The following is a 57671-nucleotide window of genomic DNA, read 5'->3' on the forward strand; positions in this document are numbered from 1 at the left end:
GCATGGAGTGCAGTCTGCTGGAGATTCAGAAGCTCGCCTGGTTTCTTGAGCGCGCTATCGAGCAGCTGCCAGATACCGAGAACCCTCTGAACCTGAAGTTCGTCGCACATAAATATGGCCCATACGCCAACCGGCTTGAACACCTGCTTGATAACCTCGATGGTAGCTATCTGCACTGTGACAAGCGCATCAGCGACGCAGGCATTAATGATGTGATCTGGTTTGATCAAGATCGCAAAGCGTTTTTACAAACGTATCTCAAGACTGAGGCCAAGGCATATTCGCAAGCGTTGGAACGTACGGCGCAACTGATTGACGGTTTTGAGTCGCCATTCGGTATGGAGTTATTGGCCACGGTCGATTGGTTGTTGAGCCAGGAAGGGGTATCTGCGACTGTTCCAGCGCTACGCGAAGCATTGAAGCATTGGGACGGTGGCGCCGGTGCTGCGGCTCGCAAGAGCAAACTGTTCGATGATCAGGCCCTTGATATTGCGCTCAAACGCCTGACATCCAGTACTTTCCGGCCTGGATTAGCGGCCTGAAAGACGCTCGATAAAATTGGGCAGCAACCTGCTGCCCAATTTCCGTCACGGATAACTGAACGACTTCACCAACGTCAACTCCCCCACCCCCCGCATCGGCACCACAAACGTCTCCATTTTCTCGCTCGGCGTGCCCTCTTCGGTGATGACAGTCACCTGCGCCGTCGTCAGCGCCTGCACCGCTTCATCCCCACCCTCTTCATCCCCGCGATAACCGCCGCCGTAATAATTCACATACACCAGATACTGCCCCTTGATCGGCGCGGGCATGGCGGCGATTTCCGGGCCGTAGCCGGTGGTGACGTCGACGTCGAGGGCGGCGCCATTGGGTGCGACGCGGTCGCCGTACCAGATGTGGGCGCCGTCGGGGGTGATCAGGTGCAGGTCGAGATCAGTGCCGTCGCTGTCCCAGGCCAACAGGATGCGGAGTTTGGCCGGGGTGGCGCCGCCGCGGGCGTTGAGGAATTGCGTGCGGTGGCGTTGCTGGCCGTCGGCGCTGCGGACTTCGACGCTGTTGCTGCCGTTGGGGAAGGAGAACGGGCGATCGAAGCCACCGGCCGGGTCGATTTTCAGCGGCATACTGACGCCGTTGACGATCAGGCGGCCGGGTTCGTTGTTCTTGGGGACGGCTTTGATCTGACCGCTGATTCTGGCGGTATTGGCCTGGCCAACCGGTGTGTTGACCGACGAGGCCGGGTAGTTGACGGTCTGGCGGAAGCTTTCGCCCTCGCCTTGCGGTGCGCCGCTGCGCCAGCCGCCGACCGGGGTGTCGGGTCTGACGCCATCGGCGGCGATAGCCTGCGGCATTACGTTGAGGGCACAGAGCAGCAGCAAGACCTGTGGATAACGGAGTGTCATGGTCTATTCCAGCAAAAGGTGACGGGCGAGCCCTTCGATGTAGGTTTCATCCTGGCCGTTGGGGTGTGCTTCGAAGGCCAGGTGCAGATATTCGTGGGTCAGGTCGAGACGATCCTGCAGGGACAGCACGCCGCGCACGTAGATGCGCTGGCGTTCGCGGTCGACGAAGGGCCGGCCGAAGGCGAGTTTGCACACGGCGAACCTGCTGACTTCGTTGTAGCCGGTTTCGCTTTCAAGTTTCGTTCGCCAGCCGCGTCGCTGCTTCTGCAGCCAGTCTTGCGCGGCGGGCAATGCTTCGCAGGAGGCGACCGGGTTGTCCCAGCGACTGAGGCTGGCGCGCGGATAGGCGTGCAGCAGAATCGCGTCGTAACGCTGGCCGGCGTTGGCTTGCTCAACGGCTTGTTGCCAGGCGAGTTTGTCCGGGCCGGGTTGCTCGGAATGATAGGTGACGGTGCTGCCGGCCAGGACCAGATCGGCGGTCCAGGCGGCGATGTTGCGTGACTCACTGGCGGCCGGGCGTGGTGCGACCCGTTGGCGACTGCTGCTGTCATCGATGCTCAGGCAGTCACCGTGGCGCGTGGCGTTTTGCAGCAGGTAGGTGCGGATGGCCACGGCGAGGGCTTTGGCGGCTTCGGCGGGTTCGGGTCTGGCTTCGCGTTCGAGGACGCGGGCGACGTACTCCTCACGATCCAGCCGCGCGACGAGTTTGTCGTCGAGCAGAAACATTTCGCCGTCGCTGTGGATATCCAGCGCGTTGCCGTTGGCGAATTCGACGCGGTAGTCGCCACGCAAAGGGCCGGACGTGACAACACGATCAGCGGCCAGAACCTGCAATATCGGGTAATTCGAGAACAGCCCGACCTCCACGCAGCGGCCTGCGTCCACTGGCCAGACCGTCGGCACTACGCTGGCCAACGCCTGACCGTAATGACGCAACACCATCTGACTGGTGCCGCGTCCACCCGCCCAGATCGGCGCGCCGTCGGCGGTCCAGCCGGCGAATCCACCCTGACGTGATTGCGCATCCTGATCGCCAGGCCAGCTCCAGGTTTTCACCCGCAAGCGCCCGCCTAGCTCGCCGACGACGTTGCCGTCGGCGGCATTCAGAAGCACATCGAGCAGCACCCGGCGCAGCTGATCCTGAGCTGGCAGCAACGCCAGAACGCCCAGCAACTGCGCTACTGAAACCCGAGTCGCCGGTTGTACGGAAGGCAAGTCCAGCAACCACGAAGGCGCTTTCCGTGCCTGCCAGTACGTCCGCCAATCAGTAGAAGAAATCCCCAACCGCGCCGGCTCGAAATACAAACCGCAGGATTTCACCAAGGCCTGATCACGCTCGATTCGGCCTCCCGCCGAGCAGCAATAAACCTCTTCCTTCGACTGCCCACGACATTCATAGGCAGACTCCTGAGCGCCGGTATCCACCAGCCAGGCGTAGACGAACAATTTCCACAGGCTGCCCAGCGGCGCGTCCAGCGATGCTGGCAACGGTTCGCGAGCGATCAGTTGCGTGTGATTCAGCGAAAGCAATTCGCCTTTGTAGGCGACGCGCAACGGCTCCTCCTGCGCCGTCGCCAGCGCAGGCATCACACACATCAGCAGCCACAGCAGCGGCTGGCGCATGTCAGTTGACCGTGACCTGACCGAGGGCGGCTTTCGCCTCCTGAGCCTGATGCTGTGGCGCGTAGACCTGCTGGAAACGCACCGGCGGCAGGTTGAACTGGCCTTTTTGCGAGAAGCGCACCAGATGACGCAGACGCAATTCGCCGCTCAGCGCGTCGACCGGCACCGCGTAAGCCAGTTGACCCGGTTCGAAGCGCGCCTTCTCCAGCGCGGTCGGTTCGGTGCCGTCCTTGCCTTGCAATTTGATGCCCCACGTCGTGCGCTCGACATCCGCGCCCGGCGGCAGCGGCACTTCGAGCATGCCGTAGCGCAGCGGTTTCGGCGCTTTGCTGGTGACGATCACTTCGTCCAGGTACAGGCTGTCGCTGGACAGCGGCTTGCTGCCGACCGGCTCCAGTTTGAAGGTGAACGCTTCGTCGCCGGGCACCAGTCGTGACAGGCGGCGGGTGATGGTCACGGCCATCGGATCGACGGGCAGTTGCTGAGTCTGGAAGCTCAGTGCTGCACGCAGCGGCCGCTCTTGCGTGCCAGCTACCGTCAACACGCTCGGTACCGGCGTGGCGCCCTGCCATGTCCAGTACATCTCGCCGCTGGCGCCATGGTTTTTCTTCCAGCCTTCACCCGGCATCAGCGCAATGGTCGGCGACGCCTGGGCGATGCTGCGTTGCAGCCAGGTCAGCGCCAACGCACGTTCCAGCGTCGATTGCTGCGGCAACAAGCGTTGCAACAACGCTGTGGCGCGAGGCTGATCGAAGGGTTGCAGCGACAGATTCAACGCTTCGACAAATGGCTGCGAGCTGACCGCCAGACGTTGTTGCGCTGCGCCCAGTTGGCGATTGAACGCATCCGGCAAAGCGACTTTCGCCTGCGTGGCCAATGAAGCGGTCAGTACCCGCGCCGCCGCCAGACCCAGCGCCGAATCCGGATCGCTCATCACCAGACTGTCCTGGCCATCATCGAGCAGGGTTTCAGCACTGCCCTCACCGGCCTTGGCCAGATCGTCGATCAAACCACTGAGCAAGGTGCTCACCGGCAACTGCATCTGTTTGGCGAAGGACAGAATCAATGCCCGTTGCAGCAACGGCGTGTTCGGCGCTTGCTTGGCGTACACCTCCAGCACCCGCTGCCAATGCTCAGCCGGCAGGGTCAGGTCGAGTACGCGGCTGGCGTTCCAGTCGGCGTAATAGGCATAGGCGGTGAGAAATGCATCCGGCTCGCCGTCATAGCCCCACCAGGTGAAGCTCGCCGATGGCCCGGCCATTTGCACCAGACGCAAGCGGCTGTTCTGCATGATCAGGCGCAAGCGATCACGAATCTGTGGGTTCGAGGCCAGCGACGGATAGGCGATGCTCAACGGCAACAAGCGACTGGCGGTCTGCTCGACGCCGCCGTACGGGTAGCTGAGCAGGTCGTCGAGGGCCGAGCGGAACAGCGCTTGCGGGCTGTCATCCAGACGCAGGCGAATATCGGTGGCGTCGGCTGGCAGACTCAAAGGTGTGTCGCCGCTGGCGACGTCGAGGCTTTGCGTCTGCGTGACTTGCCAGCCTTCACCGGTTGCACTCAAGCGCACAGCCAAGGCATCGGCGACTTTGCCGTCCTGCACCAGCTCCGCTGTCCACTCACCAGAGGCCAGGGCGAACGCCGGCAGCGGCAAATAATTGATGCCGCTGCTCAGGGTCACCGGCAAGCGCTGTTGGGCGCCAGCATAGTGCGTGACCAATTCGGCCTTGGCCGGTTTCTGCGCCTGACTGAACGCAAACACGCCCAGTTGCGGCTGATCGCCCTTGCGGAATTTGCTCGGCCCGCTCCACTTCAGGTACAGCGGCTTTTCCGAACGGACGAACTGCTTCTTCTGCCCGACCTGGCCGTCTTCGGCGATGGCGCGGGCGGTGATGCGCCAGCGGGTCAGCGAGTCTGGCATTTTGAAGGTGAAACGGGTTTTGCCGTCGGCGCCGGTCAATAGCTCCGGCTGCCACGCAGCGGTGTCGACGTCTTCACGGCGCGGACGCTCAAGCACTTTCACGCCGCGCTCGCTGCGATTGGCTTTACCCGGTGCGCCGGGGCTGCCCGGCAACGCCACGTCATAACTGATGAACGACAGGCTGGCGCTGGTGCGCACGTTGTTGCGCCGTGGGTGGTAGAAGAACTGGTCGATGGTCGGCGCGACTTCCGGTTGCAGCGCGTAGACCATTTCATCGACCACGCTGACGGTCAGGTGCGCCGGAACGGCTTTGCCAGCGAACTGCGTGGTCAGGTCGACCGTGACCGTGTCGCCCGGCAGATATACGGCTTTGTCCGTGCTGATCGCTACGTCGATTTGCGGCGCGACCACTTTGATCCCGGCGTTCTGGAAACTGTACTGACCACCCTTGGTGTAAAGCACGGAGAAGGTCAGGTTCGGCGCGAAGCTGTCCTTCACCGGGATGCGCGCGCGGTATTGCGTGTCGCTGAGTTTTTCCAGTTTCAACCAGTCGCCACCCTTGGCCAGCAGCGCCGTGGCTTCGACTTTGTCGCGCTCCAGCGACAGCAGCGCATCGCTGACCGGTTCGGGGAAGGTAACCAGCGCCAGCGCTTCATCGCCAGCCTTGTACTCAGCTTTGTCGAGGACGATTTCCACGGTGCCTGGCACCGCTTTCACACCCTCGCCAGTGACCGAATGGCCGGTGGCGCCGAGAACGCGGCCGTGTTGATCCTTCAGCGTCAGGTTGTAAGTGCCCGGACGCTCGAAAGCGAGGCTAAAACCTTTGTCAGCTGCGGCGAGTTTGCCTTCGCCGGTGCTCTGGTCCTCCAGGCGCACCCAGGCGTAGCTGCTGGGCGTCACGGCTTTGCTTTGTTCGCTGCCGCTCTCATTGGCGTAGCTGAAGGCGACATTGTCGCCGACCGCGCTGAAACGCTGTGGCGCGCTCAGGCGGAAACTCGCAGCGCCACGGTCGATGAGGATTTCCTTGGTGGTCTTGACCCGATACGCCGCGCCGTCGCTGGCAAACACTGTGAGCATGTAGCGGCTCGGCTTATCCGCCGCGGGCAGGTCGAGGCTCGCGTTGCCCTTGCTGTCGGTGGTCAGTTCGGTGCTGGTCAGCTCCACCGGGAATTGCCCCAGATATTGCAGCTCGTTGTCGACCATGGACAGTTGCTGGGCGCGCAGGCTCAGGCTCAGTTTGGCGTTGGCCACCGGTTTGCCGTCCGGATAGAGCAGCACCAGACTGCCTTTCACCGGCTCGCCGGTGCGGTAGTCCTGCTTGGCCAGGTTCAGCGAAATTTCGAAGTGCGGTTTGATGTACTCGGCCACGCGGAAGGCGCTGCTGTAGGCCTGATCCTTGTAGTTGAAGCGAATCTCGTAACCTCCGGCGACGGCGTTGTCCGGCAACTGGAAACGGCCCTGAGTGCCAGCCCTGGAATCCAGCTTCAGATCGAGGGTCTGCAGTTCGGTACCGGTGGCATCCAGCACGCTGACGCTGATATCCGCCGCGCCCGGCAGCACCGAATCACGGGCATTCTTGAACTCACGACCGACAATCTTCAGCGACACCCAATCGCCTGGGCGATACAGCGGCCGGTCGGTGAAGGCATAGAGTTTGGTGTCGTAGATTTCGCTGTCGTAGTAGAAGTTTTCCGAGACGAATACACCGCCCTCTTCGTCCTCACCGATGACGAACGAGCGCTCCGGGCTGACGTGTTTCAGACGCAGCAAACCGTCAGCGTCGGTGGCACCGCTGCTCATCACGCCGAGGCCGTCAGTCCACAACACATTGACCTTCGCCACCGAGCTGCCTTCATGTTTGCGCGCGGCCCAGACCAGCAGTTCATCACCGGCAATCTTGCTCACCGCGACGGTGTTGGAGACAAACACCATGGCGGTCGCCCGGTACTTGCCGATCAGCGCTTCGACCAGATACAACCCGGGCTTCAGATTACCCAGCGGGATGTAAACGTTGCCCGGCGCGACGCTGACAAAGTCGCTGGACGAACCGGCCAGATTGACCCCGGCCGGCGGCTGGATCGGCTTGGCCTGCCACAGCGGATAACGGAACTGGCTGACCACCGGCAGACCCGGAATCAACGCAAATTGCGGCTGCGCGTCATACGGCGTCGGCGCGGCCATGGCATCGCCCATCTTCAGTTCCGGCACTTCTTCGGTGACCTGTTTGCGCGACTCATAGGAGAACGCACGCTGCATCACCCGCCGGGATTTGCGGTACCAGTTGTCCCACAGATACGCGAGGGTATTGGACAGGCCTTCACCCTTGAACTGGCCATCGCTGACCACGCGGTGCAGGTTCTTCTGACGCTTGAGGAAGTCCAGCGGCTTGTCGATGCGGTACACGCGGATGTCGGCGCCACCGTACGGCTCCATGCGAAAGCGCCGGTAGTCACGACCGGGTGCTTCGAGGCGAACCATTGCCTGCTCGTCACTGGCGAAACTGCTGTCGGCCAGCAGAAAGAAGCTTTCACCGGAGACCGGCGTGTAATTGCTCGGCTCGACCGAGTCTTCGGCATTGACGCTGGTCAATGGCAGCAGCAACGCCAACAGCAAAGAAATTCGCGAACAGATACGCAACATGCGGGCACCGGTCATTGGGAGAGAAAGTTCAGTCGATAGACGCCGATGAAGTTGGGGTTGGCTGCGTCGGGTATCCATCGGGTGTCCTTCCATGTCATGAGTTGCTGCAGGCTTGCCGAACGCATGCCGTTGTCAGTGGGGGTAGTGGTGCCGGTGTGATAGGCGATGTAGCGGCCCATCCAGATCATCAGGTGCTGGTCGTCGCCCTGATCGAAAAACATCAGATCACCGGGCCGCGCCTGCGCCACATCGCGGCCGACCAGATGACTGTTGAACTGAATCAGTTTGATCGCGTTGACGTACGGCCCGACCTTGCCGCCGCCCTGCTGCCACTGTTGCGCGAGCTTGCGTTGCTCGTCGCCCAGCGCCAACTCCGGCGGCAGATAGCGATTGGACAGACCATTGCTGCGCAGCCATTTGTCGTCGTGGACTTTCAGCGCTTCGTTGGCGGCAAAGCGCACCAGCCCGGCGCAGTCCTGCTGATACCAGCGCGGGCTCGGGCCCTGGCTCAGTTGCTCTTGAGCAATACGCACAAACCAGGCGCGAAAGATCTGGGATTGCGCCGGATCGAGCGCTGGCGCTTCAATCGCGCGGGCGCCTGCGCTGAGCAACAGCGCGAGCAGGCCGAGGCTACGGATCAGTGCGGTCACAGCGCTTTCCATTCCAGCGGCAGCCATTGCCAGTGGCCGTCAGGCTCACTGCCTTCGGGCAAGGTCAGGGCGTATTTGCCGTAGCCGCCGAGGGTGCGCAGTTTCGGCATAAGGTAGGTTTGCGCAGCGTTGTAGAACACTGGCTCCATGTCCTGCGGCAGGCTGTCGAGGGTTTCACGCTGCATCAGTTGCGCTATTGCATCCGGGCCGAAGTAGATCGGCATCAGCACATCCTTGGGCAGCACGTCGGCCATCGGCGGGAAGCGCTTGTCGAGGGTGCCGAGGGCTTTGTCGACCAGTTTGTCGTCGAGGGAGAACAGCAGCGTCGAGCCGTGGCGGGCGAGACTGACCCTCATGAACGCGCGGCCACTGATGGCGTCCGGGTTCTCGGCAGTTTTCGCCGCATAGGGACCGAAACCGGAACTGACCTGGCGCTGCCAGACATGGCTCTGCCCTTGCTGCTGCTCGACCACCGGGAACACTTTTTCGCCGACGTTGGATTCGAACGCGCCAACCATCGAGCCGAACAACTTGCCGAGATCGCCGTCGAGCTGGCTGCTGTCCTGATCTTTCAGGCTGGCGACCAACAACGGCGTGTACAACCGGGAATCGGCGTACCAGCACAGGCCCGCCGCGCCGGCAACATGTTCGGTGAGGGTTTGCGCCACGGTTTCTTCAGCACCGAGCTTGATCAATATCGGTTTCTGCGGTTCGGCCGCCACCGGCAGGGTTACACAAGCGCTCGCCCCCAGCGGCATCGCCTGCCAGACCGGTTTGAAATCGAAGTCCGGCTGGTTTTCCAGCTCGTCCATGGCCAGGTAGCTGTGCCAGCCCTTGTCGTCCATGTCGAAACGCAGCCCGGCGAAATTCGGGATAAAGCGCTGATAGCCCATGGCCAAAACGCTGGAATTGACCGACAGGCGCTGTTTGGTTTCCGGGCTTTTCGCTGGCAGGCCGAACGCTTCCGGAAAGAGTTTTTCACCGTTGAGCAACGCCGCCAGCGCTTGTGGAGTGACATGGCCGGACTCTTGCGAAACGCCGCTTTGCGGGTCGTAGTACTTCGCAGGATTGGACAGCACCACCAGCTTGTCGCCGCGCGACGCAAACAGCAGCGATTTACTGGCGTTGTAGCTGAGTTGATACAGCGGCACATCATCGCCGCCGACTTTGAGAGTGCCGAAGACGCTGAGCTGGGTGTCATCCAGCGCCACTTTCGCCAACGGCTCGAGCAGCTTGGCCAACCCGCCGCGATCCATCACCAGCAGGAAATCCTTCAGGCGACCGTCGGCGCCACGCCATAACGCGACATCGGCCGGTTGATCGAAAAGCTGCTCAATCAGGCTGTCCTGCAATTTGAGGTCATGCTCGTAGATGATCCTTCGCAGGCTGCCGATCAGGCCGAGGCGGTCGGCGTGGGTTTCGTAATAGAAGACGAAATCCTCGGTCAGCGTAGCCTTGAGGAACGGCACCGTCAGCAGGTCCTTGGGCAACTGGCTCAGTGAACGGGTTTCGAGCAAGGCGTCCGGGCGACTGAGGCCGAGCTTTTCGCTGGCCAGTTCTGTAGGCGGCGCTTTGGGCTTGAGCAGCAGCCAGCCGAAACCGCCCGCCACACCGGCCACCAGGCACAGGCCGAGCACGATCAGCGGCCAGCGCCGCGAAGGTTTGGCCGCGGGTGTCGCGGCGGCTGGAGTCACAGTGTTATCGCTCATGTTCACAACATCCGAGTTCATCCGTGGCGGGATGCTTAATAGTTGAAAGTCTTGACCAGCAGCAGATCACCGATCGCCCGCAGGGGCACGATGAAGGTTTCGCGTTTTTCGTCGACGGTATTTTCGTTGAGCACCAGGGTGATCTGCGAGGTGATCACCTCGTTCTGGTTGCTGGTCTCCTCGAAGTTATAGCCGCCATCGCCGTAGTTGCCCCAATAGTTGACGTAGACCAGATAGGTGCCGTGCAGTGGCGCGGTCATGGTGAACATTTCCGGGCCGGGGCCGTCGACGCCATCCGGGTCAAGGCCCCCGCCATTGCTCAGTGCCGGCCGCGACCAGAACGCATGCTGACCGTCGGGTGTGACAATGTGCAGATCCAGCTCGGCTTTCGGGTCGTCCCATCCCAAGACAAGACGAATCCGCGCCGGCGTGCGCAGATTATTTGCTTCATAAAATTGCACGCGCTTGAGCGACTGGCCGTTGGCGCTGATCACTTCGACGCTGTTGGAACCCGCACCAAATGCGTACGGCCGGGCGAAACGCCCCTGATCGTCGGTGTACAGATTCAATGGATTGCCGTTGACGGCGAGGCTGTGCGGCGGGCGCATGTGCCCGATGGCCTTGAGCTGGCCCTGGATCATCGTGCGATTGCGCTGGATGCCGCGATCGATCGGCGGCGTCGGGTAGGCAACCTGCGGGTTTTCCGAGCGATCGAGCAAGCCGTGATAACGCCAGCCGCCGACCGGCTCTGCCAATTCGGCAGTCGGCGCCGCCCACAGCGCAGGGGCGCAAGCGAGGCCGATCAGCAGCAAAAGAAATGAACGCATGTGACGCCTCCTGCCATGCCTTGAACGAAACCTTGCACCCGATCCTCGGTACTTCACAGCGGTGAACTGCGTTTCGTCTGAATGGCCCGTGAATATCGGGCTGTAGAAGCCGCGAAGATTAGCGATTCGGCAGTTTTTTAACAATCGGATACAGGTGTGATTGCTGCAGGAATCTCGCTCCCCAGGTAGACGGTGAGCCGAATAGCCGGCATATTCGGCTCACCAAATGAGCCGAATAGCTTTTTCATTCGGCTCACGCTTCCCTGACAGGTGATCAATGACTGCGCACTGGATCTGGCAACAACCCGATTGGCCCGACTTCAACTGGCAGGCCGAACGCCTCGCGCCGCTGCTGCGCGAGTGCGTGCAGACGCAAGGTCGACTCATGGGCATGGCCGGCTCGGTCGGCGAATCGATGAGTGCCCAGAGTGAACTCGATGCGTTGCTACAAAACATCGTGACGTCTTCCGCCATCGAAGGAGAGCAACTGAATGTCGGCTCCGTGCGCTCTTCTCTGGCCCGGCGCCTGGGTCTGGAATGGATTGATCGCGAGGGCGTCAGCGAGCGCAGCGAAGGACTGGCGCAATTGATGCTCGATGCCACCCACGGTTTCGACCAGCCGCTGACCCTTTCACGATTGCTGGAATGGCACACCTGGCTTTTCCCGGCCGAGGAAGCGACGTTCAGAGCCCGATCAGGTACCTTGCGCGGCGACGAGCCGATGCAGGTGGTATCCGGACGACTCGACCGGCCAACGGTTCACTTCGAGGCGCCACCGCGCCAAGGGCTGGAACAGCAACTCGAGAGATTTCTGAACTGGTTCGAAGCCAGCCGCGATCAGGTATCGCTGGATCCGCTGTTACGCGCGGGCATCGCGCATTTCTGGTTTGTCACCCTGCACCCGTTCGATGACGGCAACGGCCGTCTGACCCGCACGATTACCGATCTGGCCCTGGCTCAAGGCGAAGCGCAGGCAATTCGTTTTTACGCGATGTCCGCGAGCATCCTCGACGATCGTGCTGGCTACTATCGGATTCTCGAATCCAGCCAGAAAGCGACGCTGGACCTCACCGAATGGCTGACCTGGTTTTTGCAGACATTGCTGCGCAGCCTGGAGCAAGCCATCACCCGGATTGACTCCGTACTAGGCAAATCCCGTTTCTGGCAGGCACACCGCGAATCCGACCTGTCAGCGGAGCAGATCAAAGTGCTCAATCGCTTGCTCGATGGCGGTGAGCGCGGTTTCGACCAGGGCCTCAGCGCAGGGCAATATCAAGCTGTTGCGAAGGTTTCCAAAGCCACCGCGACCCGACATCTGGCGGAGTTACTGGAGAAAGGTTGCCTGCGACGCCTGCCGGGCGGCGGACGCAGCACGCGTTACAAAATCAACTATCCGGATTGATCCACTTACATTGTGGCGAGTGAGCTTGCTCCCTCGCCACAGAGATTTATGCTGCTCTCGGCGGTGCCTGCGCAAGCCCGCTCATTTGCCCATACCCCCCCTATCTGCTAGTGTCGCGCCGGTTTAACGTCTACCGGAAACTGCCGCCATGGCCCGCAAAAAAGCTGCACTGGATTTCGAACAGTCCCTCGCCGACCTGCAAACACTGGTCGAGCGTCTGGAGAACGGTGAATTGTCGCTGGAAGACTCGCTGACCGCTTTCGAGCAGGGCATCGGCCTGACCCGTGACTGCCAGGCGGCGCTGGCTCAGGCAGAGCAGAAAGTGCAGGTGCTGCTGGAGCGCGATGGCGAACTGGCCGAGGAACCCTTCGACGCGGAACAGCCAGAATGATTGCAGCGTATTCGGCGACCAGCCAGGCCCGGGTCAATGCGGCGCTGGAGACTCTGTTCAACGCGCCGTTGCCGGAACTGGCGCGGCTCTACGAAGCGATGCGCTACAGCGTGATGAACGGCGGTAAACGCGTGCGTCCGCTGTTGGCTTACGCGGCGTGCGAAGCCCTCGGTGGCAAGGCCGAACAGGCCAGCGGCGCGGCGTGCGCGGTCGAGTTGATCCATGCCTACTCGCTGGTGCATGACGATTTGCCGGCAATGGACGATGACGATCTGCGTCGCGGCCAGCCGACCACCCACAAGAAATTCGACGAAGCCTGCGCGATCCTCGCCGGTGACGGCTTGCAGAGTCTGGCGTTCAGCGCCCTGCTTGACCCGCGCCTGAGCGATTGCAGCAGCGAGACCCGCCTGCACATGGTCACCGCGTTGGCCCACGCAGCGGGCCCGGCAGGCATGGTCGGCGGTCAGGCCATCGATCTCGGCTCGGTCGGTCTCAAACTCGACCAGAAAGCCCTTGAGCAGATGCATCGGCACAAGACCGGCGCGCTGATCGAAGTCAGCGTCAGACTCGGTGCCCTGGCCAGTGGCCGCGCCGACGCAAACCAGCTGCAGGCCCTGCAGACTTATGCACAGGCCATCGGTCTGGCCTTTCAGGTGCAGGACGACATCCTCGACGTCGAGAGCGATACCGCCACCCTCGGTAAACGCCAGGGCGCCGACATTGCCCGCGATAAACCAACCTACCCGGCGCTGCTCGGCCTCGATGCCGCCAAGGCCTACGCCCTGGAACTGCGCGATCAGGCCCTGCAGGCGCTGCGACCGTTTGACGCGGCGGCCGAGCCGTTGCGCGAGCTGGCCCGGTACATCGTCGAACGGCGCAACTGACGGCGTATCGGCCAAAAAAGACCAACGCGTGGGCAGGGGGCGATGCATCAGGTAAACTGCCGCATCTTTTATACCTATAACGATTCGCCTGATGCCCACGACGTTTCATGAGATTCCCCGCAAGCGCCCGACCACGCCCCTGCTCGACCGCGCGAACACGCCGGACGGCCTGCGCCGGTTAGGCGAAGCCGAGCTGGAAACCCTGGCCGATGAGTTGCGCCTGGAACTGCTCTACACGGTCGGCCAGACCGGTGGGCACTTCGGTGCCGGCCTGGGCGTGATCGAGCTGACCATCGCGCTGCATTACGTCTTCGACACCCCGGACGACCGTCTGCTGTGGGATGTCGGGCATCAGGCGTATCCGCACAAGATCCTCACCGGTCGCCGCGAACGCATGGCCAGTCTGCGCCAGAAGGACGGCATCGCCGCATTCCCGCGCCGCTCCGAGAGCGAGTACGACACCTTTGGTGTCGGCCACTCCAGCACTTCGATCAGCGCCGCGCTGGGCATGGCCATTGCCGCCCGTCTGCAGGACAGCGAGCGCAAAGCGATTGCCGTGATCGGCGACGGTGCACTGACGGCGGGCATGGCCTTCGAAGCGCTGAACCACGCGCCGGAAGTCAACGCCAACATGCTGGTGATCCTCAACGACAACGACATGTCGATCTCGCGCAACGTCGGCGGGCTGTCGAACTACCTGGCAAAGATCCTTTCCAGCCGCACCTACGCGAGCATGCGCGAAGGCAGCAAAAAAGTCCTCTCGCGCCTGCCCGGCGCCTGGGAAATCGCCCGGCGTACCGAAGAATATGCCAAAGGCATGCTGGTCCCAGGCACCCTGTTCGAAGAGCTGGGCTGGAACTACATCGGCCCGATCGACGGCCACGACCTGCCGACCCTGATCGCCACCCTGCGCAACATGCGCGATCTCAAAGGCCCGCAGTTCCTGCACATCGTCACCAAGAAAGGCAAAGGCTTCGCCCCGGCGGAGGTCGACCCGATCGGTTACCACGCCATCACCAAACTCGAACCTCTGGACGCCCCCGCCGCTGCGCCGAAGCAAGCCGGCGGGCCGAAGTATTCGGCGGTGTTCGGCGAGTGGCTGTGCGACATGGCCGCCGCCGACACTCGTCTGGTCGGGATCACCCCGGCCATGAAGGAAGGCTCGGATCTGGTCGCATTCAGCGAACGATTCCCCGAGCGCTATTTCGACGTGGCGATTGCCGAGCAACACGCAGTGACCTTTGCCGCTGGCATGGCCTGCGAAGGCGCGAAACCGGTAGTGGCGATCTACTCGACATTCCTGCAACGCGGTTACGACCAATTGGTGCACGACGTCGCAGTGCAAAATCTCGACGTGCTGTTCGCCATCGACCGCGCAGGTCTGGTCGGCGAAGACGGCCCGACCCACGCCGGCAGCTTCGATCTGTCTTACCTGCGCTGCATCCCGGGCATGGTCATCATGACCCCGAGCGATGAAAACGAATTGCGCAAAATGCTCACCACCGGCCATCTGTACAACGGCCCGGCGGCGGTGCGTTACCCGCGCGGCAGCGGCCCGAATGCAGTCATTGAAAAAGATCTCGCTCCGATCGAAATCGGCAAGGGCATCGTCCGTCGTCAGGGCAGCAAAGTCGCCCTGCTGGTATTCGGCGTGCAGCTGAGCGAAGCCTTGAAAGTCGCCGAGAAGCTCGATGCCACCGTGGTCGACATGCGTTTCGTCAAACCCCTGGATGAAGCACTGGTGCGCGAGATCGCCGGCAAACATGAGTTGCTGGTAACCATCGAAGAAAACGCCATCATGGGCGGCGCCGGTGGCGCGGTCAGCGAATTCCTTGCCCGCGAGAACATCCTCAAGTCGATGCTGCATCTTGGCTTGCCGGACATCTACGTCGAGCACGCGAAACCGGCGCAGATGCTCGCCGAGTGCGGGCTGGATGAAGCCGGGATCGAAGCGTCGATCCGCCAGCGGCTGGATTTGCTCAACAGTTGACGCAATCCCGTGTAGGAGCTGCCGAAGGCTGCGATCTTTTGATCTTGCTCTTCGGCAGCTCCGGAACCTTTAAAAAGCAAAATCAAAAGATCGCAGCCTTCGGCAGCTCCTACATGGTTTTGCAAAGACCATAGATTGCCATGAACCTCTCGCGCCTCGCCCTGCCCTTTCTCTTGCTGCCCAGCGCCGGTGCCCTGGCCGACACCTTCGAGCGCGATCAGGCGCTGAAGCTGCCGGACACGCTGATCAGCGCCAACCGCCAAGTCGAGGCGCGCAACGACAGCAGCGCCGCCAACACCGTGTTCACCCGCGAAGACATCGAGCGCCTGCAGCCGAGCGATGTGCCCGATCTGCTGCGTCGCGTGCCCGGTGTGCAAGTAGCGCAGACCGGCGGACGCGGCAGTCTGCCGGGCATCTACATTCGCGGCACGCAATCGGCGCAGAGCCTGGTGCTGGTCGATGGCCAGCGCATCGGCAACTCGACCTCCGGCGACAGCAATCTGCAGCACCTGAACATCGAGCAGATCGAACGCGTCGAAGTGCTGCGCGGCTCGCGCTCGGTCATTTACGGCAGCGATGCGATTGGCGGGGTCATCCAGATTTTCACCCGGCGCGGTGCCGAGCAAGGCTTGCAGCCACGCCTGCACCTCGGCTTCGGCAGCCATCAGACTCGGGAGCGCAGCCTCGGTCTGTCCGGCGGCGATGACGAAACCCGTTTCAACCTCGGCGCCAGTCTGGATGAAACCGCGGGCATGGACCGCACCCATGAGTCGTACCCAAGCGATGGCGATCACGATGCCTATCGCAACAAGTCCCTGAGCCTGAGCCTCAGCCACGCCCTGAGCGAGAACATCGAAGTCGGCGCCAATCTGCTGGATAACCGTGGCAAGAGTGAATTCGACAACCCCTTCGGTCGCTTCGACATGAACACGTTCGAATCGCTGCAACAGCAACCGTACAGCGATTTCACTGTCAGCAGCGTCAGCAGTTATGTCGACGCGCGGGTCAATGAAAACTGGAAGACCCGCGTCGAGTTCGGCCACAGCGAAAATCGCGAAAAGACCTTCGACAAGCTCAGCGACGAACGCACGGTGTTCAATACTTATCGCGACTCGGTGAACTGGCAGAACGACCTGACCCTGGACGCGCGCAACAGCCTGATCCTCGGCGGCGACTGGTACGAAGACCGGGTCAACAGCAGCACTGCGTTCGACGAGGACAGCCGCTGGAACCGCGCTGCCTTCATTCAGCATCGTTACCAGGCCGACAGCTTTTCCACCGAAATCGGCCTGCGCCACGACGACAATCAGCAGTTCGGCAGCCAGAACACCTAGAGCGGCACCTTCACCGTGCCGCTGAATCCGGATAACGATCTGCTCGCAAGCTACAGCGAAGGTTTCCGTGCGCCGACCTTCAACGACCTGTATTACCCGGATTTCAGCAATCCCGACCTGAAGCCGGAAACTTCGAAAAGCTACGAACTGCAATGGCGCAGCCAGTTGAGCGACAGCGCGCGCCTAGAGGCCTCGATTTATCGAACCGACCTGGAAGACGCGATCATCTTCGGCAGCAACTCACGCCCGCAGAATGTCGCGTCGGCCCGGATCAATGGTTTTGAGGCGGCGCTGAAGCAGGATCTGCTCGGTTGGCAGAGCAACCTCGGCGTGGCGATCATCGATCCACGCGATCGCGATACCGGCCATACGCTGGCGCGACGTGCGCGACGCACGGCAAGTTGGGATCTCGATAAGCAGTTCGATCGCCTGGGGCTCGGCGCCAGCTGGCAATGGGTCAGCAGCAGTTACGACGACCTGAACAATACCCAGGCGCTGGGTGGCTACAGCACGCTCGGGCTGCGCAGCAGTTGGGCACTGAACCGCGAGATCAAGCTGGATTTGAAAGTGGATAACTTGCTGGACAAGGGTTACAGCCGGGCGAACTACAGCTATGACGGCGCGCAGTATGGCTATCGTGAGGAAGGTCGGGCGTGGATGTTCGGGGTGACCTGGACCCCGGAAATTCGCTGAGATCCAATGTAGGAGCTGCCGAAGGCTGCGATCTTTTGATCCTGACCTTCGGCGGCTCCGACACCGCCAAAAACAAAGTCAAAAGATCGCAGCCTTCGGCAGCTCCTACATGTCCGGCGCGATCAATTGGCAAAGCCTGGAGGTGGCGCTAATCATCTGTCCGCTCGGTCTTTCAAGGCCTTTATCACTGACCAACAGCAATTGCCCCTGCCTGACTGCTGCCACCTGCGGCCAGGCTTTCCACGCCTCCAACTGCGCTTGATCACCGGCCACAATCACCTCGGGATCGCGCTGCAACACCGCCTCGACACTCACTTGCGGCGCAGGCAGATTCAGGTCGGCGAACACATTGCGCGCACCGCACACTTCAAGCGCATCGCTGATGATCTGCCCGCCACCAACGGTGTACAGCGGTTTGTCCCAGACCTGATAGAACACCCGCAACGGCACGTCACGGCGATAACGCTGACGCAAACCATCCAGTTGCGCGCGCAACTCAGCCGACCGTTGCGCCCCACGCTCGGGGCGGCCGAGCTGCTGGGCAATCGCCTCGATCTGCGCCGCCAGTTCCGCCAACGTATGAGGCTCGGCGACGAAGGTGGGAATGTTCAGGCGTTTGAGCTGATCACGCTGCCCCGCGCCGACACTGCCGGGCCAGAGCAAGAGCAGATCCGGCTTGAGGCTGAGCAAGCGCTCCATGTCGAGCTGGCCGTAGCGGCCCACAGACGGAACATTGGCGATCGCCGCCGGCCGCTCGCCGGCATCCAGTACGCCGACCAGCAAGTTGGCGGAATCCAGTTCAACGACGATTTCGGAAAGCGAGGGTGCGAGGCTGACCACCCGCAACGCGGAAAGCGCCTGACCGCTGAGGACGAGCAGCAGAACCGCCAGCCACAGGCGACCCATCAGCCGAGCTGACGTGGAATACGGTAGAGGTAGAACAGCACGGCGGTAGACAGCGCCAGCAACATCAACGGCACGGCTTCGAGACCGACGAACACTGCCAGTGCGCCAATCCAGGCCGGCAGAGACGCCACCAGCAACGCCGCACGCCGACGCGCCGCGAGGGCGATCCATGCGGCCGGTTCATCGGCGGTATCGAGGGCTTTTTGCGTGGCAATCAGTGCGTGCTTGTAGCGACCGAAATATTTCAGGCTGACAAACATCGAGGCAACGCCGGCGATGAACAAGGGCATCGCCAGCACTGGCAACAGACCCTGGCCCTCACCGAACAGCGCGTTGAGCATGAACAGCGGCAGCAGGGCCAGCGCCAGGTATTGCCACCAGGTCACCGACAACCGCCGCCGTACCTGACCGCGAGTCACGCGCGGTCAACCTCGCCCTGATGCTCGTTGCCCATCATGTGGTCGAGCTTGCTGGCCTTGGTCGCCAGGTAGAGTTTGTTGTGCGGATTATGACCGGTGTGCAGCGGCACGCGCTCGGCGACAACGATGCCCATGTCGGTCAAGGCTTTGACCTTGCGCGGATTATTGGTCATCAGACGCAGGGATTTCACCCCCAGATGTTCGAGCATCGGCAGGCACATGGCGTAGTCGCGCTGGTCAGCGGCAAAGCCCAGACGCTCGTTGGCTTCCACGGTGTCGGCGCCGCCGTCCTGCAACTCGTAGGCACGGATCTTGTTCAGCAGTCCGATGCCGCGCCCTTCCTGACGCAGGTACAGCAGCACGCCACGGCCTTCGCGGGCAATCGCCTGCAGCGCCGCTTCCAGTTGCGAGCCGCAGTCGCAACGCTGGCTGAACAAGGCATCGCCAGTCAGGCATTCGGAGTGCAGACGACCGAGTACCGGGGCACCGTCGCCAATTTCACCGAGGCTCAGCACGACGTGCTCACGCCCGGTGCTCTCATCAAGAAAGCCGTGCATGGTGAATTGCGCAAAAGGCGTTGGCAGCTTGGAAGCGGCGACGAAGACGACAGGCACCGATGTGCTCCTGATCTAGAAGACTGAAAATTCGCAGGTCGGCATTGTAACAGCAGGTTCCTACAGACGCTTAGGCTGAATTATCGGGCATAACGATCAAAAAGTTTGATGACAATCCCGCCGGCGCCGCCGCTCACTGTAGGAGCTGTCGAGTGCAACGAGGCTGCGATCTTTTGATCTTGAACTCAGAGCGACATCAAAAGATCGCAGCCTCGTTGCACTCGACAGCTCCTACAAGGGATTTGCGTCGGGCTTCAATTGGAGTTGAACGGATACGGCTGCTTCCACTTCTCGAAGATCGGCTTCAATTCACCGCTCTGCACCAACTGCGCCAAACGCCGGTCATACAGCGCCATCAGCGCCCGGGCCTGCGCGGTATCGGCAAAGCCAAGAAACAGCGGCAGTTCGGTCAGATGCGAATAACGGTACTGCGCCGGATCCGACGCATCGCGCACGACGGCTTGAATTTCGGTCAAGGCATCGATGTAGTAATCGGCCCGCCCCTGCTTGAGCATCAGCAGAATGCCGGTGCGCCGTTCGATCTGGTTGTAGCGTTTGATATTCGGCAGGTAGTTTTCGTAGCGGTAGCCGCGTACCCAGGCCAGGCGGTATTTGCCCAGGGTCGCCAGGGTCGCTGGCGGACTGCTTGCCAGACCCATCGCGTAGATGTGATCGGAATCGAAATTCCACTGCGGATACAACACGTGCTCGGCTTCGTCACGGTAAGAACCGACCAGTGCGTCGACCTCCTTCAACTGCACCAGCCCTACCGAGCGTGTGTAGGGCACCGTGCGAATGTCCAGCTTCACGCCGGCCGGTTCGAAAACCTTGCGCAATACGTCCCAGGCCAGCCCATGGCCGTCGGCGGCGGTGTAGTCTTCCCAGTCTTCGCTGGCCAGATGGATGACCGCCGGGGTCGGCACGGCTGCCTGCGCATGGGCGATCATGCTCAGCAAGGCCACAACCAGTATCGCCAACCCGTTTCGCACCATCCCTTGTTTCCTCAGTTGATTCGAATCAGGCGAAAACCCATACCAGCCCCTGCATCGCCGCCCATGCAAACACGCCGGCCAGCACATCGTCGAGCATGATGCCGACGCCGCCGTGCACATGTTTGTCGATCCAGCGGATCGGCCACGGTTTGAGAACATCGAAAAAGCGGAACACCAGAAAACCGGCAAGCAACCAGTACCAGCCTTCCGGTACCAGCCACAGGGTGATCCACATACCGACCATTTCGTCCCAGACGATGCCTTCGTGGTCGTGCACGCGCAAGTCGTCGGCCACTTTGCCGCACAGCCAGAAGCCGAACAGCATGGTGATGCCGAGCATCAGCCAGTACCCCCAATCGGGCAGCATCTGCCACAACGGAATAAACGGCAGCGCCACCAACGAGCCCCACGTGCCAGGCGCCTTGGGCAATGTGCCGGAGCCGAAGCCGAACGCGAGGAAATGCCAGGGATTGCGCCAGACCGAAGGAGGCACGAATTCGGCAGGGACCTGTTTCGGGTGATCTGTCACGGTGACTCCTGAAAATGTTGGTAGCCGCGAATCTGCGGGGTGATGTCGTGCCCGTCGCGATCCAGCAACACCACGCCCTGGCCCGGCACCACGCGACCAATCACATGGAATGGCCAGCCATCGGCCTGCAGCACCGGCAACTGCGCGGACGGCAAGGTGAACGCCAGCACGTAATCATCGCCTCCGCTCAATGCCGCACGCTCGGCACCGCGCTGGCCGAGAAACGCGACTAAAGCATCGGACAACGGTACACGCTCGCGTTCAATTTCAAGGCGTACCTTCGAAGCCAGGGCGATATGGCCGCAATCGGCGAGCAGGCCGTCGGAAATGTCCAGCGCTGCCGTGGCCTTGCCGCGCAGGGCCTGGCCGAGGGCCAGTTGCGGTTGTGGCGACCAGTAGTGATCGAGCAACGGCTGGCCAACTTCGGGCGGGGCATCACGCTGGCCCAACACCAGCGGCAAGGCGCCGGCAGCGTTGCCCAGCTCGCCGCCGACACAGAGCAAATCGCCGGGCTGCGCGCCACTGCGGGTCAAGGCCTGGCCTGCCGGTACGCGACCGAACACCGTGACCGTCAGGCTCAACGGCCCTCGCGTGGTGTCGCCGCCGACCAACGCTATGCCGCAGCTTTGCGCCATGCGGTTCAAACCACGGGCGTAGGCTTGCAGCCAATCGGCGGTCACCGTCGGCAAGGTCAGGGCAAGGGTAAAGGCAATGGGCGCGGCGCCCATGGCGGCCAGATCGCTGACCGCGACGGCCAGCGAGCGCTGGCCGAGCAGAAACGGATCGCAGGGGTCGGCGAAATGCACACCGGCCACCAGCGTATCGGTGGAAACCGCCAGCTGTTCCCCGGCGGGAACCGCGAGCAAGGCACAGTCGTCGCCAATCCCCAGCGCAACGCTTTCGCCGCCCTGCGCACAAGGCGCGGCGGCGAAGAAATTGCGGATCAGCTCAAACTCGCCCATGGCCGAGAAAAAGTATTCAAGCGCCGATCAGCGCTTGAACGCCTTCACTTCAGCTTCACGCAGGCGCGGGGCCAGCTTGTCGAGCACGCCGTTGACGAACTTGTGGCCGTCGGTCGAACCGAACACCTTGGCCAGTTCGATACCTTCGTTGATCACAACGCGGTACGGCACGTCGACGCGCTTGAGCAGCTCCCAGGTCGACAGGCGCAGAACCGCCAGTTCGACCGGGTCCAGCTCTTCGATCGCCAGATCCAGGCAAGGCGTCAGAGCGGTGTCGATTTCGGTCTTGAACTGCGGAACCCCGTGGAGGATTTCGCGGAAGTAGGCACCGTCGACATCGGTGAAATCGTTATCAACGCGAAACTGCGCTTCGATCTCGTTCAGCGACTGCTTGGCCATGTGCCACTGGTACAGCGCCTGAGTCGCGAGCTGACGGGCTTCGCGACGCTTGGCACTTTTCGAGGGCTTGCCGGCATCCGCAGGTTTCGGATCGCGCGGGTTGAAACGATCGCTTTCGTCGCTAATCACTTGGCCTCCAACTGCGCCAGCAGGCTGACCATTTCCAGAGCGGACAGGGCAGCTTCGGCACCTTTGTTACCGGCCTTGGTGCCGGAACGTTCGATGGCTTGCTCGATGGAATCCACGGTCAACACGCCGAAGGCGACCGGTACGCCGAACTCCATGGAAACCTGGGCCAGGCCCTTGGTGCACTCGCCAGCGACATATTCGAAGTGCGGAGTACCGCCACGAATGACCGCGCCGAGGGCGATGATTGCGGCGAACTCGCCTTTCTGGGCGACTTTCTGCGCAACCAGCGGGATTTCGAAGGCGCCCGGTGCACGGATGATGGTGATGTCGCTTTCGCTCACGCCGTGGCGAACCAGGGCATCAACGGCACCGCTGACCAGGCTTTCAACCACGAAGCTGTTGAAACGGCCCACTACCAGAGCGTAGCGGCCTTTAGGGGCGATGAAGGTACCTTCGATGGTCTTCAGGGTCATTCGTCAGTTCTCTTAAAGAGCCGGGACACGTCTGCTACGCATCCCTCAGTGATTTATTTGCCGCGAATTGGAGTCCGCAAACAGCCGGTCATTATTCGGAGGGCACGTATTCTACAACTTCCAGATCGAAACCGGATATCGCATTAAATTTCATCGGTGCGCTCATCAGGCGCATTTTGCGCACGCCGAGGTCACGCAGGATCTGCGAACCGGCACCGACAATGCTGTAGGTGGTCGGTTTTTTCACCGCCGCCTGATCAGCGGTTTCACGGATATGCGCCAGCAACACGTCGCCATCGAGCGGATGACCGAGCAGCAGCACCACACCGCTGCCGGCCTCGGCCACCGCAGCCATCGCGGCGCGCAGGCTCCAGCGCCCAGGCTGCCTGACCATCAGCAGGTCGCGCAGCGGGTCCATGTTGTGCACGCGGACCAGGGTCGGCTCTTCGGCGCAGACGGTGCCCAGGGTCAACGCCATGTGCACGTCGCCTTCCACCGAATCACGATAGGTCACCAGGTTGAATTGGCCCAGTTCGCTGTCCAGCGGTTGCTCGGCAATCCGCTGAACGGTACGTTCGTGGATCATCCGGTAGTGAATCAGGTCGGCGATGGTGCCGATCTTGATGTTGTGTTCAGCGGCGAACGCCTCAAGTTCAGCGCGGCGGGACATGGTGCCGTCGTCGTTCATCACTTCGCAGATCACCCCGCTCGGCTCGAAACCGGCCATGCGCGCCAGATCGCAAGCCGCTTCAGTGTGGCCGGCACGAGCCAGGGTGCCGCCAGCCTGGGCCATCAGCGGGAAGATGTGGCCCGGGCTGACGATGTCTTCTGCCTTGGCGTCTTTGGCGGCAGCCGCTTGCACAGTGCGCGCGCGATCGGCGGCGGAGATGCCGGTGGTGACGCCTTCGGCCGCTTCGATCGAGACGGTGAACTTGGTGCCGAAACCGGAACCATTGCGCGGGGCCATCAATGGCAGCTTCAACAGTTCGCAGCGCTCGCGGCTCATCGGCATGCAGATCAGGCCACGGGCGTGTTTGGCCATGAAGTTGATGTGCTCGGCCTGGCAGCATTCGGCGGCCATGATCAGGTCGCCTTCGTTCTCGCGGTCTTCGTCATCCATGAGGATGACCATCTTGCCTTGGCGGATGTCTTCAACCAGTTCTTCGATGCTATTGAGCGCCACAAGGCACCCCCTTCAGTCAGGATTTGAGGTAGCCATTGGCGGCCAGAAAACTTTCGGTGATGGTGCTGCCGGCCGTCTTTTCTGCGGCCTTGTCGCCCAACAGCAGACGCTCCAGATAACGCGCCAGCAAGTCGACTTCCAGGTTCACCCGGCGGCCCGGCTTGTACGAGGCCATGATGGTTTCGCTGAGGGTGTGCGGAATGATCGTCAGCATGAATTCGGCGCCGTCGACTTCGTTCACGGTCAGGCTGGTGCCGTCGACGGTGATCGAGCCTTTGTGGGCGATGTACTTGGCCAGTTCCTTTGGCGCGCGGATGCGAAATTCCACGGCGCGGGCATTGTCGCTGCGCGAGACCACTTCGCCGACACCATCGACGTGACCGCTGACCAGATGGCCGCCGAGGCGAGTGGTCGGAGTCAGGGCTTTTTCCAGATTGACCGGGCTACCGCTTTTCAGGTCATTCATGGCGGTGCAATCGAGGGTTTCGCGGCTGACGTCGGCGGCAAAGCCGTTGCCTGGCAACTCGACGGCGGTCAGGCAAACGCCGTTGACCGCAATGCTGTCGCCCAGTTTGACGTCGCTCAGATCGAGCTTGCCGGTGTCGACATGCACCCGCACATCACCGCCCTTTGGGGTCAGTGCGCGGATACTGCCAATGGATTCGATGATGCCGGTGAACATGGGGTTCTCCTTGAGAACGGGGCCAGCGCTAACGCGATGGCCGGGAATTATACGCGGGCCGAGGGGACAGGGATCGCAGTGACTCGCCAGTCATCGCCCACCGCGCGGATTTCAGTGATTTTCAGCTCCGGCGCGTCTTTCATCTGCGCCAGCGGCCAGTCCAGCAATGGACGTGCCGTAGAGCCGAGGAACTTGCCGGCGATGAAGATCACGAATTCGTCGACCAGACCGAGTTGCGCAAAGGCGCCGGCCAAGCGCGGGCCAGCCTCGACCAGCACTTCGTTGACGCCACGGTTGGCCAGCTCGATCAGCAACCGTTGCAGATCGACCTGGCCGTCTTCACCCGGCACAGTCAGGCATTCCGGGCCGTTGGCGTATTGCTCTTCGACAGCAACGCACGTGGCGACCAGCGCCGGCCCGGCCTTGAAGAACGGCGCATCCAGCGGCACCCGCAGACGCCCGTCGATCAGCACGCGCAATGGTGGGCGACTCATGACCAGCGCGGTTTGCGCGACATCCAGGCCCAATTCGCCGGCACGCACGGTCAAACGTGCGCCATCGGCCAACACGGTGTCGGCACCGGTCAGCACCACCGCCACCTCGGCGCGCAAACGCTGCACCGCTGAACGCGCGGCCGGGCCGGTGATCCACTGGCTCTCGCCGCTCGCCATCGCCGTGCGACCGTCGAGGCTCATCGCCAACTTGACCCGCACGAAAGGCAAGCCGTGTTCCATGCGCTTCAGAAAACCTTGATTGAGCTTGCGCGCTTCAGCTTCCAGCACACCACTTTGCGTGGCGATACCGGCCTCGGCCAGACGCTGCAAACCGCGCCCGGCGACCTGTGGATTGGGATCACGCATCGCCGCCACGACCCGGGCAACGCCAGCGGTCACCAAGGCATCGGCGCACGGCGGTGTGCGTCCGTGGTGGCTGCACGGTTCCAGAGTGACGTAAGCCGTTGCGCCCCGGGCCAGTTCACCGGCAGCGCGCAGGGCGTGGACTTCGGCATGGGGTTCGCCGGCGCGTTCATGCCAGCCTTCGCCGACAATCTGCCCGTCACGCACCACCACACAACCGACCCGAGGATTGGGATGGGTGGTGTAGTGGCCCTTGCGCGCCAGTTCCAGCGCGCGGGCCATGAAGTGGGCGTCGAGGATCGCCTGCTCGGCGGCGGTGGTCATTCTTTCACCGGTTCGCGGGCGAGGCGGTCGATCTCTTCGCGGAATTCGTTGAGGTCCTGAAAGCGCCGGTACACCGAAGCGAAACGGATATAGGCGACTTCATCAAGCTTTTGCAGCTCGGCCATCACCAGCTCGCCGACCACGAGGGACTTGACCTCGCGTTCGCCGGTGGCGCGCAGCTTGTGCTTGATGTGGACCAGAGAGGATTCGAGGCGCTCGACGCTCACCGGACGTTTCTCCAGCGCGCGTTGCATGCCAGCGCGCAGTTTTTCTTCGTCGAACGGTTGGCGGCTGCCGTCGGTTTTGATCAGGCGCGGCAACACCAGCTCGGCCGTCTCGAACGTGGTGAAACGTTCGCCGCAGGCCAGGCATTCACGCCGGCGGCGCACCTGTTCGCCCTCGGCGACCAGACGCGAGTCAATGACCTTGGTGTCGTTGGCACCGCAGAAGGGACAGTGCATGGTGGCTGGCAACAAAAAATGGGAGGGCCATGGTAGCGCATCCCCGTGGCAAGACAAGCCATAGGCTTTGCGGTATACAGAACGGCATGATCATCTGATCCATGGAATTCATTCTGCCGGAGCCTCCAATGCCGTTACGTCCGCTCGTTTTGCTCAGTCTTTTCAGCCTGCTGGTGGCCTGTGGCAGCGACGCACCCAAGCCGCAACCACCGACGCCAGGCCCTGCGCCACAGCAGGCGCAGAAAAAAGCCAGGGAGGCCGCGGAACTCGGCCCGCTGCCGGCGCATCAGCGCGAACTCAGTGGCACCCTGCAAGGCGTGCCGGCCGGCGCCGAAGTCGAACTGGCGTTGCTGGTGATCGACGAAAAAGATCGCCCGCAGCAACTGCTCGCCAGCTCCAGCCTGATCGGCAACAACCAGATACTGCCGTTTCACCTGCGCTTCAACCCCGAGGCCTTTCCGGCCGGTGCGCGGGTTGAACTGCGTGGTCGCGCCAGCCAGTCGGGGCAATTGATTCTGCATCTGCCGTCGCAAACCATCGCCCAACCGACCACTCAGGCTTTGGGCCAGCTGCAATTCGTCAAAGCGCCATGAACGCACCGCTCGACCTGCAACGAGCATTGGGCGAACTGCTCGGTGACGCCAGACTGAAAGCCTGCGCGTTGCCCGGCACCGATTTGCAGCTGTGGCTGATCGACGGCGACAACATGGCCCGCGAATTCAGCCAGGAAGAAACCCAACGCATCCTGCATGAACCGCCCTACTGGAGTTTTTGCTGGGCCAGCGGTTTGGCGGTGGCGCGTTATCTGGCGCAGTTTCCCGACTGGGTGCGCGGCAAGCGCGTGCTGGATTTCGGCGCCGGCTCCGGGATCGCCGCGATCGCGGCGGTGAAGGCCGGAGCGCTGGAAGTGGTGGCCTGCGATCTCGATCCATTGGCGATTGCCGCGTGCCAGGCGAATGCCGCACTCAACGATGCGCAGATGAGCTACTCGACGGATTTCTTTGCCGAGGCCGATCGCTTCGATTTGATTCTGGTCGCCGACGTGTTGTACGACCGGGCCAATCTGCCGCTGCTCGATGCGTTTCTCACTCGCGGCCGCGAGGCCCTGGTGGCGGATTCGCGGGTGAGGGATTTTCGTCATCCGCTGTATCAGCGCATTGAAATGCTTGAGGCGATGACCTTGCCGGATCTGGCAGAGCCGGAGGAATTCAGACATGTCAGCCTGTACCATGCGCGGCGTGTTTAATGCCGCTAAAAGATCGCAGCCTTCGGCAGTTCCTACAGTGAAACGCATTCCAGAGTAGTAGCTGCCGAAGGCTGCGATCTTTCGCGCCACCGCTTATAGTGCGGTCATTGACGCTTAGAGAGATCCCCCATGAGTCAGCAAACGCCGTATATCTTCGACGCCACGACTGCCGATTTCGACCAGTCGGTGATCGAAGCCTCCTTCAACAAACCGGTGCTGGTGGATTTCTGGGCCGAATGGTGTGCGCCGTGCAAGGCGCTGATGCCGATGCTGCAAGGCATTGCCGAGAGCTATCAGGGCGAGTTGCTGCTGGCCAAGGTCAATTGCGACATCGAGCAGGACATCGTCGCCCGCTTCGGCATTCGCAGCCTGCCGACCGTGGTGCTGTTCAAGGACGGTCAACCGGTCGACGGCTTTGCCGGGGCGCAACCGGAATCTGCCGTGCGTGCCCTGCTGGAACCGCATGTGCAGATGCCGCCACCGGCCGCCGCCGATCCGTTCGAGCAGGCGCAGGCATTGTTCGATGACGGTCGCTTTGCCGATGCCGAAGCAGCACTGGTGGCCATGCTCAACGAAGACAACACCAACGCCAGGGCATTGATCCTTTACGCACGCTGCCTGACCGAACGCGGTGAGCTGGGCGAGGCGCAGAGCGTGCTCGACGCGGTCAAGAGCGACGAGCACAAAGCCGCACTGGCCGGAGCCAAGGCGCAGATCCAGTTCCTCGGCCTGGCCCGGGATCTGCCGGACGCCGCCGACCTGAAGAGCCGCCTGGCGCAAAATCCCCAGGACGATGAAGCGGTGTACCAACTGGCGATCCAGCAACTGGCGCGCCAGCAATACGAAGCGGCGTTGGAGGCCTTGCTCAAACTGTTCATCCGCAACCGCGGCTACGGCGAAGGCCTGCCGCACAAGACCTTGCTGCAGGTGTTCGAGTTGCTGGGCAATGATCATCCGTTGGTGACTACTTACCGTCGCAAAGTGTTTGCTGCGCTTTATTGAGAGCAAAAGATCGCAGCCTTCGGCAGCTCCTACAGGGGTGTACTCCATTCCAATGTAGGAGCTGCCGCAGGCTGCGATCTTTTGCGGTTCACTCGATCCAGCTGTAGAGCGGCGTATCCCCGCCGCTCGCCACTTTCACGTCGGAACTGTGGCGCAAGCGCACCAGCAGGCGCTTGCCCGCCGCCGCACTGCCGGTCAGTGCTTGCAACTGATCGAGCAGATCCGGTCCGCTGAGCTGGCCAGCTTTGCGCAGCAGATCTTTCGCCACCTGCCACAGCGCATCGTCCTGATTCACCGGCTTCGTCGCCGGAGCTGGCGCAACCGCCTCAGACTGCGCAATCGGCGCCTGCCCGCTCAGCGCCGAACCGAGCCTGGCCCAATCGCTGTCATCCAGCTCCACCGTCAAATCCACCGGCACCTCGCCGACCGTTCCGCGTATCCGCAACATCGAGTTCGCTCCTGCACTTTTCTGACCTGCATGCTCCCACGGGACTTGTGCAACGCCAAGCGCACGGGCACACTCTGCGCACTTTCGTTATAAGATTACATAACAAACTTTTCATTTTACCTTCTGGAGTTCGCCATGCGTCGTTTGCTGCTCGCTTTGCCGTTTGCCCTGTTGCCGCTGGCCGTTGTCCATGCGGCTGATGAGCATGATCATGATCACGATCATGAGCACGGCAGCCTTGGCGCCCATGAGCATGGCGTGGGTCGCTTGAACGCCGCGCTCGACGGTCAGACCCTGGAGCTGGAGTTGGAGAGTCCGGCAATGAATCTGGTGGGTTTTGAACACGCCGCCACGTCGGACGCGGACAAGGCCAAAGTGGCCGCCGCCCGTGCGCAGCTTGAAAAACCTTTGGCGCTGTTCAGCCTGCCGGCCGCAGCCGGTTGCAAAGTCGTCGGCCAGGAACTGGAAAGCCCGCTGTTCGGCGACAAACCGGATGCCGATGACCACGACGAAGATGAGGCCGACAAGGACGGTCACGAGCATCACCACGATCACAGCGAAATCCACGCGCATTACCAATTCACCTGCGCTACGCCTGGTGCGTTGAAGACGCTGGATCTGGCGAACATCTTCACGACCTTCCCGGCGACGCAGAAGATTCAGGTACAACTGATCAGCGCCAGCGGCCAGCAAGGTACGGAAGTGACAGCGAAATCGCCTGCGCTGAAATTCTGAAAGCTTTGAAGATCCTCTGTAGGAGCTGACGAGTGCAACGAGGCTGCGATCTTTTGATTGTAAAAAAACCAGGATCAAAAGATCGCAGCCTCGTTGCACTCGGCAGCTCCTACAGGGTCCGTGTCCAACCATGAAACTGGTGCCATGACCCAAGCACTCATCGAACTCTCAGACCTTAGCTTCAATTGGCCCGGTCACCCGACGCTGCTGGACATCCCGGCGTTTCGTCTGGAAGCCGGCGAAACCCTGTTTCTCAAAGGTCCCAGCGGCAGTGGCAAGACCACCCTGCTCGGCCTGCTCGGCGGTGTGCAGAAGCCCGGGCGCGGCAGCATTCGTCTGCTCGGCCAGGAGTTGACCGAGCTCTCTGCCGGCGCCCGCGACACTTTTCGCGTTGATCACACCGGCTACATTTTCCAGCAATTCAATCTGCTGCCATTTCTTTCCGTGCGCGAGAACGTTGAGCTGCCGTGTCACTTTTCCAGGCTGCGTGCGCAACGCGCAAAGCAACGCCACGGCAGCGTCGATCAAGCCGCCGCCACCCTGCTCGCCCACTTGGGGCTGAAGGATGAGAGCCTGCTCAGGCGCCGCGCCGATTCCTTGTCCATTGGCCAGCAACAACGGGTCGCTGCTGCCCGTGCCTTGATCGGTCAACCGGAACTGGTGATCGCCGACGAGCCGACTTCGGCGCTGGATTACGACGCCCGGGAAAACTTCATTCGCCTGCTGTTCGCCGAGTGCCGCGAGGCCGGATCGAGTCTGCTGTTCGTCAGCCATGACCAGAGTCTGGCGCCGCTGTTCGACCGTCATCTGTCCCTGGCCGAACTCAATCGCGCCGCCACGTCTGCCGAGGTCTGAGATGTATCTGTTCCGCCTGGCCATGGCCAGCCTGGCCAACCGCCGTTTCACTGCGCTGCTGACTGCATTCGCGATTGCCCTGTCGGTGTGCCTGCTGCTCGCAGTCGAACGCGTGCGCACCGAAGCCAAAGCCAGTTTCGCCAGCACCATCAGCGGTACCGACCTGATCGTCGGCGCTCGCTCCGGTTCGGTGAATCTGTTGTTGTACTCGGTGTTCCGCATCGGCAACGCCACCAACAATATCCGTTGGGACAGCTTCGAACACTTCGCCAGCAACCCGAAAGTGAAGTGGGCGATTCCGATGTCCCTGGGCGATTCCCATCGTGGCTATCGCGTGATGGGCACCACCGACGCCTATTTTCAGCACTACCAGTACGGGCGCCAGCAACACCTGGCGCTGGCTGACGGTCGTGCGTTTGCGACGGATCCTTTCGAAGTGGTGCTCGGTGCCGAAGTCGCCGAAGCGCTGCATTACAAGCTCGGCGACAAACTGGTGCTGGCCCACGGCGTGGCGGCGATCAGTCTGGTCAAGCACGATGACAAACCGTTCACCGTGGTCGGCATTCTCCAGCGCACCGGCACTCCGGTGGATCGCACCTTGCACATCAGCCTTGGCGGCATGGAGGCGATTCACATCGACTGGCACAACGGCGTGCCGGCACGTGGCAACGGCCGGATCACGGCGGATCAGGCGCGCAACATGGATCTGACGCCGCAAGCGATCACCGCGTTCATGCTCGGCCTCAACAGCAAGATTTCCACCTTTGCCCTGCAACGCGAAATCAACGAGTACCGTGGCGAGCCGATGCTGGCGATCCTGCCGGGCGTGGCGCTGCAGGAGTTGTGGAGCCTGATGAGCACGGCGGAGAAAGCCTTGTTCGTGGTCTCGCTGTTCGTCGTCCTGACCGGGTTGATCGGCATGCTCACGGCGATTCTGACCAGTCTCAACGAACGTCGCCGGGAGATGGCGATCCTGCGCTCGGTGGGCGCGCGGCCGTGGCATATCGCGAGTCTGCTGGTGCTGGAAGCCTTTGCGTTGGCGCTGACCGGGGTGATTGCCGGGCTGGCGTTGCTGTACATCGGCATCGCCGCTGCGCAAGGTTATGTGCAGGCCAATTACGGTTTGTATCTGCCGCTGGCATGGCCGAGCGAGTATGAATGGACGCTGCTCGGTGGCATTCTGGCGGCCGCGCTGCTGATGGGCAGCGTGCCGGCTTGGCGTGCCTATCGCCAATCCCTGGCCGATGGCCTGTCGATCCGTTTATGAGGATGTTCACCATGCCCCGCGCCCTGCTTGCGCTGCTGATGCTGGTCGCCCTGCCCGTGTGGGCAGCGCCGCCAAAAGACCTGACCTGGTCGGAGATGATCCCGCCGGACGCCGCGCCGGAAGTGCCGAACATGACCCCGCTGCACGACCTGTCGAAAATGGGCGACGCGCTCTCCGCCGAGTCCGCACCGGCGGCCAAGCAGGACATGCCGAATGCACCGGTGGTGAAGAGCCTCGACGGGCAGAACATTCGCCTGCCGGGTTACATCGTACCGCTGGAAGTCAGCGAAGAAGGTCGCACCACGGACTTTCTGCTGGTGCCGTACTTCGGCGCCTGCATCCATGTACCGCCACCGCCGTCGAACCAGATCGTGCATGTGAAAAGCGAACTGGGGGTGAAGCTCGATGAGCTGTATCAGCCGTACTGGGTCGAGGGGCCGCTGCAGGTGAAGGCGTCGAGTAGTGAGCTGGCCGATGCCGGGTATCAGATGGAGGCGGACAAGATTTATGCGTATGAGCTGCCGGAATAGATCCCGGTAGATTTGAAAATCAAAAGATCGCAGCCTTCGGCAGCTCCTACATGGGATCGCATTTCAACTGTAGGAGCTGCCGAAGGCTGCGATCTTTTGGGGCCATCACTGTTTCATTGAGCTGAGTCAAAACACCGTATCAGACGGCTTCGTACCCTAGGACATCGAATATTTTTACGTCCTTTCGGAGCCCCCATGAACAAGTCCTTGCTCAGCGCCTCGCTGGTTGCCTTTGCGCTCGCAGCCCCGCTCGCCCACGCCCACGAGGCGGGTGACATTCTCGTGCGCGCCGGCGCGATTACCGTCAACCCCAAGGCCGACAGCTCCAGCGTCAAGGTCGATCAAGGGCCGCTGAGCGGCGCCAGCCTGGGCGGCAAGGCGACCATGAGCAGCGACACCCAACTGGGTCTGAACTTCGCCTACATGCTGACCAACAACATCGGTATCGAACTGCTGGCGGCCACGCCGTTCGAGCATGATGTCAAGCTCAAGGGCACCGCCCTGCCGGCTGCCAATGGCAAGCTCGGTACCCTGAAACACCTGCCACCGACCCTCAGCGTCGTTTACTACCCGCTGGATTCGAAATCCGCGTTCCAGCCCTATGTCGGCGGCGGCATCAACTACACTTGGATCTACGATGAACACGTCGGCAGCCAAGCCAGTGCCAACGGCTTCAGCAACTTCAAGGCGAAAAACTCCTGGGGCCTGGCGTGGCAGGTCGGCGCCGACTACATGATCACCGACAACATCATGCTCAACGCCCAGGTGCGCTACATCGATATTGATACCCGCGCCACTGTCGAGAACAACGCTGTCGCGCCCGGCACCCGCGCACGGGTGAATGTGGACGTCGATCCGTTCATCTACATGGTCGGCCTGGGCTATAAGTTCTGAGTCGATTGACCGAACGTTCACGTGGTGGTGAATGAGGCTTCGTGGCGGGCGGGCACAGACCTGACGACGACCGTACGCAGTTGATCGGGGATAACATTCCCTTGCCACAGGGATAGCGATATTCCGGCCGTGAAAAAGGCGCCTGTTCAAGGGCGCCTTTTTCATTTGGGCCAGGTGAGGGGCTGGTTTCAGGCACGCCCCAACAGGCGCGCCAACCCCACACTCATCGGCGTCTGCGGCGGCATTTCAAAGCGCTGCAGCAAGCGCCGGTTATCCGCCCGCGAGTGGCGAATGTCACCCGAACGCGCCGGTCCGAAACTGACGGGCGGCAGCTCGCCGACCACCGATTTCAACGCTTCCAGCATCTGCTTCAGGCTCATCGCCTGATTCCAGCCAACATTGACCGCGCCTTCCTGCACTTCGGGCTTTTCAATCGCCTGCACCAGCAAATCGACCAGATCGCCGACATAGAGAAAATCGCGGGTCTGCTCGCCATCGCCAAACACGGTGATCGGCAGACCTTTGCGGGCGCGCTCACTGAAAATGCTGATCACCCCGGAATACGGCGAGGACGGATCCTGGCGAGGGCCGAAGATGTTGAAGAAACGAAACACCGCCGGCTCCAGACCATGTTGCCGACGGTAAAAATCGAAGTACTGCTCACCGGCCAGTTTGTCTGAGGCATAAGGCGTCAGCGGCGCTTTCGGCGTGTCTTCATCAATCGACTCGCCCTCGCCATTGTTGCCGTACACCGCCGCGCTGGAGGCATACACGACACGCTTGACCGCGGCCAGGCGCATGGCTTCGCAGACGTTCAGTGTGCCGATGAAATTGCTCTGGTGAGTTTTCACCGGATCGTCCACCGACGCCTGCACCGAAGCCACCGCGGCCAGATGGGCGACAGCGCTGCAGCCTTGCATCGCGCGGGCGACCAGTGCTGCATCGGCGACATCGCCGACTACCAGCTCGACCTTGGGGTTATCCAGCGGCAGGTTGCTGCGCTTGCCGGTTGAAAGATCGTCGAGCACCCGAACCGAATAACCCTTGGCAAGCAAAGCGTCGGTGAGGTGCGAGCCGATGAATCCGGCTCCGCCGGTGATTAAAACAGTCCCTTCAGCCATGTCGGTAGAACCTGTCCAGTAAGCCCGGGAGTGCGGCACGCCAGGCGCGCGGCTTGATCCCGAAAGTGTGGAGAATTTTCTTGCAGGCCAGCACCGCATGTTGCGGCTCTTCGGCAGCATCAGGACGGGCGGCGTGCGCTTGCGCGGTCGGTGCTTCGATCGCCAAAGGATGCAGGCTGCGCGCTTCGGTGAGAATCGCCTGGCCCAGCGCCAGCGGCGTGGTCGCTTCGTGCCCGGCGTAATGATAGGTGCCCCACAGCGGCGCGGCGCAGTCCAGTTGCTTGAGCACGGATATGATCACCCGCGCGGCATCATCGACCGGGGTCGGGTTGCCGCGACGATCATCGGCCAGCAGCAATTCTTCCGGTTTTTCCGCGCGGGCGAGGAAGCGCCCGAGGGTGCCGTCCGGGCTGTCGTCGAGCAGCCAGCCAAAACGCAGCAACACATGTTGCGGGCAGGTCGCGCGCACGCTCTGCTCGATGCGCCATAACGCCTGACCGCGCAGGCCCAGCGGTACCGGTTCGTCTTTTTCGCTGTAGGCCGTGGCGCGCGAGCCATCGAACACGCGATAGCTCGACGGTTGCACCAGGACAATATTGTGGTGCTGGCACAGTTCGGCCAGACGCTCGATGGCGCGTTCCTGCCCGGTCATGCGGCTTTCGCTGACGGTTTCGGCCTGGAACCAGTCGAAATAGTAGGCAAGGTTGATCAACGCATCGGGACGGGTGTCGTCGAGCAGTTGCGTGAGGCTCGCGGCATCCCAGCCGTTTTCGGGCGGGCGGGGGGCGAGGAAACCGATGTCTTCTTCCGCACCGAGGCGAATCAGCGCCTGCCCAAGGGCATTTCCGCCGCCCAGTAACATAAGGCGCATTCGCATAGAGTCAGCAGGCCCAGTCTGATTGGAACGATGGCTTTGGCGACGGAGCGCGTGGCGCCGTCGTCGATCATTGCCGGAATCGTTGCATTTTGCGGGTTTAGTGCGCAACCGTCACCCGTAAAGTGCAGATGCGGGGATTTGTATCGCCTCCATTGGCGCTATCGCGAGCAAGCTCACTCCTACAGTGAACCGCATTCCAAGGTGGGAGCGAGCCTGCTCGCGATGGGGTCCGAACGGTACTTGCATCTTCCCGCCCCCGCCCGCATAACTTGAACCATGAATCTGCCCCTCCCCGCCAACAGCGCTCTGGCAGGCTTTCACCCCGCCGTCAGCGCTTGGTTCAGCAATACCTTCCCGGCGGTCACTGCTGCTCAGGCCCGTGCGTGGCCGTTGATCCGCCAGCGCCGTTCGACGCTGATTGCCGCGCCCACCGGTTCCGGCAAGACCCTGACCGCGTTCCTCGCCGTGCTCGATGACCTTGTGCACCGCGGCCTGGAAAGCCCCGACGGCCTGCCCGCTGAAACCCTGGTGGTCTACGTGTCGCCGCTCAAAGCGCTGTCCAACGACATCCAGATCAACCTGCAGAATCCACTCGCTGGCATCACCGGGCAATTGCGCGAACTGGGCCTGCCGGAGCTGACCATCACCACCGCCGTGCGCACCGGCGATACGCCGCAAAAAGACCGCGCCGCCATGCGCAAGACCGCGCCGCACATTCTGGTGACCACTCCGGAATCGCTGTACGTACTGCTCGGCTCAGAGTCCGGGCGCAGGATGCTCGGCACCACGCGCACGGTGATCATCGATGAAATCCACGCGATGGCGGCCGGCAAGCGCGGCAGCCATCTATCGTTGAGCCTCGAGCGCCTGCAAGCGCTGTGCACCGAACCGCTGACCCGCATCGGCCTGTCGGCGACGCAGAAACCGGTAGAAGCCGTGGCGCAGTTTCTGGTCGGTCATGATCGCCCCTGTGAAATCGTCGACATTGGCCACGCCCGCCCGCGAGACCTGGCCATCGAAGTGCCGCCGGTGCCGTTGTCGGCGGTGATGGCCACCGATGTCTGGGGACTGGTGTATGACCGCCTCGCTGAACTTGCTCGCGAGCACCGCACCACGCTGATTTTCGTCAACACCCGGCGTCTCGCCGAGCGCCTCAGCCGGCACCTGAGCGAACGCCTCGGCAAGCAGGCGGTGGCGGCGCACCACGGCAGTCTGGCCAAGGAGTTTCGCCTCGACGCCGAACAGCGCCTCAAGCGCGGTGAGTTGCAAGTGCTGATCGCCACCGCGTCGCTGGAACTGGGCATCGATATCGGTGAAGTCGACCTGGTGTGTCAGATCAGCTCGCCGCGCTCGATCGCGGCGTTTCTGCAACGGGTCGGCCGCTCCGGACACCAGGTCGGCGGCACGCCCAAGGGGCGTCTGTTCGCCACGACCCGCGACGACCTGATCGAATGCGCCGCCCTGCTCGACTGCGTACGCCGGGGCGAGCTCGATACGCTGCACATCCCGGAAAAGCCGCTGGATGTGCTGGCGCAGCAGATCATCGCCGAAGTCAGTTGCCAGGAGTGGTCGGAAGACGCCCTGCTGGCGATGTTCCGCCGTGCCTGGCCTTACCGCGATGTCGATGAAAAGCACTATCAGGCCCTGCTGAGCATGCTCGCCGAAGGCTATAACGGCCGCCAGGGCATACGCAGCGCGTATCTGCACCGCGACGCCGTCGCCCGTACCTTGCGCGGCCGGCGTGGCGCGCAACTGACCGCCGTGACCAGTGGCGGCACCATTCCGGACAACGCCGATTACAGCGTGCTGCTCGAACCTCAGGGGTTGAACATCGGCAGCGTCAACGAAGATTTCGCCGTGGAAAGTATCGCCGGCGACGTGTTCCAGCTCGGCAATACCTCATATCGCATCCTGCGGGTGGAGAGCGGCAAGGTGCGGGTCGAGGACGCGCAAGGCATGCCGCCGACCATTCCATTCTGGCTCGGCGAAGCGCCGGGACGCAGTGATGAACTGTCGGCCGCCGTCGCGCGTCTGCAAGCGCAACTGGATCAATTGCTCAGCGCCAGTCCCGGCAATCTGCAACCGGCGCTCGACTGGCTGACCACTACCCTCGGGCTCAACCTCGCCAGCGCCGAGCAACTGGTCGAATATCTGGCCCGCGCACGGCAAACTCTCGGCGCCCTGCCCTCGCAGGACACGCTGCTGATGGAGCGCTTTTTCGACGAGTCCGGCGGCACGCAACTGATCATCCATACGCCGTTCGGCAGTCGTATCAACCGCGCTTGGGGCCTGGCCTTGCGCAAGCGTTTCTGCCGCACTTTCAATTTCGAGTTGCAGGCTGCGGCCAGCGAGGATGCCATCGTGCTGTCGCTGTCCACCAGCCACAGTTTCGAACTCGATGAGGTCTGGCGTTACCTGCACAGCCACAGCGCTGAACATACCCTCATTCAAGCGGTGCTCGATGCACCGCTGTTCGGCGTGCGTTGGCGCTGGAATGCCGGGGTGGCGCTGGCTTTGCCGCGCTTTACCGGCGGACGCAAAGTCGCCCCGCAATTGCAACGGATGAAAAGCGAAGACCTTATCGCCAGCGTGTTTCCCGACCAGATCGCGTGCCTGGAAAACCTCGCCGGCGAGCGGGAAATCCCCGAGCATCCGCTGGTGGAGCAGACCCTTGACGATTGCCTGCACGAAGCGATGGACAGCGAAGGCTGGCTGACTTTGCTGCGGCGCATGGAGCGTGGCGAGGTACGGCTGATCAGCCGCGACCTGCCGGCGCCCTCGCCACTGGCGGCGGAGATCCTCAGCGCCCGGCCGTACACCTTTCTCGACGACGCGCCGCTTGAGGAACGCCGCACCCAGGCAGTGATCAACCGGCGCTGGAGCGACCCGCAATCGACCGACGACCTCGGTGCGCTGGACGCCGACGCAATCACCGCGGTGCGCGAAGAAGCCTGGCCGTCGCCCAATTCCTTGGATGAAATGCACGAAGCGCTGATGAGCCTCGCCTGTATCGGTGACGCCGAAGCACGAGCCAATGCGGGTTGGCTGGACTGGTTGCAAACGCTGCTGGCCAGCGGACGCGCGTGCTTGTTGCAGGTCGATGCCGATCAGCAGTTATGGCTGGCTCGCGAACGGCTGAGTTGTCTGCAGGCACTTTATCCACAGGCCACGTTGCAGACTGCAGCAGTGGAGCTGCCCGGCTTCGACGTACCGTGGACATTCGACGAAGCCCTGATCGAAGTGATCCGTGCCCGCCTCGGCGCTTTCGGGCCAACCCCGTTGCCCGCCATCACTGAACCGCTGGCGCTGCCAAGCGCGCAAGTCATTCAGGCCCTCGCGCAACTCGAACGCGAAGGCTACGTGCTGCGTGGCCAGTTCACCCCCGTCACAGAGACTGAGGAGTGGTGCGAACGCCATCTGCTGGCGCGTATTCATCGCTACACGGTCAAGCGCCTGCGCCGGGAAATCGAACCGGTGGCGTTGCAGGATTTCATGCGTTTTCTGTTCGACTGGCAGCACCTGACGCCCGCCACTCAAGGTCAGGGCAGCGCAGTATTGCCGGCGATCGTCGGCCAGTTCGAAGGCTATCCGGCGGCGGCTTCGGCGTGGGACAGCGACATCCTGCCGGCACGCCTGAAGGATTATTCGCCGAGCTGGCTGGATGACCTGTGCCGCAACGGCAAACTGGTGTGGACGCGCATCAGCGCACGGCAGAAAGTCAGCGGCTCGGCGTTGCGCAGTACGCCGATAGTGTTGCTGCCACGCAGTCAGGTCGGCTTGTGGAGTGGGTTGGCTGAACAGACGCCCGCGGGTGATTTGTCACCAAAGACGCAGAAGGTGTTTGAGGCACTGAGTCAGCACGGCGCGCTGTTTTTCGATGAGCTGATGCATGAAGCGCACCTGCTGCGCACCGAACTTGAAATCGCCTTGCAGGAACTGGTCGCCGCCGGGCTGGTGAACGCCGACAGCTTTGCCGGCCTGCGCGCGCTGATCACCCCGGCAAGCAAACGCCAGCAACGCAGCAGTCGACGCGGGCGCGGCGCGTATATCGGCGGGATGGACGATGCCGGGCGCTGGGCTCTGCTGCGCCGCAGTTCCTCAGTCGACGCCGCCGAGACACTTGAACATGTCGCCATGACCCTGCTGCGCCGTTACGGCGTGGTGTTCTGGCGCTTGCTGGAGCGTGAAGCGGACTGGCTGCCGAGCTGGCGGGAACTGCTGCGCACCTTCCATCGCCTGGAAGCGCGGGGCGAGATTCGCGGCGGGCGCTTTGTCGGTGGTCTGGCCGGCGAGCAATTTGCGCTGCCTGAGGCAATTGCGTTGCTGCGCGAAATACGCCGGCGCCCGCATGACGGCGCTCTGGTGGCGGTGTGTGGCGTGGATCCACTGAATCTGGCTGGAACGTTGCTACCGGGGGCGAAAGTACCGGCGCTGGTCAGCAATCGGCTGGTGTATCGCGATGGGGTACCGGTGGCGGCGGTGATTGCCGGCAAGCAGCAGATGTGGTCTGAGCTGGATCAAGCAAGCATGGAGCAGGTGCACATGAAGCTCGTCCAACGCCGCTGACCCGTGGCGAGGGAGTTATCCGAACGAATTCCAATCCGCGTCGAATGCTTTTGGGGCTGCTGCGCAGCCCAGCGGGAGCAAGCTCCCTCGCCACAATGATTCATTGTATTGGCTGCTGTGCTTTGGCTGTCTCGGCCAACGCCCCCCCTTCCTCCTGCTGCCGCTTCGGCAACAGCACCTGCTGTGGATAAGTCTGCGCAAAGTGCACGTTCGGGGTGTTATCCACAAGCTTCTTCAAGCGCTGGTTGAACGCCCGACTCACCGCATACTGCCCACCGGACACCGTGCGGAATTGCGCCGTCAGCACCACGCCGTTCAAGTCCATCTTGTCGACACCAAACACATCCAGCGGCCCTTGCAGGTTGTACTTGAGGAACGGGTCCTCGCGGATCGAGTCGCCGGCTTCGCGAATCAGCTCGATGGCTTTGTCGACATCGGTGTCGTAAGTGAACTGCACCGAGAAAAACGCGAAGGCGAACTGCCGTGACTGGTTGGTCACCGCCTTGATCTGGCCAAACGGCACCGAATGCACAAAGCCCTTGCCGTCACGCAGACGCAGGGTACGGATGGTCAGGCCTTCCACGGTACCGGCGTGGCCGGAGTCGAGCACCACCCAGTCGCCAATCGAAAGGGTGTCTTCGATGATGATGAACAACCCGGTGATGACGTCCTGAACCAATTGCTGCGAACCGAAACCGATGGCCAGACCGACCACCCCGGCACCAGCCAGCAGCGGCGCAACGTTGATCCCCAGATTGGCCATGGTGGTGATCGCGCAGATCACCACGAGGATGATTTTGATCGCATTGCGCAGCAGCGGCAGGATGGTTTTCACCCGCGTACTGGGCTGGCGTGCCGCACGTTTGCTCAGCGGCGGTTTCAGCGCTTCCTGAATTGCCGTGTCGAGCACCACCCACAACAGCCACGTCACCAGGAAAATCAGGCCGATGCTGCTCAAGGCATTGCTGATCGCCCGGCCGACCGTGCTGCTCTGGGCAAAATCGAGCAACGACACGCCCCAGATCCGCCCGAGAATATCGATGAAAACAATCGCTATGACGATCCGCAGCAACGCATGCAACAGGCTGAGAAAACGTTCCTTGTAGGCACTGCTGCGCTGGATCGCCTCGGCCTTGCGCGATTTGAACAGGTGCTGCAGCACGGTGCTCAGAAACACCGTGGCAATCAGCAGCACCGTGGTGAACAGCGCACAGCGCAGGGCCTTCTGATTGTCCTCGCCGATACCGATCAGACTGACCGCCGAGACCAGCACCATCAGCACGATCGGCCAGTACCACAACCCGGAAAAAATCCGCAGCGACTCCTGCAGCGACGGTTGTTTCAGGCGTTGGCTCAGCGGCCGATTGCGGATCAGATGCGCCACCGGCCGGCGCAGGCGGATCACCAGCAAGCCGAAGATGACCGAGGCGATCAGCCCGGTGAACACGGCGATGCTGCTGGTGATATTGCCGCCCAGTTGCCGGGCGATCTGCGGGCTGGTCAGGGCATCGCTCAGGGCGGCGAGAAAGCCGATCAGGAACAGCGGTCGCGGGCAGTATTCACGGATGATCCGTGCGGCAGTGCGTTTGTGGCCGACGTTGAACATCACCACCACGCACAACAACATTGAAGTGGAAACGATGCCACTGCTGGTCGCGTAGGCCAGACACAGCGCCAGCGCCCGGCCCACCGAGCCTTGCAGAAAGTGGCTGACATACAGCGTCAGCGGCAGACAGATCAGCGCCGGCACGGTGTAGGGCAGCACGTAACCGAGCAGATCCTGACTGCGCTGGCGCGTGCGCAGCCAGCGGCCTTCACGCAGACGCTTGGCCAACAGACTGCCAAGCACCGTCAGCAGGGCGAAACTGCCGAGCCACACACCCGACAACGTGAGGAAATCCCCGGCCACGCTCCAGCCGGAGCGGTTCGACGGTTGCTTGACCAGCCGATCGACCTCGTCCGCCGCGCGATCGGCGCGCAGGCGCCAGGCGTCGACCAGATGTTCGTTGAGATCGAGTTTTTCCTGCACATCGTCGATGCTCGAACTGATCGCCCCGAGCAGACCGCCCTGCACCAGCGGTTCCGGCTCAGCGGGTTTTTCCGCCGTGTCGGCAGGAGCCGGAACGCCCGGCAATGCGACGGCTTGCGATGTATTGGCGCCGAAGCACAGCAGCGCTCCCAGCAGAATGGCGATCCTGAACTTGCGCAAAACTCCGGTCTCCCGTGGCTGAACCTTGTAAGGAACTGATCGGTAATTGGCCGGCAAGTTCAGCTGTCAGGACCACACACATCCCCTGTGGGAGCGAGCCTGCTCGCGAAAGCGCTGGCTAAGTCAACGGATCATCTACTGACAGTCCGTATTCGCGAGCAGGCTCGCCCCCACAATGAATCGGCGGCAATTGCCAATCGCGACCGTCCGTAACACCACCGAAACTTTCCCGCCCTCGCCGCAGTCATCACAAAACACCGGCAACACGAGGATTTTCTACGGGAGGACGGGATGGCGACGATTCACATCGGTATTTCAGGCTGGCGCTACGCCCCGTGGCGCGGGGATTTCTACCCGAAGGGACTGGCGCAGAAGCGCGAATTGCAGTTCGCCTCCCGCGCGGTCAACAGCATCGAAATCAATGGATCGTTCTACGCACTGCAACGACCCGAACGCTACGCCCAGTGGTACGCCGAAACCCCCGATGACTTCGTGTTCAGCGTCAAGGCACCGCGCTTCATCACCCACGTGCGCCGCTTGCGTGAAATCGAAAAGCCTTTGGCAAATTTCTTTGCCTCCGGGGTGCTGGAGCTGAAAGAAAAACTCGGACCGATCCTTTGGCAATTCCCGCCAAACTTCAAATTCGACGCCGAACGCTTCGACCAGTTTTTCGCGCAACTGCCCCACGACACCGAAGCTGCTGCCGCTCTCGCTCGCCAGCACGATGCCCATCTGCCCGGCCACGCCAGCGTCAAAGCCTGGCGCAAGAAACCATTGCGCCATGCCGTGGAAATCCGTCATGAGAGTTTCATCGACCCGGAGTTCGTGCGCCTGTTGAAGCGTCACAATATCGCCCTCGTCATCGCCGATACCGCCGGAAAATGGCCGTACCGCGAAGACCTCACCAGCGACTTTGTCTACCTGCGCCTGCACGGTGCCGAAGAACTCTACGCCAGCGGTTATTCCGAGGCCGCGCTCAAGCGCTGGGCCGAGCGCATTGATGCCTGGCATCACGGAAAACAGCCAGAGGACGCACACCTGATAGCGCCGCGCCTGAAACCCCGCGCACGCAAATCCCGCGAAGTGTTCTGCTACTTCGACAACGACATCAAAGTCCGCGCGCCCTACGACGCGCGCAATCTGTTGCAGCGCTTCGATCTTGATAAAGACCTCGCCACAACTCCCGGGCAAGTCGCCGCTGAAGGAGTTCTGTCATGAGCATCCCCGAACCGGTCGGTTTCACCGACGAAGGCTCCGTGGTCTCCCCCTCGGTGCGCACATTCACCGTGTTGACGGTCAACACCCACAAGGGTTTCACCGCGCTCAATCGGCGTTTCATCCTGCCGGAGCTGCGCGAAGCAGTGCGCAGTGTCGCCGCCGACGTAGTGTTTTTGCAGGAAGTCCACGGCACCCACGAACAGCATCCCAAGCGCTACGACAACTGGCCGACGATGCCGCAGTACGAATTTCTCGCCGACAGCCTCTGGCCACAGTTCGCCTACGGGCGCAACGCGGTCTACCCGGCGGGCGATCACGGCAATGCGCTGTTGTCGAAATTTCAGATCATCCGCCACGACAACCTCGACGTGTCGATCAGTGGCCATGAAAACCGTGGGCTGTTGCATTGCGTTTTGCGCCTGCCGGGTGACGGCGCCGAGGTGCATGCGATCTGTGTGCATCTGGGCCTGCGCGAAAGCCATCGCAACGCGCAACTTGAGTTGCTGATGCAACGCCTCGCCGAATTGCCCGCCGATGCGCCCGTCATCGTCGCCGGCGATTTCAACGACTGGCGCCAGCGCGCCGACGCACAACTCAAGCCCTGCGGCCTGCGTGAAGTGTTCGCCGAGCATCACGGCAAACCGGCGCGCAGCTTTCCGGCGCGCCTGCCGGCGCTGCGGCTCGACCGCATCTACGTGCGCAACCTCAAGGCCAGCCGGCCGAAAGTCCTGACCAACCGGCCTTGGTCACACCTTTCCGACCACGCACCGTTATCGGTGGAGATTGAACTATGAACAGTGCGCCACTGGAAAAAACCACGGTGGATCCCGTCCCGCTCAACCCGCCGGTGCGCGAGCCGGGTCACGTCGATGTCGAATATCAATGGCACGGCAACAACCGCGTGCAACTGCTGGAGAACGGCGAGGAATATTTCCCGCGGGTGTTCGAAGCAATGCGCGCGGCCAAGAGTGAAATCCTTCTGGAAACCTTCATCGTTTTCGAAGACAAGGTCGGCGCCGAGTTACAGCAGATCCTCATCGAAGCCGCGCAGCGTGGCGTACGCACCACGGTCAGCCTGGATGGCTTCGGCTGTGGCGAGCTGAGCACCGGTTACCTTTCCGCGCTGAGCGACGCCGGCGTGCATCTGCAGATCTTCGATCCGGCGCCCAAGCACCTGGGCATCCGCACTAACTGGTTCCGCCGCCTGCACCGCAAGATCGTAGTCGTCGACGGCCTGGTCGCATTCATTGGCGGAATCAATTTTTCCGGCGATCACCTGGCCGATTTCGGTCCCGAAGCCAAGCAGGATTATTCGGTGGAAATTCAGGGGCCGGTGGTCGCTGACATTCACCACTTCGCCCTGCTGCAAAGCGGTCGCCCCGGTCGCGCACGGTTCTGGTGGCAGCGCCGGCGCCAGCGTCTGGCGGACATGGCCTTCACCGAACACGATGGTCAGGTGCGTCTGGTATTTCGCGACAACGATCAACACAACACCGATATCGAAGACGTCTATTTGCAGGTACTGCGCAAGGCCAAGCGCCGGGTGATCATCGCCAACGCCTACTTCTTTCCCGGCTATCGGCTGCTGCGCGAGATCCGCAACGCCGCCCGGCGCGGTGTCGAAGTGCGGCTGATCCTGCAAGGCCAACCGGACATGCTGGTCGCAAAACTGGCGGCGCGCATGACCTACGATTATCTGCTGCGGGCCGGGGTGCAGATTCACGAGTATTGCCAGCGCCCGCTGCACGGCAAAGTCGCGCTGGTCGATGATGACTGGAGCACGGTGGGCTCGAGCAACCTCGACCCGCTGAGCCTGTCGCTGAACCTGGAAGCCAACGTACTGATCCGCGACCGCGCCTTCAATCGACAACTGTTCGAACGCCTGGAAGACCTCAGCCAGAACCACTGCAAAGCCATGGACGCGGAGCTGTTGCCGCGCGGGCGCATCTGGCACATGACCGTGGGTTTTCTGGTGTTTCACTTCCTGCGGCACTTTCCGGCCATGGCCGGTTGGCTGCCGGCGCACAAACCGCGTCTGAAGCCTTTTCGAGGTGCGCATTCATGAGCCATTCCCAGGCACAGCCGAGCAGCCATGCGGCGCCGGCGGCAAAGTCGAAATGGAGCCGCTGGAAGCGTCCGTTGACCATCGTGTTTTTCCTCGCGCTGATCGTCTTGCTGACGATGTTCGCCACCCGCATCGAGTGGGCCGAGGTGTTACAGACCCTTGCCGATTTCAAGGTACGCACGCTGATCATCGCCGCCAGCCTGACCCTGCTGAGCTTTCTGGTGTACGCCAGTTTCGACCTGATCGGCCGCACCTACATTCGTCAGGATCTGACCTGGAAACAAATCCTGCCGGTGGGCATCATCAGTTACGCCTTCAATCTCAACCTCAGCGCCTGGGTCGGCGGCATCGCCATGCGTTATCGCCTGTATTCGCGACTGGGCGTGAGCAAGGGCAACATCGCGAAGATTCTCGGACTGAGCCTGGCGACCAACTGGTTCGGCTATATGACCATCGCCGGCGTAGTGTTCAGCAGCGGTCTGGTGCGCATGCCGCCGGGCTGGAAGCTCAGCAGTGATGCGTTGCAACTGGTGGGCGTGTTGTTGCTGTTGCTCAGTGCTGGTTACCTGGCGGCGTGTCAGTTTTCAAAACGTCGCGAGTGGTCGATTCGCGGCGTGGAAATCAACCTGCCGTCGCTGCGCATGGCGGTGCTGCAATTGCTGCTGGGCGCGTTGAACTGGTCGCTGATGGCAGCGGTGATTTTCACTTTGCTGCCGAGCAAACTGGATTATCCGCTGGTGCTCGGCGTGCTGTTGATCAGCGCAATTGCCGGGGTCATCACGCATATTCCAGCCGGGCTGGGCGTGCTCGAAGCGGTGTTTGTGGCGTTGCTGCAACATGAGGCATCGCGCGGCAGTCTGGTTGCCGGGTTGCTGGCGTATCGGGCGATTTACTTTCTGTTGCCGCTGTTGATTACGGTGGTGATGTATTTGGTGGTGGAAGCCAAGGCCAAAGCGTTGCGAATCGAGAAGAAACCCACACATTAGAATCAAGATCAAAAGATCGCAGCCTTCGGCAGCTCCTACAGGGAGATTGCATTCCAAATGTAGGAGCTGCCGAAGGCTGCGATCTTTTGATTTTTCAGGACTGGATAATGCTTAACCGCTCCCCCACCACCATCTCGGTAATCCAGTCCACAAGTATCGAGGTGTAGGCCTGCTGCGATACCGGATCACTCAACGCATGATCGGCGCCATCAATGATCCGGTGCGTCAACGAGTGAGTCTGCTGACATGCCGCGCGGTAACTCATGATCGTTGCGTGGGGCACGAAGTCGTCGGTTTCCGATTCCACCAGCAAAACATCCCCGGTGAATTGCGAGCAGGCATGCAGGGCGCGGTTGCTGTCGGCACGCACCAGACTGCCGCGATAATCGCGCAGGTCGGCCTTGTCCAGATCGCGTTTGGGCGTGTGCCATTGCTCGTCGCGATACAGCGCCGGCACGCGCAACGCCAGCCAGCGCACCGGCCGCAGTGAGGTCAGGATCGAGGCCAGATAACCGCCATAACTGGTGCCGACCACGGCGATCGCCGAGGTGTCCAGCGCCGGGTGCGCCAGCAGACGATCGTAGGCCGCCAGCAAGTCACGCAGATTGTCCTCGCGGGTCACCCGTGTCAGCGGAATCCCGGTGCCGCCGGTGTGACCACGCAAGTCGAAAGTCAGGCAGACACAACCCAGACCGGCGATGCCCTTGGCCCGCTCCAGATCACGCTCCTGGCTGCCGCCCCAGCCGTGGACAAACAACACACCCGGCACTTTTGATTTGGGACTAAGAAAGGTCCCGCTCATCTGTTCGTCATCGATGTCGATTTGAATGCTTTCGCTTCTAGCCGTCATAGGATTGGACCGTTACGTATTTGAGAAGAAACTCGCTGCTCTCCGCCGGGCCACGATAGACCTCAATGGCGTCCGCTGGCAGCGCCTGATCGATGTAGGTTTCCACCGACGACACGCGAATCGCGCGCATCTGTGGATCGTTGACGAAGCTCTGCAGCGCGGCCACCTCAGCGCTGCTGGCGCCGCCCATGCGCCAGGACTGTTCCAGCACGCCGCTGCGCATCTGACCGCTGGCGTCCAGCCCTTGGGCGATATCGTAATTGCGCCGCGAGGCGAAAAAGCGCGGGTAGGCTTCATCCGCTGCACTGTCGAAGACCTGCGCCTGCTCGATGGCCAGACGCACATCCTCGGGCAGATCCAGCGCCAGCAACTCTTCGTAGCCGCCCTGCACCACCAGCAGGTTCGAACCGCCGTAGACCTCTTCCCCGTTACCGTCCCTGGTCAAGTATTGATCACCGCAGTAGCTCAACACTTTGCCGCCGATGAACGATTGGCCGACGCTGTGGGTGACGACGTTGCTCAAGTCCTGCTCCAGCACCATGCCCTCACTGAACATGTTTTCGGCCTCGGGCCGTGTGAGGATTTCATCGAAAGCGTCGAGGCTTTTGATCACTTCCTGACCGCGACCGGCGCAGGCGTGGATCGGCTTCAGGCGAATCGGTCCGGCGTACAGCAGATGCTCGGCGGCAGGCCGCGCATCTTCCAATGCGAATACGCTGAGGCCATCAAGCACAACGTTGCGCACCCGCTCGGAGAACAGCGGCGACCAGCCCTGCGGCGCGTGCGCCAAATGACTGCGCAGACCGTGGCTGATGGCCTTGGTGCAGATGAAATCGTATTCGACATAACCGCCCCACAGGTCGTCAGGACCTTTGATTCCAAGTGCCTGAGCATGGGCGGCGCCGACGATTGTTTGCGTCGGCAGCAGGTATAGCTCGCGTCCCTGATGTTTGGCCGGGTCGTAACTGCCGCCGAATCTGCAGCCGAGTATTTGCGCCAGCCAGCGTGCAAGGGCCTTGTTGGTCTGTACTTCATGTTGCGGTGCGTCGGCACGCACCGAATGGGCAACAACGATCTTTTTGCTGGGTGTCGGGGTCATGCGTTCCCCTTTCATCGGTCGATGGATTCAGTCAGGGAAATTGCAGAGATCAGGCCAATGACCGATCTGCCGCAACCGCCCGATAATCAGGCATTTGCCGCAGAGGTACTGGCACGACGCCCGTTTCAATCTGCACGACAGCGCGCAAAACTCCGGCAAATTGCACGATCTGTGTGGCCCTGCCGAAATTCCAATGTGGGAGCTCATTGATTCAGCTTAGCGCGTCAGACCAAACCGCCCTCGGTAGTCACTCGGCGCCAGCCCGGTAATCTTCTTGAAGATCGCGCGAAACGCTCCCGAATCCTGATAGCCCACTGTCCAAGCAATGTGATCGATCGTGCCATTGGTGAATTCGAGCATTTCTCGCGCCTTGCCGACCCGCAGATGCTGGCAGTATTCGGTCGGCTTCAACCCTGTCGCCGCGCGGAATCGGCGCAGAAACGTACGCTCTTCCAGGCCCGCTCGCTCGGCCATCGCTGTCAGCGAAACATCGGTCGCGCCGGTGCTTTGCAGCCAGTGCTGGACCTTGAGAATCGCCGCGTCGCCATGCCCGAGGATCGGTGCAAAATTGCTGCCGCACTCACTGGCGCTGAATCAGCACGCCGAGTTCAGCCGTGGCGGCTCTTTGTGCAGGCATTGTCAGTTTTCCCCTGTCTATTGTCGGTGCGGCCAATCCTCGAATCGGCGGCCAGCGCCGATACTTGCGCCACACCCAATCACTGCCTCAAGGACAATCCCATGGCCAAGCAAGCGCTCATCGTAGTCGATATCCAGAACGACTACTTCCCCCAAGGCAAGTGGCCGCTGGTCGGCGCCGACGCCGCTGCCGATAACGCCGCACGGCTGATCACAGCCTTTCGCGAAGCAGGCGATCCGGTGGTGCACATTCGTCACGAATTCACCTCCCAGGACGCGCCGTTTTTTACCCCCGGTTCCGAGGGCGCCAAACTGCATGCGAAAGTGCTCAACCACACTGACGAACCTGTGGTGCTCAAGCACTTCGTCAACGCGTTCCGTGAAACCGAACTGCAATCGCTCCTCGACGAAAAAGGTATTGAGCAACTGGTGGTGGTCGGCAGCATGAGCCACATGTGCATCGATGGCATCACCCGCGCGGCGGCAGACATGGGTTATGGCGTCACGGTAATTCACGATGCCTGCGCCAGCCGTGACTTGGAATTCAATGGCCTGACCGTGCCGGCTGCCCATGTGCACGCCGCGTTCATGTCGGCGCTGGGTTTTGCCTATGCCCGCGTGGTATCCGCGGACGAATTTCTACACAGTAACGCCTGACCATAAACTGCCAAAACCTACCGGAATGACAAAGCTGCACTGACAGAGCTGATGGCTCACGAGCAGACTCGGTTTCACAGTTGATCAAGAGTCACGCCGGTTTTGCGTCACAAAAAAAGGCCCGTCGCAGCTGGCGACGGGCCTTTTTATTCAAAACGGATGGAGCACAGGATCAGAACGGAATATCGTCATCAAAGCTGTCGAAATCCGGAGCAGGTTGCGGTGCGGCCTGCTGTGGTGCCGGAGCCGAACGCTGTTGTGGAGCCGACTGCTGCGGGCGTGGGGCCTGCTGACGTGGCGCCTGCTGCTGGTAGTTGTTGCCGCCGCCTTGCTGGTCGCCCTGTTGTGGACGGCCGCCGAGCAGTTGCATGGTGCCTTGCATGTCGACCACGATTTCAGTGGTGTAACGCTTGATGCCGTCCTTTTCCCACTCGCGGGTCTGCAGCTTGCCTTCGATGTAGACCTGCGAACCTTTGCGCAGGTACTCACCGGCGATCTCGGCAACCTTGCCGAACATCGACACACGGTGCCACTCGGTCTTTTCGACTTTCTGACCGGTCTGCTTGTCGGTCCATTGTTCGCTGGTGGCCAGACTCAGGTTGGTCACGGCGTTACCGTTAGGCAGATAGCGAACTTCGGGATCCTGGCCGCAAGTGCCGACCAATATGACTTTGTTAACCCCACGGGCCATAACGTTCTCCTAAGCGCCGCACGCAGCCGAGGCCGGGTTGTTCACCAGGCGTTCGAGGGTGGTGCGGTCCACTAATTCTTTGTCCAGTTTGATGTAAACAGCCGCCTCTTCGGCGACTATCACTGCATCCGTTACCCCTACCAGGGCCTTGAGGCGCTCGACCAGACCCGCTTCGCGGATCGCTTCGGGCGACAACGGCAAGCGCAGGCTCGTCACGTAGGGAGGTTCGCGCATGGTAACAGCAAAGGCCAGCCAAAGTGCAGCCAGCGCGGCGCATCCGAGGAACACAACCGACAGACCGCCATGCTGGAACAACCAGCCGCCGAGTATCCCGCCAAGTGCCGAACCGAGGAACTGGCTGGTGGAGTACACGCCCATGGCCGTGCCCTTCCCCCCTGCCGGTGAAACCTTGCTGATCAGCGACGGCAACGATGCTTCGAGCAGGTTGAACGCGGTGAAAAACACCACCGTGCCGATCACCAGAGCACGCAGGCTGTCGCCGAACTGCCAGAAGAATAGTTCAGTCAGCATCAGTGTCATGACGGCACCGAGCAAAACTCGTTTCATTTTGCGTCGCTTCTCACCGTAGATAATGAACGGGATCATGGCGAAGAACGAAATCAGCAGCGCAGTAAGGTAGACCCACCAGTGCTGTTCCTTGGGCAGACCGGCTTTTTCCACCAGCGCCAGCGGCAGGGCAACGAAGCTCGACATCAACATGGCATGTAACACAAAGATGCCCAGATCGAGGCGCAGCAGGTCCGGGTGCTTGAGCGTCGGCATCAATGCCTGCCGGGCCACGCCGGATTCACGATGCTGCAGCGGCCCGGTCGAGCGCGGCACCATGAACATGATGATCAGGATACCGACCAGCGCCATGGCGCCGGTGGCGAGGAACAGCCCGGACAGCCCGAACGCAGTTGTCAGCAACGGCCCGACCACCATGGCCACGGCGAACGACAGACCGATGGTCATGCCGATCATGGCCATGGCTTTGGTGCGATGTTGTTCGCGGGTCAGGTCGGAAAGCAGCGCCATGACCGCAGCGGAAATCGCCCCGGCGCCTTGCAGGATCCGCCCGGCAATCACGCCCCAGATCGAATCGGCCTGGGAGGCCAGGACACTGCCGAGGGCGAAGACTATAAGGCCGAGGTAGATCACCGGCCGGCGGCCGATGCGGTCGGAAATGATCCCGAACGGAATCTGGAAAATTGCCTGGGTCAGACCGTAAGCGCCAATCGCCAGCCCGATCAGGGCCGGGGTCGCTCCCGCCAGATCCATGCCATAGGTCGCCAGTACGGGCAACACCATGAACATGCCAAGCATACGGAAGGCGAACACCAGGGCCAGACCGCTCGCCGCGCGGGTCTCGCTGCCACTCATGCGTTCGCTGTGGGGATCGTGCATGGAAAAACCTCGTGTGAACCGGCGGCGATTCTACCAGTCCCATCGGAAGACGGGGTATATCGCGACGCTATGACGCGTATAGATGAAACTCTCTTCATGAACGGCAAAACGCCCTTCGTTGGATAGTGTGCATCCATCCAGTATTTGCCCGTATACTCCTACGTTTTCGACGCCCGCCGAGCGAGGCCACTTTGGACAAGATCCTGATACGTGGGGCCCGTACCCACAACCTGAAGAACATCGACCTGACCCTGCCACGGGACAAACTGATCGTCATCACCGGCCTGTCCGGATCCGGCAAGTCGTCCCTGGCGTTCGACACGCTGTATGCCGAAGGTCAGCGCCGCTATGTCGAATCGCTGTCGGCCTACGCCCGGCAGTTCCTGTCGATGATGGAAAAACCCGACGTCGATACCATCGAAGGCCTGTCGCCGGCGATCTCCATCGAACAGAAGTCGACCTCGCATAACCCGCGCTCCACGGTCGGCACCATCACCGAAATCTACGACTACCTGCGCCTGCTCTATGCCCGCGTCGGTACGCCGCGCTGCCCCGATCACGACATTCCGCTGGAGGCGCAGACCGTCAGCCAGATGGTCGATCTGGTGCTCGCCCAGCCCGAAGGCAGCAAACTGATGCTGCTGGCGCCGGTGATCCGTGAGCGCAAAGGCGAACACCTGTCGGTCTTCGAAGAGCTGCGTGCGCAAGGTTTCGTCCGCGCCCGGGTCAACGGCCGGATCTGCGAGCTCGACGAGCTGCCAAAACTGGACAAGCAGAAAAAGCATTCGATCGATGTGATCGTCGACCGTTTCAAGGTTCGCGCCGACCTGCAGCAGCGTCTGGCCGAGTCCTTCGAGACTGCGCTGAAACTCGCCGACGGCATCGCGTTGGTCGCGCCAATGGACGACGAGCCGGGTGAAGAAATGATCTTCTCTGCGCGCTTCGCCTGCCCGATATGCGGCCATGCGATCAGCGAGCTGGAACCCAAGCTGTTTTCCTTCAACAACCCGGCCGGCGCATGCCCGACCTGCGATGGCCTGGGCGTGAAGCAGTTCTTCGACATCAAGCGCCTGGTCAATGGCGAGTTGACGCTGGCCGAGGGCGCGATTCGCGGATGGGACCGGCGCAACGTCTATTACTTCCAGATGCTCGGCTCGCTCGCTTCACACTACAAGTTCAGCCTGGACAAGCCCTTCAACGACCTGAGCGCCGAACAGCAGAAGTTCATCCTGCACGGTAGCGGTTCGCAGAATGTCGACTTCAAATACCTGAACGACCGTGGCGATATCGTCAAACGCTCGCACCCGTTCGAAGGCATCGTGCCGAATCTGGAGCGCCGTTACCGCGAAACCGAGTCGGCGAGCGTGCGTGAAGAACTGGCCAAGTTCCTCAGTCATCAGGCCTGCCCTGACTGTCGCGGCACGCGCCTGCGTCGCGAAGCCCGGCACGTCTGGGTCGGTGAGAAAACCCTGCCGGCGGTGACCAATCTGCCCATCGGCGATGCCTGCGAATACTTCGGCGCGCTGAAGATGACCGGACGGCGCGGCGAGATCGCCGACAAGATTCTCAAGGAAATCCGGGAGCGTCTGCAGTTCCTGGTCAACGTCGGGCTCGACTATCTGTCACTGGATCGCAGTGCCGACACCCTGTCCGGTGGCGAGGCGCAGCGGATTCGTCTGGCCAGCCAGATTGGTGCTGGCCTGGTCGGCGTTCTGTACATCCTCGATGAACCCTCCATTGGCCTGCATCAGCGCGATAACGATCGCCTGCTCGGCACGCTCAAGCACCTGCGTGATATCGGCAACACGGTAATCGTGGTCGAGCACGACGAAGATGCGATTCGTTTGGCTGACTATGTCGTGGATATCGGCCCGGGCGCTGGTGTGCATGGCGGCCAGATCGTCGCTGAAGGCACGCCGGATGAGGTCATGGCACACCCCGACTCACTGACCGGCAAATATCTGTCTGGCCGGGTGAAGATCGAAGTGCCGGCCAAACGCACGCCGCGCAACAAAAAGCTCAATCTGTCGCTCAAGGGCGCGCGTGGGAACAATCTGCGCAACGTCGATCTGGACATCCCGATCGGCCTGCTGACCTGCGTCACCGGTGTTTCCGGCTCAGGCAAGTCGACGCTGATCAACAACACGCTGTTCCCGCTGAGTGCCACGGCCCTCAATGGCGCGACGACCCTTGAAGCGGCCGCCCACGACAGCATCAAGGGCCTGGAACATCTCGACAAGGTGGTCGATATCGACCAGAGCCCGATCGGTCGAACGCCGCGCTCCAACCCGGCGACCTATACCGGGCTGTTCACACCGATCCGCGAACTGTTCGCCGGCGTACCCGAATCGCGCTCCCGTGGTTACGGCCCGGGGCGTTTCTCGTTCAACGTCAAGGGCGGTCGTTGCGAAGCGTGTCAGGGCGACGGCCTGATCAAGGTGGAAATGCACTTCCTGCCGGACATTTACGTGCCCTGCGACGTGTGCAAGAGCAAGCGTTACAACCGCGAAACCCTTGAGATCAAATACAAGGGCAAGAGCATCCACGAAACCCTCGAAATGACCATCGAGGAAGCCCGGGAGTTCTTCGACGCGGTGCCGGCACTGGCGCGCAAGCTGCAAACGCTGATGGATGTCGGCCTGTCGTATATCAAGCTCGGGCAGTCGGCGACGACGTTGTCCGGTGGTGAAGCACAGCGGGTGAAGTTGTCGCGCGAGCTGTCCAAGCGCGATACCGGCAAGACCCTGTACATCCTCGACGAGCCGACGACTGGCCTGCACTTTGCGGATATCCAACAGTTGCTCGACGTACTGCATCGTTTGCGTGATCACGGCAATACCGTGGTGGTGATCGAGCACAACCTCGACGTGATCAAGACCGCTGACTGGCTGGTGGACCTCGGTCCTGAAGGAGGCTCCAAAGGGGGTCAGATCATTGCCACCGGCACGCCGGAGGAAGTCGCCGAGATGAAGCAATCTCACACCGGTCATTACCTCAAGCCCTTGCTGATTCGCGACCGCGCCTAACCGCCAGGCATGAAAAAGCCCCGGTCACTGTTGTGTGATCGGGGCTTTTTTGTATCCGTTGCAATCAGGACGCGTGGGATTGCAGGTAGTTCTCAAGACCGATCAGTTTGATCAGGCCCAACTGCTTTTCCAGCCAGTAGGTGTGATCTTCTTCAGTGTCGTTGAGCTGAACCCGCAGAATCTCACGGCTGACGTAGTCCTGGTGCTGCTCGCAAAGCTCGATACCTTTGCAAAGCGCAGCACGGACTTTGTATTCGAGGCGCAGATCAGCTTCGAGCATCTCCGGCACCGTAGTGCCGACATCCAGATCATCAGGACGCATGCGCGGCGTGCCTTCAAGCATCAGAATCCGACGCATCAACGCATCGGCGTGGCCTGCTTCTTCTTCCATCTCGTGATTGATGCGCTCGTAGAGCTTGGTGAACCCCCAGTCCTCATACATCCGCGAATGAACGAAATATTGGTCACGCGCGGCCAGTTCGCCGGTCAGCAACGTATTGAGGTATTCGATTACATCTGGGTGGCCTTGCATCGCCCTGCATCTCCCTTCCTGAAAGTCTGTAGTTTGAACCAACCTGACCGGAAGGTCACTGGCTATGCGCAATAAAAGCGAAGATATGCTGAGAAAAGCAGGTTAAATAACGCAAAAACCGCCCAAATGAGGGCGGTTCTGCTTCTCGTTTAGACTTCGTTAAGCTGTACGTTGAGCAGCTTCGCGATTGCATCTCCATACGCCGGGTCGGCCTTATAGAAGTGCTGCAACTGACGATCGACCACGTCGCTCGAAACACCCGCCATCGCACCCGCAATGTTACTGACCAGCAGCGCTTTCTGCTCATCACTCATCAAGCGGAACAACGCACCGGCATGGCTGTAGTAATCGGTGTCCTCACGGTGATCGTAGCGATCAGCGGCGCCGTTCAAGGCCAGAGCAGGCTCGGCGTAATGCGGCGCTTGTTTCGGCGATTCAACATAGCTGTTCGGTTCATAGTTCGGTGCTGCACCGCCATTACTGCCAAAAGCCATGGAGCCATCACGCTGGTAAGTGTTCACCGGGCTGCGTGGTGCATTCACCGGCAGTTGCTGGTGGTTGGTGCCGACACGATAGCGGTGGGCGTCAGCGTAGGCGAATACGCGACCTTGCAGCATCCGGTCTGGCGACAGACCCACGCCCGGAACCATATTGCTCGGGCCAAACGCAGCTTGCTCGACTTCAGCAAAGTAGTTGAGCGGGTTGCGGTTCAACTCCAGTTCACCGACTTCGATCAGTGGGAACTCCTTCTGCGACCATGTCTTGGTCACGTCAAACGGATTTTCGTAATGAGCTGCCGCTTGCGCCTCGGTCATGATCTGAATGCACACGCGCCATTTCGGGAACTCGCCACGCTCGATCGCCTCGAACAGATCGCGCTGAGCGTAGTCCGGGTCGGTACCAGCCAAACGGGCCGCGTCGGCTGGGGCGAGATTCTTGATCCCTTGGCGGGTCTTGTAGTGCCACTTGACCCAGTGCCGCTCGCCTTTGGCGTTGATCAGGCTGTACGTATGGCTCCCGAAGCCGTGCATGTGGCGGTAGCCGTCAGGAATGCCGCGATCAGAGAACAGAATGGTGACCTGGTGCAGCGCCTCAGGCGAATGCGACCAGAAGTCCCACATCATCTGCGCACTTTTCAGGTTGCTTTGCGGCAGACGCTTCTGCGTGTGGATAAAGTCTGGGAACTTCAGTGGATCGCGGATGAAAAACACCGGCGTGTTGTTGCCGACGATGTCCCAGTTGCCTTCCTCGGTGTAAAACTTGAGAGCGAATCCGCGTGGATCGCGCTCGGTGTCTGCCGAACCACGCTCGCCACCTACGGTAGAAAAGCGCAGAAAGGTTGGCGTTTGTTTGCCCACCGATTCGAACAGTTTTGCACTGGTGTATTCAGTGATATCACGGGTAACGGTAAACGTACCGTAGGCGCCCGAGCCCTTCGCGTGCACGCGGCGTTCAGGAATGTTTTCGCGGTTGAAGTGCGCGAGCTTTTCAATCAGATGGAAATCGTCGAGCAACAGCGGACCGCGAGGGCCGGCGGAGCGAGAATTCTGGTTATCAGCGACAGGCGCGCCACTGGCGGTTGTTAGCGTTTTGGTCTGGCTCATGCGGTCTTCTTCCTCTATCAGTCTTGAACTGCCGGCTAACGGGCTTGGTGGAAAGTATTAATCATCGATCTGACAGCCACAAATTCATTAACTTAGGTGCATCGATAGATAATTACTAATTAGGTTTTCCGGGCACATAGTGGCAGTCCAACCATGTCAGAAACTTGTACGAACGGCGCATTTCTTACAGGCACAAAAAACCGGGCACTAGGCCCGGTTCTTCGTTTCAGACTGACGTCTTACTCGGCGGATACAGCTTCGCCAGCAGTAGCACGATCAACCAACTCGACGTACGCCATAGGCGCGTTGTCGCCAGCGCGGAAACCGCACTTGAGGATGCGCAGGTAGCCACCCTCACGGGTAGCGTAACGCTTGCCCAGGTCGTTGAAGAGCTTACCAACGATAGCTTTCGAACGAGTACGGTCGAAAGCCAGACGGCGGTTAGCCAGGCTGTCTGTCTTGGCCAGAGTGATCAGCGGCTCGGCAACGCGGCGCAGTTCTTTGGCTTTTGGCAGAGTAGTTTTGATCAGCTCGTGCTCGAACAGCGACACCGCCATGTTTTGGAACATGGCCTTGCGGTGCGAGCTGGTGCGGCTCAGGTGACGACCACTTTTACGATGACGCATGGTTCATTCCTTACCAAACACTACGTTCGGTGATTACGACGATCAGGCAGTCGCCTTGTCGTCCTTCTTAAGACTTGCAGGCGGCCAGTTGTCGAGGCGCATGCCGAGGGACAGACCGCGGGAGGCCAGA

The 57671-nt window shown here is 61.5% G+C and carries 50 protein-coding genes and 2 pseudogenes (2 of these 52 running past the window's edge); 21 read left to right on the top strand and 31 right to left on the bottom strand.

The window, feature by feature from the left end; translation table 11 throughout:
* Positions 1-542, top strand: partial view of a type II toxin-antitoxin system antitoxin DNA ADP-ribosyl glycohydrolase DarG gene (darG, locus tag VNV36_RS14720; protein WP_325718411.1) — the 3' portion only. It extends 544 nt beyond the left edge of the window; only the last 542 of its 1086 coding nucleotides appear in the window; its start codon lies beyond the left edge, outside the window; it ends in the stop codon at positions 540-542.
* Positions 543-587: 45 nt separating this feature from the next.
* On the opposite strand, the gene VNV36_RS14725 is transcribed toward darG, so the two are convergent.
* From VNV36_RS14725 to VNV36_RS14750, 6 genes are read right to left on the bottom strand one after another with little or no spacing between them, the layout of a single operon-like run.
* Positions 588-1400: a YfaP family protein gene (locus tag VNV36_RS14725; RefSeq protein WP_325718412.1), complete on the bottom strand. Its 813-nt coding sequence runs from the start codon at positions 1398-1400 to the stop codon at positions 588-590.
* Between the two features lie 3 nt (positions 1401-1403).
* The gene (locus tag VNV36_RS14730; RefSeq protein ID WP_325718413.1) at positions 1404-3023 is read right to left on the bottom strand and encodes a DUF2300 domain-containing protein; all 1620 of its coding nucleotides are present in this window, start codon (positions 3021-3023) and stop codon (positions 1404-1406) included.
* 1 nt (position 3024) lies between these two features.
* Positions 3025-7599: an alpha-2-macroglobulin family protein gene (locus VNV36_RS14735; RefSeq protein ID WP_325718414.1), complete on the bottom strand. Its 4575-nt coding sequence runs from the start codon at positions 7597-7599 to the stop codon at positions 3025-3027.
* Entirely contained in the window at positions 7596-8246 is a 651-nt protein-coding gene (locus VNV36_RS14740; protein ID WP_325718457.1) for a DUF1175 domain-containing protein, read from the bottom strand. The genes VNV36_RS14735 and VNV36_RS14740 overlap by 4 nt, the downstream gene beginning before the upstream one ends.
* Positions 8231-9943: a DUF2138 domain-containing protein gene (locus VNV36_RS14745; protein ID WP_325718415.1), complete on the bottom strand. Its 1713-nt coding sequence runs from the start codon at positions 9941-9943 to the stop codon at positions 8231-8233. Before VNV36_RS14745 ends, VNV36_RS14740 begins: the two co-directional genes overlap by 16 nt.
* A gap of 35 nt (positions 9944-9978) precedes the next feature.
* Complete coding sequence (locus tag VNV36_RS14750; protein ID WP_325718416.1) at positions 9979-10770, bottom strand: YfaP family protein; 792 nt, start codon at positions 10768-10770, stop codon at positions 9979-9981.
* 277 nt (positions 10771-11047) lie between these two features.
* Here VNV36_RS14750 and VNV36_RS14755 point away from each other — a divergent pair, with 277 nt between their 5' ends.
* The 5 genes and pseudogenes from VNV36_RS14755 to VNV36_RS14775 all read left to right on the top strand — a co-directional run bounded on the left by VNV36_RS14755 (position 11048) and on the right by VNV36_RS14775 (position 17464).
* Positions 11048-12172, top strand: a complete 1125-nt coding sequence (locus tag VNV36_RS14755; RefSeq protein ID WP_325718417.1) for a Fic family protein — start codon at positions 11048-11050, stop codon at positions 12170-12172.
* Positions 12173-12320: 148 nt separating this feature from the next.
* The gene (locus VNV36_RS14760) at positions 12321-12563 is read left to right on the top strand and encodes an exodeoxyribonuclease VII small subunit (RefSeq protein ID WP_003228627.1); all 243 of its coding nucleotides are present in this window, start codon (positions 12321-12323) and stop codon (positions 12561-12563) included.
* Entirely contained in the window at positions 12560-13447 is an 888-nt protein-coding gene (gene ispA / locus VNV36_RS14765) for a (2E,6E)-farnesyl diphosphate synthase (protein WP_325718418.1), read from the top strand. The genes VNV36_RS14760 and ispA overlap by 4 nt, the downstream gene beginning before the upstream one ends.
* Before the next feature lie 91 nt (positions 13448-13538).
* The gene (dxs, locus tag VNV36_RS14770; RefSeq protein ID WP_325718419.1) at positions 13539-15437 is read left to right on the top strand and encodes a 1-deoxy-D-xylulose-5-phosphate synthase; all 1899 of its coding nucleotides are present in this window, start codon (positions 13539-13541) and stop codon (positions 15435-15437) included.
* Positions 15438-15577: 140 nt separating this feature from the next.
* Positions 15578-17464, top strand: a pseudogene (locus tag VNV36_RS14775) (TonB-dependent receptor domain-containing protein).
* Between the two features lie 105 nt (positions 17465-17569).
* Here VNV36_RS14775 and VNV36_RS14780 read toward each other — a convergent pair.
* The 12 genes from VNV36_RS14780 to nrdR all read right to left on the bottom strand — a co-directional run bounded on the left by VNV36_RS14780 (position 17570) and on the right by nrdR (position 26394).
* The gene (locus VNV36_RS14780) at positions 17570-18370 is read right to left on the bottom strand and encodes a cobalamin-binding protein (protein WP_325718420.1); all 801 of its coding nucleotides are present in this window, start codon (positions 18368-18370) and stop codon (positions 17570-17572) included.
* On the bottom strand, positions 18370-18789 hold the full coding sequence (locus VNV36_RS14785; RefSeq protein ID WP_325718421.1) for an MFS transporter: 420 nt from the start codon (positions 18787-18789) through the stop codon (positions 18370-18372). Before VNV36_RS14785 ends, VNV36_RS14780 begins: the two co-directional genes overlap by 1 nt.
* Positions 18786-19403, bottom strand: a complete 618-nt coding sequence (gene ribA / locus VNV36_RS14790) for a GTP cyclohydrolase II (RefSeq protein WP_325718422.1) — start codon at positions 19401-19403, stop codon at positions 18786-18788. Before ribA ends, VNV36_RS14785 begins: the two co-directional genes overlap by 4 nt.
* A 254-nt stretch (positions 19404-19657) precedes the next feature.
* Entirely contained in the window at positions 19658-20395 is a 738-nt protein-coding gene (locus VNV36_RS14795) for a substrate-binding periplasmic protein (protein ID WP_325718423.1), read from the bottom strand.
* A 25-nt stretch (positions 20396-20420) separates the two neighbouring features.
* Positions 20421-20924 carry a phosphatidylglycerophosphatase A family protein gene (locus VNV36_RS14800; protein ID WP_325718424.1) on the bottom strand — a complete coding sequence of 168 codons (504 nt, stop codon included), beginning with the start codon at positions 20922-20924 and terminating at the stop codon, positions 20421-20423.
* On the bottom strand, positions 20921-21886 hold the full coding sequence (gene thiL, locus VNV36_RS14805) for a thiamine-phosphate kinase (protein WP_325718425.1): 966 nt from the start codon (positions 21884-21886) through the stop codon (positions 20921-20923). Before thiL ends, VNV36_RS14800 begins: the two co-directional genes overlap by 4 nt.
* A 27-nt stretch (positions 21887-21913) precedes the next feature.
* Positions 21914-22414, bottom strand: coding sequence for a transcription antitermination factor NusB (gene nusB / locus VNV36_RS14810; protein WP_325718426.1), 501 nt, complete (start codon positions 22412-22414; stop codon positions 21914-21916).
* Positions 22411-22887, bottom strand: coding sequence for a 6,7-dimethyl-8-ribityllumazine synthase (gene ribH, locus VNV36_RS14815; protein WP_003228649.1), 477 nt, complete (start codon positions 22885-22887; stop codon positions 22411-22413). Before ribH ends, nusB begins: the two co-directional genes overlap by 4 nt.
* Before the next feature lie 91 nt (positions 22888-22978).
* The gene (gene ribBA / locus VNV36_RS14820; protein ID WP_325718427.1) at positions 22979-24070 is read right to left on the bottom strand and encodes a bifunctional 3,4-dihydroxy-2-butanone-4-phosphate synthase/GTP cyclohydrolase II; all 1092 of its coding nucleotides are present in this window, start codon (positions 24068-24070) and stop codon (positions 22979-22981) included.
* Between the two features lie 16 nt (positions 24071-24086).
* Positions 24087-24752 carry a riboflavin synthase gene (locus tag VNV36_RS14825; RefSeq protein ID WP_325718428.1) on the bottom strand — a complete coding sequence of 222 codons (666 nt, stop codon included), beginning with the start codon at positions 24750-24752 and terminating at the stop codon, positions 24087-24089.
* Between the two features lie 47 nt (positions 24753-24799).
* Positions 24800-25933, bottom strand: coding sequence for a bifunctional diaminohydroxyphosphoribosylaminopyrimidine deaminase/5-amino-6-(5-phosphoribosylamino)uracil reductase RibD (gene ribD, locus VNV36_RS14830; protein WP_325718429.1), 1134 nt, complete (start codon positions 25931-25933; stop codon positions 24800-24802).
* Positions 25930-26394, bottom strand: coding sequence for a transcriptional regulator NrdR (nrdR, locus tag VNV36_RS14835; RefSeq protein WP_003228656.1), 465 nt, complete (start codon positions 26392-26394; stop codon positions 25930-25932). The genes ribD and nrdR overlap by 4 nt, the downstream gene beginning before the upstream one ends.
* Before the next feature lie 128 nt (positions 26395-26522).
* Between nrdR and VNV36_RS14840 the strand changes: the two genes are divergently transcribed.
* From VNV36_RS14840 to trxA, 3 genes are all read left to right on the top strand, one after another.
* The gene (locus tag VNV36_RS14840; RefSeq protein WP_325718430.1) at positions 26523-26987 is read left to right on the top strand and encodes a YbaY family lipoprotein; all 465 of its coding nucleotides are present in this window, start codon (positions 26523-26525) and stop codon (positions 26985-26987) included.
* Positions 26984-27640: a class I SAM-dependent methyltransferase gene (locus VNV36_RS14845; protein ID WP_325718431.1), complete on the top strand. Its 657-nt coding sequence runs from the start codon at positions 26984-26986 to the stop codon at positions 27638-27640. The genes VNV36_RS14840 and VNV36_RS14845 overlap by 4 nt, the downstream gene beginning before the upstream one ends.
* 129 nt (positions 27641-27769) lie before the next feature.
* Complete coding sequence (gene trxA / locus VNV36_RS14850; RefSeq protein WP_325718432.1) at positions 27770-28642, top strand: thioredoxin; 873 nt, start codon at positions 27770-27772, stop codon at positions 28640-28642.
* Between the two features lie 88 nt (positions 28643-28730).
* Here trxA and VNV36_RS14855 read toward each other — a convergent pair whose 3' ends face one another.
* Positions 28731-29090 carry a hypothetical protein gene (locus VNV36_RS14855; RefSeq protein ID WP_325718433.1) on the bottom strand — a complete coding sequence of 120 codons (360 nt, stop codon included), beginning with the start codon at positions 29088-29090 and terminating at the stop codon, positions 28731-28733.
* 135 nt (positions 29091-29225) lie between these two features.
* Between VNV36_RS14855 and VNV36_RS14860 the strand changes: the two genes are divergently transcribed.
* From VNV36_RS14860 to VNV36_RS14880, 5 genes are all read left to right on the top strand, one after another.
* Complete coding sequence (locus VNV36_RS14860) at positions 29226-29825, top strand: DUF2796 domain-containing protein (RefSeq protein WP_325718434.1); 600 nt, start codon at positions 29226-29228, stop codon at positions 29823-29825.
* A gap of 144 nt (positions 29826-29969) precedes the next feature.
* Complete coding sequence (locus VNV36_RS14865) at positions 29970-30680, top strand: ABC transporter ATP-binding protein (RefSeq protein ID WP_325718435.1); 711 nt, start codon at positions 29970-29972, stop codon at positions 30678-30680.
* A gap of 1 nt (position 30681) precedes the next feature.
* Complete coding sequence (locus tag VNV36_RS14870; RefSeq protein ID WP_325718436.1) at positions 30682-31947, top strand: ABC transporter permease; 1266 nt, start codon at positions 30682-30684, stop codon at positions 31945-31947.
* 11 nt (positions 31948-31958) lie between these two features.
* Positions 31959-32477 (top strand): DUF3299 domain-containing protein, encoded by a 519-nt coding sequence (locus tag VNV36_RS14875; protein ID WP_325718437.1) that lies wholly within the window; start codon positions 31959-31961, stop codon positions 32475-32477.
* 195 nt (positions 32478-32672) lie between these two features.
* Complete coding sequence (locus VNV36_RS14880; RefSeq protein WP_325718438.1) at positions 32673-33371, top strand: OmpW/AlkL family protein; 699 nt, start codon at positions 32673-32675, stop codon at positions 33369-33371.
* Positions 33372-33559: 188 nt separating this feature from the next.
* Here the strand turns inward: VNV36_RS14880 and pgnE are convergent, their stop codons facing one another.
* A complete protein-coding gene (pgnE, locus tag VNV36_RS14885) occupies positions 33560-34492 on the bottom strand; it encodes a UDP-N-acetylglucosamine epimerase PgnE (RefSeq protein WP_325718439.1) in 933 nt (310 codons plus the stop codon).
* A complete protein-coding gene (locus tag VNV36_RS14890) occupies positions 34485-35369 on the bottom strand; it encodes a sugar nucleotide-binding protein (protein WP_325718440.1) in 885 nt (294 codons plus the stop codon). Before VNV36_RS14890 ends, pgnE begins: the two co-directional genes overlap by 8 nt.
* Before the next feature lie 276 nt (positions 35370-35645).
* Here VNV36_RS14890 and VNV36_RS14895 point away from each other — a divergent pair, with 276 nt between their 5' ends.
* A complete protein-coding gene (locus VNV36_RS14895; protein ID WP_325718441.1) occupies positions 35646-39935 on the top strand; it encodes a DEAD/DEAH box helicase in 4290 nt (1429 codons plus the stop codon).
* A 100-nt stretch (positions 39936-40035) separates the two neighbouring features.
* Here VNV36_RS14895 and VNV36_RS14900 read toward each other — a convergent pair whose 3' ends face one another.
* Positions 40036-42144, bottom strand: coding sequence for a mechanosensitive ion channel family protein (locus tag VNV36_RS14900; RefSeq protein WP_325718442.1), 2109 nt, complete (start codon positions 42142-42144; stop codon positions 40036-40038).
* A gap of 291 nt (positions 42145-42435) precedes the next feature.
* On the opposite strand from VNV36_RS14900, the gene VNV36_RS14905 reads away from it, so the two are divergent.
* The 4 genes from VNV36_RS14905 to VNV36_RS14920 are packed head-to-tail and all read left to right on the top strand — an operon-like array spanning position 42436 to position 46413.
* Positions 42436-43362, top strand: a complete 927-nt coding sequence (locus VNV36_RS14905) for a DUF72 domain-containing protein (protein WP_325718443.1) — start codon at positions 42436-42438, stop codon at positions 43360-43362.
* Positions 43359-44156: an endonuclease/exonuclease/phosphatase family protein gene (locus VNV36_RS14910; RefSeq protein ID WP_325718444.1), complete on the top strand. Its 798-nt coding sequence runs from the start codon at positions 43359-43361 to the stop codon at positions 44154-44156. The genes VNV36_RS14905 and VNV36_RS14910 overlap by 4 nt, the downstream gene beginning before the upstream one ends.
* Positions 44153-45427, top strand: a complete 1275-nt coding sequence (clsB, locus tag VNV36_RS14915) for a cardiolipin synthase ClsB (protein ID WP_325718445.1) — start codon at positions 44153-44155, stop codon at positions 45425-45427. The genes VNV36_RS14910 and clsB overlap by 4 nt, the downstream gene beginning before the upstream one ends.
* The gene (locus tag VNV36_RS14920) at positions 45424-46413 is read left to right on the top strand and encodes a lysylphosphatidylglycerol synthase domain-containing protein (RefSeq protein WP_325718446.1); all 990 of its coding nucleotides are present in this window, start codon (positions 45424-45426) and stop codon (positions 46411-46413) included. Before clsB ends, VNV36_RS14920 begins: the two co-directional genes overlap by 4 nt.
* 94 nt (positions 46414-46507) lie before the next feature.
* On the opposite strand, the gene VNV36_RS14925 is transcribed toward VNV36_RS14920, so the two are convergent.
* From VNV36_RS14925 to VNV36_RS14935, 3 genes and pseudogenes are all read right to left on the bottom strand, one after another.
* Positions 46508-47263 carry an alpha/beta hydrolase family protein gene (locus VNV36_RS14925; protein ID WP_325718447.1) on the bottom strand — a complete coding sequence of 252 codons (756 nt, stop codon included), beginning with the start codon at positions 47261-47263 and terminating at the stop codon, positions 46508-46510.
* Entirely contained in the window at positions 47253-48362 is a 1110-nt protein-coding gene (locus VNV36_RS14930) for a DUF3182 family protein (protein ID WP_325718448.1), read from the bottom strand. Before VNV36_RS14930 ends, VNV36_RS14925 begins: the two co-directional genes overlap by 11 nt.
* 216 nt (positions 48363-48578) lie before the next feature.
* A pseudogene (locus tag VNV36_RS14935) lies at positions 48579-48953 on the bottom strand (helix-turn-helix domain-containing protein); the annotation flags it as partial.
* A gap of 147 nt (positions 48954-49100) precedes the next feature.
* On the opposite strand from VNV36_RS14935, the gene VNV36_RS14940 reads away from it, so the two are divergent.
* Positions 49101-49655, top strand: coding sequence for a cysteine hydrolase family protein (locus VNV36_RS14940; protein WP_325718449.1), 555 nt, complete (start codon positions 49101-49103; stop codon positions 49653-49655).
* Positions 49656-49827: 172 nt separating this feature from the next.
* Here the strand turns inward: VNV36_RS14940 and VNV36_RS14945 are convergent, their stop codons facing one another.
* Complete coding sequence (locus VNV36_RS14945; RefSeq protein ID WP_003228709.1) at positions 49828-50346, bottom strand: single-stranded DNA-binding protein; 519 nt, start codon at positions 50344-50346, stop codon at positions 49828-49830.
* A 9-nt stretch (positions 50347-50355) separates the two neighbouring features.
* A complete protein-coding gene (locus VNV36_RS14950) occupies positions 50356-51753 on the bottom strand; it encodes an MFS transporter (RefSeq protein WP_325718450.1) in 1398 nt (465 codons plus the stop codon).
* A gap of 191 nt (positions 51754-51944) precedes the next feature.
* Here VNV36_RS14950 and uvrA point away from each other — a divergent pair, with 191 nt between their 5' ends.
* Positions 51945-54779: an excinuclease ABC subunit UvrA gene (gene uvrA / locus VNV36_RS14955; RefSeq protein ID WP_039761937.1), complete on the top strand. Its 2835-nt coding sequence runs from the start codon at positions 51945-51947 to the stop codon at positions 54777-54779.
* A 64-nt stretch (positions 54780-54843) separates the two neighbouring features.
* On the opposite strand, the gene bfr is transcribed toward uvrA, so the two are convergent.
* The 4 genes from bfr to VNV36_RS14975 all read right to left on the bottom strand — a co-directional run.
* The gene (gene bfr / locus VNV36_RS14960) at positions 54844-55311 is read right to left on the bottom strand and encodes a bacterioferritin (protein WP_325718451.1); all 468 of its coding nucleotides are present in this window, start codon (positions 55309-55311) and stop codon (positions 54844-54846) included.
* 149 nt (positions 55312-55460) lie between these two features.
* Positions 55461-56915 (bottom strand): catalase, encoded by a 1455-nt coding sequence (locus tag VNV36_RS14965; protein WP_325718452.1) that lies wholly within the window; start codon positions 56913-56915, stop codon positions 55461-55463.
* Between the two features lie 239 nt (positions 56916-57154).
* Positions 57155-57541: a 50S ribosomal protein L17 gene (rplQ, locus tag VNV36_RS14970; protein WP_003176402.1), complete on the bottom strand. Its 387-nt coding sequence runs from the start codon at positions 57539-57541 to the stop codon at positions 57155-57157.
* 42 nt (positions 57542-57583) lie between these two features.
* Positions 57584-57671 carry the end of a DNA-directed RNA polymerase subunit alpha gene (locus tag VNV36_RS14975; protein ID WP_003186012.1) on the bottom strand. 914 nt of this gene lie beyond the right edge of the window, so only the last 88 of its 1002 coding nucleotides appear in the window; its start codon lies beyond the right edge, outside the window — the gene reads right to left on this strand; the stop codon is at positions 57584-57586.

Source organism: Pseudomonas sp. (assembly GCF_035554175.1).
Lineage (GTDB): Bacteria > Pseudomonadota > Gammaproteobacteria > Pseudomonadales > Pseudomonadaceae > Aquipseudomonas.

Bases quoted from the DNA above. Each gene is read 5' to 3' on its own strand.
- VNV36_RS14725 (WP_325718412.1), bottom strand. From the start codon at position 1,400: ATGACACTCCGTTATCCACAGGTCTTGCTGCTGCTCTGTGCCCTCAAC.
- VNV36_RS14730 (WP_325718413.1), bottom strand. From the start codon at position 3,023: ATGCGCCAGCCGCTGCTGTGGCTGCTGATGTGTGTGATGCCTGCGCTG.
- VNV36_RS14735 (WP_325718414.1), bottom strand. From the start codon at position 7,599: ATGACCGGTGCCCGCATGTTGCGTATCTGTTCGCGAATTTCTTTGCTG.
- VNV36_RS14740 (WP_325718457.1), bottom strand. From the start codon at position 8,246: ATGGAAAGCGCTGTGACCGCACTGATCCGTAGCCTCGGCCTGCTCGCG.
- VNV36_RS14745 (WP_325718415.1), bottom strand. From the start codon at position 9,943: ATGAGCGATAACACTGTGACTCCAGCCGCCGCGACACCCGCGGCCAAA.
- VNV36_RS14750 (WP_325718416.1), bottom strand. From the start codon at position 10,770: ATGCGTTCATTTCTTTTGCTGCTGATCGGCCTCGCTTGCGCCCCTGCG.
- VNV36_RS14755 (WP_325718417.1), top strand. From the start codon at position 11,048: ATGACTGCGCACTGGATCTGGCAACAACCCGATTGGCCCGACTTCAAC.
- VNV36_RS14760 (WP_003228627.1), top strand. From the start codon at position 12,321: ATGGCCCGCAAAAAAGCTGCACTGGATTTCGAACAGTCCCTCGCCGAC.
- ispA (WP_325718418.1), top strand. From the start codon at position 12,560: ATGATTGCAGCGTATTCGGCGACCAGCCAGGCCCGGGTCAATGCGGCG.
- dxs (WP_325718419.1), top strand. From the start codon at position 13,539: ATGCCCACGACGTTTCATGAGATTCCCCGCAAGCGCCCGACCACGCCC.
- VNV36_RS14780 (WP_325718420.1), bottom strand. From the start codon at position 18,370: ATGGGTCGCCTGTGGCTGGCGGTTCTGCTGCTCGTCCTCAGCGGTCAG.
- VNV36_RS14795 (WP_325718423.1), bottom strand. From the start codon at position 20,395: ATGGTGCGAAACGGGTTGGCGATACTGGTTGTGGCCTTGCTGAGCATG.
- thiL (WP_325718425.1), bottom strand. From the start codon at position 21,886: ATGGGCGAGTTTGAGCTGATCCGCAATTTCTTCGCCGCCGCGCCTTGT.
- ribH (WP_003228649.1), bottom strand. From the start codon at position 22,887: ATGACCCTGAAGACCATCGAAGGTACCTTCATCGCCCCTAAAGGCCGC.
- VNV36_RS14825 (WP_325718428.1), bottom strand. From the start codon at position 24,752: ATGTTCACCGGCATCATCGAATCCATTGGCAGTATCCGCGCACTGACC.
- ribD (WP_325718429.1), bottom strand. From the start codon at position 25,933: ATGACCACCGCCGCCGAGCAGGCGATCCTCGACGCCCACTTCATGGCC.
- nrdR (WP_003228656.1), bottom strand. From the start codon at position 26,394: ATGCACTGTCCCTTCTGCGGTGCCAACGACACCAAGGTCATTGACTCG.
- VNV36_RS14840 (WP_325718430.1), top strand. From the start codon at position 26,523: ATGCCGTTACGTCCGCTCGTTTTGCTCAGTCTTTTCAGCCTGCTGGTG.
- VNV36_RS14845 (WP_325718431.1), top strand. From the start codon at position 26,984: ATGAACGCACCGCTCGACCTGCAACGAGCATTGGGCGAACTGCTCGGT.
- trxA (WP_325718432.1), top strand. From the start codon at position 27,770: ATGAGTCAGCAAACGCCGTATATCTTCGACGCCACGACTGCCGATTTC.
- VNV36_RS14855 (WP_325718433.1), bottom strand. From the start codon at position 29,090: ATGTTGCGGATACGCGGAACGGTCGGCGAGGTGCCGGTGGATTTGACG.
- VNV36_RS14860 (WP_325718434.1), top strand. From the start codon at position 29,226: ATGCGTCGTTTGCTGCTCGCTTTGCCGTTTGCCCTGTTGCCGCTGGCC.
- VNV36_RS14865 (WP_325718435.1), top strand. From the start codon at position 29,970: ATGACCCAAGCACTCATCGAACTCTCAGACCTTAGCTTCAATTGGCCC.
- VNV36_RS14870 (WP_325718436.1), top strand. From the start codon at position 30,682: ATGTATCTGTTCCGCCTGGCCATGGCCAGCCTGGCCAACCGCCGTTTC.
- VNV36_RS14875 (WP_325718437.1), top strand. From the start codon at position 31,959: ATGCCCCGCGCCCTGCTTGCGCTGCTGATGCTGGTCGCCCTGCCCGTG.
- VNV36_RS14880 (WP_325718438.1), top strand. From the start codon at position 32,673: ATGAACAAGTCCTTGCTCAGCGCCTCGCTGGTTGCCTTTGCGCTCGCA.
- pgnE (WP_325718439.1), bottom strand. From the start codon at position 34,492: ATGGCTGAAGGGACTGTTTTAATCACCGGCGGAGCCGGATTCATCGGC.
- VNV36_RS14890 (WP_325718440.1), bottom strand. From the start codon at position 35,369: ATGCGAATGCGCCTTATGTTACTGGGCGGCGGAAATGCCCTTGGGCAG.
- VNV36_RS14895 (WP_325718441.1), top strand. From the start codon at position 35,646: ATGAATCTGCCCCTCCCCGCCAACAGCGCTCTGGCAGGCTTTCACCCC.
- VNV36_RS14905 (WP_325718443.1), top strand. From the start codon at position 42,436: ATGGCGACGATTCACATCGGTATTTCAGGCTGGCGCTACGCCCCGTGG.
- VNV36_RS14910 (WP_325718444.1), top strand. From the start codon at position 43,359: ATGAGCATCCCCGAACCGGTCGGTTTCACCGACGAAGGCTCCGTGGTC.
- clsB (WP_325718445.1), top strand. From the start codon at position 44,153: ATGAACAGTGCGCCACTGGAAAAAACCACGGTGGATCCCGTCCCGCTC.
- VNV36_RS14920 (WP_325718446.1), top strand. From the start codon at position 45,424: ATGAGCCATTCCCAGGCACAGCCGAGCAGCCATGCGGCGCCGGCGGCA.
- VNV36_RS14925 (WP_325718447.1), bottom strand. From the start codon at position 47,263: ATGACGGCTAGAAGCGAAAGCATTCAAATCGACATCGATGACGAACAG.
- VNV36_RS14930 (WP_325718448.1), bottom strand. From the start codon at position 48,362: ATGACCCCGACACCCAGCAAAAAGATCGTTGTTGCCCATTCGGTGCGT.
- VNV36_RS14940 (WP_325718449.1), top strand. From the start codon at position 49,101: ATGGCCAAGCAAGCGCTCATCGTAGTCGATATCCAGAACGACTACTTC.
- VNV36_RS14945 (WP_003228709.1), bottom strand. From the start codon at position 50,346: ATGGCCCGTGGGGTTAACAAAGTCATATTGGTCGGCACTTGCGGCCAG.
- VNV36_RS14950 (WP_325718450.1), bottom strand. From the start codon at position 51,753: ATGCACGATCCCCACAGCGAACGCATGAGTGGCAGCGAGACCCGCGCG.
- bfr (WP_325718451.1), bottom strand. From the start codon at position 55,311: ATGCAAGGCCACCCAGATGTAATCGAATACCTCAATACGTTGCTGACC.
- VNV36_RS14965 (WP_325718452.1), bottom strand. From the start codon at position 56,915: ATGAGCCAGACCAAAACGCTAACAACCGCCAGTGGCGCGCCTGTCGCT.
- rplQ (WP_003176402.1), bottom strand. From the start codon at position 57,541: ATGCGTCATCGTAAAAGTGGTCGTCACCTGAGCCGCACCAGCTCGCAC.